Here is a 57671-nt window from a genome sequence, read left to right as displayed (position 1 = left end):
GATTCCATTGTTTGAAAGAATATCATTGTATTTTATGATTTATATTACTCTTTTAATACCAAATGTAATTCAAGGGATCAAAAGCAAGAATATCCGTGTTATTGCTATGATGGCTTGTATTATTTTCCCATTAATTCAATTTATAATTTCGACACCTGGTGGAAGCATGGGGATTGACAACTACAAATTCTTTTGGGAGTAGATTATATGAGTAAAAAGAAAATATTATTGATTCATCACTCAGGATTGCTCGGTGGGGCAGGGATTAGTTTATATAACACATGGAGAACTTTGGAAAAAAAATACAAAGTTGTCTGTTATATACCGAATGATCCACCTGACCTTCTAAACTTTTTAAGAGAGAAGGGTTTAAATCCTCATACCTTCTCATTCAGATTAGGAAAATTAACATATTATAGCGGGGGTAATAATTTGCTAAAACCCAGGTTTTGGTATCACGCACTACATTCTCTTACCCAAATTAAATATTGGGACTTAGTATTAAGAAATGTAAACCCTGATTTTGTTTTAGTAAATTCAAAAGTTTTATGCTGGATGGGAAAGTTATTTAAGAAAAGAAAAATAAAATCTCTATGTTTTGTAAGAGAAACAATACCAGGTAGTCCTAAGAAACTTATGAATAAATTTATGAAAAATATGTTAGATGAATTTACAGCTGTCGCTTTTTTATCCGAATACGATTTATTGCAAACAGGGTTAACTAAAGCTCAAACAGTAGTGTCACCAGATTTTTTAGAAATAAAAGAATATAAGGCAAATAATGATAGAGATGTTGCTTGTGCTAATTTAAATATTAACCCACAGAATTTTAATGTGTTATTTGTAGGAGGAACAGACAAATTAAAGGGAATAGATATAGCCTTAAAAGCTATTAATATATTAAAGAATCAAGAGATTAGTCTTATAGTAGCGGGCAAAGATTTTGGCAATATTCAAGGGGAAGGTATTAAACGAACAGTTAGTAGAATAAAGAACAGAAAAATAATAAAGTTCTCAGAAGAAAACAAACAATATATTTTACAAAAAGGGATTCAAAGCAAAGTTAAGTTCATAGGTATCCAAAAAGATATGTCTGATTCCTTTTCAGCTTGCGATATATTAATCTTTCCAATGACGAAACCCCATCAAGCGCGACCCGCATTTGAAATTGGGGTGCAAAGAAAACCAGTAATAATATCAGATTTTCCTAATATTCGTGAATTTGTTAATCATGAAGTTAATGGGTTAATATTTGAGCCTAATAATCCTGAATCTCTGGCTAAGGCAATTTTAAGACTTAAGGATGATAAAGAAATGCTTCGAAGATTAGGTAATTTAAACTATGAATATACAATGAAATATCACACTGCAGAATATGCAATGGGAAAACTAATTGACAAAATAGATGAAATTATTTCAGGAGGACAATCTAATGTTTAAAAACAAAACACTTCTAATAACTGGTGGTACAGGATCCTTTGGAAATGCAGTAATGAAAAGATTTCTAAATACTGATGTTAAGGAAATAAGAATATTCTCAAGAGATGAAAAAAAACAAGATGATATGAGAAAAGTTTATAGTAACGAAAAATTAAAGTTTTATATTGGTGATGTCCGTGACTTATCAAGTGTTAAGAACGCGATGCATGGTGTTGACTATATTTTCCATGCTGCAGCACTTAAGCAAGTCCCATCTTGTGAATTCTTTCCTCTCGAAGCAGTAAAAACGAATATAATAGGGACCGAAAATGTTGTTACTGGTGCTATTGAAATGGGTGTTAAAAAGGTGATATGTCTCTCCACTGACAAAGCTGCATATCCCATAAATGCAATGGGAATTTCAAAAGCTATGATGGAGAAAGTTTTTGTGGCCAAATCAAAAACTATTGATCCTGAAAGGACTTTAATTTGTGGAACAAGATATGGAAATGTTATGGCGTCGAGAGGTTCGGTTATTCCACTATTTGTAGACCAGATAAAGAATGGGCTACCTTTAACAGTTACAGATCCAAACATGACAAGATTTTTGATGAGTCTTGAGGAAGCTGTAGAACTTGTTGTTTTTGCCTTTGAAAACGCAGAAGCAGGAGATATTATGGTTCAGAAAGCCCCAGCTTCTACCATCGGAGATTTAGCACAGGCAATCAAGGAATTATTCAATGCTAAAAACGAAATTAAAGTTATAGGTACTCGTCATGGAGAAAAGTTATATGAAACACTTCTCACAAGAGAAGAGCATGTAGTTGCTCAAGATTTAGGTGGGTTTTATAGGGTTCCTGCGGATAAAAGAGATCTTAACTATGACAAATACTTTGTAGAAGGTAATGAGCAGCTACAAGAAGTCGAAGATTATAATTCTCATAACACTCTAAGGTTAGGAATTGAGGGTATAAAGGATAAACTACTTAACCTTGATTACATCCAAGAAGAATTAAAGAATTGGAGGGAGAGATAGATGAAAATCCTTGTTCTTGGTGCAACTGGAATGGCAGGGCATGTAATTTCTTTATATCTTAGTGAAGTAGGACATGACGTTACTGCTTTTAGTAGAAGAGGGTTTAAATATTGTAATAATATTATAGGAGATGTTACTAATTTTCCTTTTTTAAAAGATGTAATTTCTGAAGGTAACTATGATGCAGTTATTAATGCTATTGGAATTTTAAATAAAGACGCCGATGATAAAAAAGCATTAGCTGTACTATTAAATAGTTATTTACCGCATTATTTAAGCGAAATTACAAAAGATATGAAAACAAAAGTTATCCATATGAGCACAGATTGTGTTTTTTCTGGTAAAGAAGGTGGATACACAGAAACATCATTTAGAGATGGAAGTACTTTTTATGATAGATCTAAAGCTTTAGGTGAACTAGAAAATAGTAAAGATTTAACTTTCAGAAACTCTATAATTGGTCCGGATCTAAATAATGATGGTATTGGACTTTTTAATTGGTTTATGAAACAAGAAGGACAGATTAATGGCTTTACCAAAGCAATATGGACAGGGGTTACAACTTTAACATTAGCCAAGGCCATGGATAAAGCACTAGAAGAAGGAATAACTGGTCTATATAACCTAGTAAATAATGAAAGTATTAGCAAATATGAACTACTTAAACTTTTCAATAAAAGTATGAAAGGAAATTCATTAACAATTTTACCTAGTGATACTTTTGCAGTTGATAAATCCCTTATTAATAACAGAAACGATTTTAATTTTATAGTTCCAAGCTATGAACAGATGATAATAGAAATGAAAGAGTGGATAGAAAATCATAAAGAACTTTATCCTCACTATGTGAAGCAACAGGAGGACAAGCAGTGCGTAAATTAACAGTAATGACAATAGTAGGCACACGCCCAGAGATAATAAAATTATCCGAGATAATAAAAAAGTGTGATATGTACTTTAACCATGTATTAGTTCATACCGGACAAAATTATGATTATACTCTTAACGAAGTGTTTTTTAATGAATTAGGACTACGAACTCCAGACTATTATTTAGGGGTGGTAGGTGATAACCTAGGACAAACAATGGGTAATGTTCTTGCTAAATCATATGAGATTATGGTTGAGCTAAAACCAGATGCTGTTCTAGTTCTTGGAGATACAAATTCTTGTCTAAGTGTCATATCTGCAAAAAGATTAAAAATCCCTATTTTTCATATGGAAGCAGGTAATAGATGTTTTGACGAAAATTTACCTGAAGAAATTAATAGAAGAATTGTAGATCATACTAGTGATGTTAATCTTTGCTATACAGAGCATGCTAGAAGGTATTTAAACTCAGAAGGTGTACCTAAAGAGAGAACGTATGTTGTAGGCTCACCTATGGCAGAAGTTCTCAGTGCTAATGCAAATAGAATTAATAATAGTAGTGTTTTGAAAACTCTTGGATTGGAAAAAGGAAAGTATATATTACTATCGGCTCATCGTGAAGAGAATATAGATAATGAGCAAAATTTTATGGCACTTATGAATGCTATTAATTCTATGGCAGAAACATATGACATGCCAGTTATTTATAGTACGCATCCAAGAAGTAAAAAGACAATAGAACAGCGCGGTTTTAAGTTCCATAAAAATGTGAGAAGCTTACAACCTTTTTCTTTCTCTGATTACAACAATCTGCAAATTAATGCCTTTTGTGTTGTCTCTGATAGCGGAACTATTGCTGAAGAAGCTTCTTACTATAAATTTCCCGCCGTATCAGTTAGAACGAGCACAGAAAGACCTGAAGTATTTGATAAAGGAAACATGATTATTGGTAGTATTACTACAGAACAAGTGCTTCAAGCTGTTGATATGGCGGTTGCTATGAAATCTAACAGCGATATGGGTATAGATGTATTAAGTTATACAGATTTAAATGTAAGTGTAAAAGTAGTTAAAATAATTCAGAGCTATACAGGTATTGTTAACAAAATGGTCTGGAGAAAGTAACTGAAATTCTACAATACAATATTAATTATTTATTATCTAAATAATTAATAAAGAAGGTAGGTTTATATGAAAAATAATTTTTTATTATCTGTTGTCATTCCTACTAAAAATAGAGAAAAGTATGCAAGTGCAACTGTAGAACAAATTTTGAACATTAATGATGATCGAATACAAGTTGTTATACAGGACAATAGTGAAAAACGTGAATTGTCAAAATTATTAATTAAGCATGATAATAATAAGCGGTTAAAATATAACTACACTGAGGGAACAATATCATTTGTTGACAACTTCAATTTAGCCGTTAGTCAAGCAGATGGAGAATATGTGTGTATAATTGGTGATGATGACGGGATATTACCTCAGATAATTGATGTAGTATTATGGGCTAAAAAGAATAATGTTGATGCAATTAAACCAGGATTGAACGCAGTTTACTTTTGGCCCAATTCAGAGGCGTTAAGAGGTAAGAAAGATGATGGATATTTAAGTATAAATCAGATTACTACAAAAGCAAAAATATGTGATCCGTATTATGAAGTTGTAAAATTATTAAAACAGGGCGGGCAAGATTATTTATCACTTGATATGGTAAAGTTATATCATGGCATTGTAAGAAGAGAGTGCCTTCAGCAAATAAGAGAAACAACTGGAAAATACTTCGGAGGATTATCACCAGATATATATATTTCTGTTGCCCTTTCGTTAACTGTTAATAAATTGGTTGAGATAGACTTCCCACTAACTATTTCAGGTATTTGTAATAAAAGCGGTTCATCAGACTCAGCTACAGGGAGACATACAGGTAAGTTAGAAGATGCCCCGCATTTTAGAGGGCATAAAGAATATAATTGGTCAGAGTTGGTTCCTAAATTTTACAGTGTTGATACAATTTGGGCTGATTCTGCTTTAGCAGCAATAAAGGATTTAAATAAATTAGATTTGATTAAAAATTTTAATTTTGAGTTCTTAACTATAAACTGTCTGTTAAAATATCCCCAATTTAAAGATACTATCTTTTTGTGTTATAAAAGCTACTCCGATAAAAATTATGTGGCTAAAGTAATAAATTCTGCAAAATATACTACCTTTAAAATTAACAGTATCTTTAAAAAAGTTAGTAGAAAAATTGTAAGTAAACAAAGTGACTATTATCATATTAATGGTATCGTAAATATTATAGTAGCTAATGAAACACTTCAAAAGAGGCTAGTAGTAACAGGAATTGATACAAGTACAATGATAAAATCATTAGACTCTGTTATAAATTCTTAAATTTGGGCTAAATATTAAGAAAAGAAAATAAAATAATTACGTTTTGTATCTATAGTATAGTGAATAATTATAAAGATTGGAGTAAGAATTTGAGGAAGTTCGTAAATAGATATTTTTCTACTGAAAATGATAAGGTTGTTATCAAAAATATCTTGGCAGCTTTTATAATTAAGGGTGGAAGTTTAATAATTTCCTTACTTACCTTGCCAGCTTTTATAAGATATTTTGATAACCAAGAAGTACTTGGAGTATGGTTTACGATCCTTTCAGTTTTGACATGGGTTCTTACTTTTGACATGGGTATTGGTAATGGATTGAGAAATAAATTAGTAGGAGCAATAGTACGAAACAATCAATTAGAGATAAGGCAAAATTTATCTTCGGCTTACTTCATTATAGGTGCAATGACTCTATTTGTTATTATTTTAAGTATTATTGCTTTCCCATACATTAGTTGGAATACAATATTTAATATATCTGAAACTCTAATATCTTCAGGAACAATGTTATTTGTAGTCATGTGTGCATTTATTACAATCATGATGCAATTTTTTTTACGCCTAATTTCTTTTGTACTTTATGCATTACAAAAGTCTGCAATAAATAATCTTATTGCTTTAATAACAAGCTTATTACTATTAGTTTTTGTGCTTTTAGCGCCATCATTTGATTTAGAGACAAATTTAAAGATCTTATCTATTGTGTATTTGTTATGTGTCAATTTGCCCCTTATTATTGCAACTATTTATATTTTTACTAAAGAATTAAAAGGATGTTATCCAAGTATTAGTTATATTAATAATAAATCAGCGCGAGAGATAATGGCATTAGGGGGAGTCTTTTTTTGGAATCAAATCATGTATACTGCTATTACTCAAACAAACTTAATATTAATAACCTATTTTGTCGGACCAGGTAGTGTAGTAGAATATCAAATTTACTATCAATTGTTTATGCTATCAGGTACGCTATTTAACTTAGCTCTTACACCGTTGTGGTCGGCAATAACCAAAGCTTTTGAAGAAAAAGATGGATTGTGGATTAATAAATATTTTAAAACTTTAAATCTTTTGGTAATTATTGTTGCCATATTTTTATTTCTATTTATTCCATGTATGCAATTAGTTGTTAATTTATGGTTAGGTCAAAATAGTATAAACGTTGATAATATTAGTGCAGTGGTTTTTGCAAGTTATGGGAGTATTTTTATCTTTCATAATGTGCTATCGACTTTTGCTAGTGGATTAGGGAAAATGAAATTACAAGCATACTTTTATACATTTGGTGTGATATTCAAATTAATCTTTGTATATTTTGTAACCTCTTTATTTACTGATTGGAAAATTATTATTGTTGCCGATATTATTATTTTAGCTCCTTATTGTTTAGTTCAATGGATTGTACTGAAAAGGCAGTTTTCTAAATATACAACTGTTAGTAAAAAAAATGTGAACTTTGGGGATAGCCCCTCACTACTTTAATATGTTGCGTTCATAAATAAGGATATGTTTTATTTATTTGCTTTTGGAAAGGTAGGCACTTTACCAAAGTGGCATTTCTTTTATATATTTGAGTAGCGAAGGAAGGTGCAACGATGTACAAAATAGCAGTAGCAGGAACAGGTTACGTCGGCTTAGTTGCCGGCGTTTGTTTTGCTGAATCAGGCCATCAAGTAACCTGTGTTGATATAGATGAAAAAAAAGTAGAATTAATGAGGTCTGGAGTTTCTCCAATTTATGAAACGGGCTTAGAAGAGTTGATGAAAAAAAATTATTCTTCTGGAAGAATTGAGTATACAACTGACTTCAAATCAGCCTACAAGGATGCAGATGCTATTTTTATTGGCGTAGGTACACCAGAACAACCAGATGGTTCTGCAAATTTATCATACATTGCTACAGTTGCTAGACAAATTGCTGAATCGGTAGAAAAGGATTGTCTAGTTGTAGTTAAATCGACAGTTCCTGTTGGAACGAATGATAAAGTGGAACAGTTTATACAGGACTTTTTAGTCAAAGATGTGAATGTGGAAGTAGCATCAAACCCTGAATTCTTAGCGCAAGGATCTGCGGTTCATGATACTCTTCATGCTGAGAGAATTATTATTGGAACAGAAAGTAAATGGGCTGAGGAATTATTAATGAAAATTTATGAACCGTTTCATTTACCGATTGTTTCAGTAAATAGAAGGTCGGCAGAAATGATCAAATATGCTTCTAACGACTTTCTTGCTTTGAAAATTTCTTATATGAATGATATAGCAAACCTTTGTGAATTGGTAGGAGCGGATATTCAGGATGTTGCTAAAGGTATGAGCTTTGATGAGCGTATAGGAAGTAAGTTTTTAAATGCAGGCATTGGCTTTGGTGGATCATGCTTCCCTAAGGATACAAAAGCGCTAGATTATATTGCTAAACAGAACGGTTATGAGCTCAAAACGGTTAAAGCGGCTATTGATGTAAACACAGAGCAGAAAACAATGCTATATAAGAAAGCTAGTAAAAGACTTATCACCTTTAATGGTCTTAAAGTAGCTGTACTAGGATTAACTTTTAAACCGGGAACAGATGATTTAAGGGAAGCGGCATCTCTTGAAAATGTGCCTTTATTATTAGAACAAGGCGCAGATATCTTTGCTTACGATCCTGTGGGTGCAGAGAACTTTGCTAAAGTTCACCCCGAAGGTAAGAATGGCAATGGTAGCATTACCTATGTTTCCAATATTGAACATGCATTAGAAGGTGCGAATGTCTGCTTTATCTTTACTGAATGGGGAGAAGTGAAAGCAGTAACACCTGAAAGTTATAAGAAGTTAATGAGAACACCATTAGTATATGATGGTAGAAACATTTATGGTATTGATGAGATGCAAAAAGCAGGAGTGGAGTATCACTCAATTGGAAGAAAACCTACAATTAGAGAAGCTGTTAAGGAGTCGAAGAATCTTGAATTACAAAACTCTTGATCCTAGTAAAACATACCTAATCACTGGAGCAGCTGGTTTTATTGGTTACTACTTATCTAGAAAACTACTAGAGCAGGGTTGCCAGGTGATTGGTATTGATAACGTCAATGACTACTATGATGTAAACCTTAAACATACTCGTTTAGGGAATTTGGAACCTTATGAGAAGTTTACCTTTATTAAAGGCGACATATCAGATAAAGATATGGTAATGAAGACCTTCGAAGAGTACAAGCCTAACGTTGTAGTAAACCTAGCTGCTCAAGCAGGAGTAAGGTATTCATTAGAGAATCCGGATGTCTATATTCAAAGTAACATCATTGGATTTTATAATATCCTTGAGGCCTGCAGATATAATCCAGTGGATCATCTTGTATATGCATCATCTAGTTCTGTTTATGGAGCCAATAAAAAGGTTCCTTTTGAGGAAAGCGATTTTGTTGATAATCCAGTTTCACTATATGCATCTACTAAGAAATCAAATGAATTAATGGCACATACGTATAGTCATCTTTATAAGATTCCAGCTACAGGGCTTCGATTCTTTACTGTATACGGACCAATGGGTCGACCGGATATGGCCTATTTTGGATTTGCAGATAAGTATTTTAATGATGAGCCAATTAAGATTTTCAATAATGGTGATTTTGAGAAGGATCTATATCGGGACTTTACTTATATTGATGACATCGTTGAAGGAATAGAACGATTATTAAGTAATCCACCTGAAGGTGAAGTTCAACATAAAGTCTTTAATATTGGAAACAATAGCCCAGAGAAGTTGATGGTATTTATTGAAACGTTAGAAAAGGCTTTAAGTAAAGCGCTAGGCAAAGAAGTACAATTTGAAAAAGTCTTTGAACCAATTAAGCCAGGTGATGTACCAGCTACCTATGCTTCAACAGATGAATTGCAGAAAGCTGTAGGCTTTAAACCGGAAACCTCAATAGAAGAAGGACTGCAGAAGTTTGCAGACTGGTATGTAGATTATTATAAGCTGAAAGGCTAATTACCAAATTTTATCCGCTGAGCCCAATGGCTTGGCGGGCTTATTTGTGTTGTTAACTTTTTCTAGAAATGCAATTCTTCATAATCGGTTCCTCGCAGAATAATAATACTAGCCTCAATGTCTAGATGTATAGGTTTAAATTGAATGAATTGCTCTGCTAATAGACGTCTATCCATATCTATCGAGTATTTTGTAATCGGTTTATTATAAGGGGATGGGCTATTTTTTGTTTTAGAAGGATGAAAAAGAGAGGGACATGTTGCGTGTTATAATAGAGTTTGAATTTCATTTCATTAAATGGGGAGGAATCGTTAGTGGATGATTTAATGGTATTAAAGGAGCTCTTTTCAAGGGCAACTTTAAATACAATGTCTGGAGCAAAGAAAAAAGCATTTCAATACACCTTAACTGCTATATTCATAAATTTAATTAGTGGTCGACAAGCCACACAAGGACAAGTGGGGAATATTCAATTAGCTTATGAAATAAAAGAATCTAGATTAAAGAAAGAGCAATATGTACTTTGGGGAAACAGTATTTGGAAAACTGTACAGGACAGTTTACATAAAAGCAATTTCAAAAAGCCATACGATAATGAGTTGGTAAATCGAATCATAGCTTTTACACGAGAGAGGCTAAGTGATATAGAAAAAGAGGAAGTTAGCCTTTTTCAAACAAAGCAAATCAAAGATATTTTAGACTATAAAAAATTCACCGGACAGCCTGCGTTTAATGATAATCATTGGTTTGAATTAAATATTTATAAAGGTGTGTATCCAACTATACCCGAAATGATTATTTTTAATGACTTAAAAGTTCATTGGAATTTATACCTAGAGCTTTTAGCAGAACAAGATGAGAAAAATAAACAGCTAAGCCATCAAGAACGATTTGAAATGATAACAGATGTAAAATCTAGAGAATTACGAAACAAAATCGGAGGTATGCAAAGGAACTTAGTCTTCTTGGCTGTAACCTTTGTTGAAGCATGTTTATATGATTTCTTCTATAATATAAAACTAGGAAATCATGAGGAAACGGAAGCAGTGAAAGGTGTGTTAAAAGAAAAAAAGATAAATGATAAACAAATTGTTGAGAAAGTCATTTATAAACTATATCCGGAAGAAGTGGAAAAGATAAAGCCACATTATGCCAATTACAAGAAAATTTTAAATTACAGAGATAGGTATGTTCATGCATCGCCCTTTATGGATGAATCGAAACATATATCTCAGCTGCAGCCTTTGTTACAGGTGACGAAAAGTAAAACAATTGAGTTTCTTCAGTATTGTTATGATTTCATTCGTCAAATAGACGATTGTCTGCCAGACAAGTATAAAATGCTATTTTGGATGTTTGATGATGAAGTGAATTTTCATAATGAGGAATCGTTGCCACTTACAAATGATCAGTCCAGGTTAAGTAAGATTAGTTATTATGGTTAAAAACATGGTATTTCAATAGAAGAAAAACGACCATTCAGGCTCATCTCCATTCAAGGAAGTGGGCCATTTTTTTGCGTTTTATGGGGTGAAATTCGATATAAAAATGAATCGAGGAATTTGGAGGGGAAAAGAGTGAAATTAACCGTCTATTATATAGTAGAAAATCGGATATTTAAACTATATTTTGCGTATTTTTATCCATCCAGCCTCACGGCGTTGACCCTTTGTAAGAGCATTTCAAGGTTTAGTCGGAACACTTTAGAAACGTTGTAAGCGATACGTTTGTTAAAGTCTTTACCCAGACCGGTGCATATTTATTATGAGAAAGGGAACATCCATACAGAAGATGCCGACAGCGAGTTGATGATTACAATCTTCGGAAGTATTGCTCAAGAAGAAAGCATCGATATCGGAAACTCGATGGCTCCCACATGTTTGTTCTTACCATTTTAATTAACCTTCCTATGTTAGTGATAGTAAAATTAATTTCCAAAAGACATTAGTTATAATCCCGTATGCAAGTTTTATTTTTGATCATCTCCATGTATAAAACATTGTTTATCCTTTTAGTAACAAGTGAAAAAATGAATATGTTTTAGATCGGAGGAATTAAATCATGTCCGCAAAGGTGAGGAGTATTGGTTAGAATTGAGAGTATCGGGGACGATTTTAGTGCTTCATTATATGTTATAAAGAAACACTAGAACCATCTCATGCATCTACCCTTGCCTCTAAGCAAGAAAACCTATACAGTTTTTTGAAATTGAAGTTTAGTAAGAGCCTGTTGACCTGACTCTAAAACTTCAGCAGATTTCTGAGTAATAGCCCCATCTTCATCGAGAAGAGGTGTATCAATAATCCCTTTAATGAGCTGAGCTGTTAAGAATACTTTATGAATGGCTTCTTTTTCTTCTTTATTGAATTTTTGCCAATCGGTACCTGTTTTTGAAATAATATTTCTCATAGTTTCAATCCCACTAGTAAATACTTTATTAATTTCTTCTAATAAAGAATACAGATGAATGGATCGTATATGAATAACCTCTAAAACTTTTTCAGCACTTGTCAATTGTTCTGCAACTACTTTTGCTTCATTTAAATTTCCGTAAGCAGAATTAAGTTTCTTTTTAGATTGTGCTGACATAATAAGACCGCCAACTGCAAGTGCTGGACCGGCTACAATTCCTCCTAAAACCATGGTACCGCCCGCCATCCCAAATCCTCCTGCAGATAATGCTCCACCACCTAACCAAGCTAATGTAGCATTTGATGCAGCAACTCCATATAAACCAGCAATAGGTGCTCCTGTTGATGCAGTTCCCAAGAGCATTGTACCAGCATATGCTCCATATGCCGCTGCTACTCCTGAACCTAACGAAGCCAATCCACCACTTGCAACTTTAACAGCTTGAAATGATTCAGCTTCAAGTTCATTTAGTAAATCTTTTGTAACGCCCATGTTCTTTAGTTCTTCAATACCAGTTGTATGATCGCTAAATTCAACATCTTTTAAAAGTTGAAAATAGGTTAAGAACTCTTGAGCTGAAGTAGATAGGATCCTAATTTTTTCTTCTCCTAATTTTTCAATTCGATTATTTGTCAATTCACGTCTGGAATTTAGATGGTTTTCTGCTTGGGTGACCATACCTCTGGCTTTTTGATTTAGACCCTTAGCTTCTATGGTGTTTTTAGTTGCTTTTACTCCACTTCCAACACCGGTAATGGCAGTCGCTGCAATAACTCCGGCAGCTATAAAAGGAATTGGCATATCTTCATCTCCCTATTAGTTCATTTTGAGTATTTTTTAAAATTTAAACAATGAGGTATCTTCTGACATAAATGCATCAAACTCATTAAAATGAGTAAAGTGTAATTCTATACCGAACGTTGTAGCTAGCTCAATAATATTCTCTGAGAATTGCACATGTTCCCCTTTAATTAGGGAATCTTGGATGGATGAGAAACAGCGGTTGAACACTTCCTGACGCTCAGTGAAATGTTTTTCAATTAAATTACTTAATTCCAGTCGCTGCTCTTGAATGGACTGAATGGCTTCCTTAGATAGTTGTTCAACAACCATTCGATTTTTTTCTGATAAGCGACCTTCCATCAGGAGGTCTATGGCAGATTGATAGATTGTGGTACTTGTCATGTATCCGACCATTCCTCCCACAACCGTCCCGATACCAGGAGTGATAGCCGTCCCAATAGCAGCTCCCATACTAGCGGCCATCATCCCAGTACCTTTTTCCCCAAGCTCCTCAATGAGTTGTAATTCATCAAAGTCTTCTTCAGTCAAATAGCGTTTAATTGATTTACCCACTTCAAAAGAAGATGTTGCAATCATAGCGGGGAGGTTTGATTTGGATAAGTTCTTAAATACTTCTTTCCCGCTTCTCGCCATTAGAGCCTTAATGGCTGCACCGGAATACCCACTTACGTAACTTAATGCAGCGGCACCAGCCGTATCTTTTATCACGCTAACACTTACTTTTTGATAATCTTTTTCTTCTGTCCTAATAATTTCAACAATATTCTTTGATATAGAAATAGCACCGCCAATAATAGCTCCTGTTTTGGCTTGTTCTACTCCTGCACGATGGGAAACTGAATGCATTTCTTTAGCGGTTTGAAGCTTTGGTCTTAAACGGGCATTCATTGAGTCCTTACTACTCACGCTTTTACGTATACGCCTATCTACAGAATTAATTCTCTCTAATTCCTCTTTTTTAGCTAAAAGTGTTTGAGTGTCTCCCTTTTTTTCAAGGACTTTAATTTGATGCTTTAGATTTATTTGTTGTTCTTTTAAGAATCCTTTTGCATATTCGTATTGCTCAGCAGGGATATGCAAGAGCTCTACGTTTTTATATTTAGAATAATCTTTATTGAATAATTGCTTAACATTACCTTCAGCACTAATTTTCACAAGCTTATCTTGTGTTAGATCTTTGGGTGGCTTCCAATAAGGATCGATTTTTTTCTTAAGCTTAATATATTCATCCAGGTCGTAATGACCACGTAATTTCATTTGAGAAGTACCGGTATAATGACCATGTTGATTAATAATTGGATTGCCATTCAAATCCGTTTTGACATGATCAAACTGTTGGTGATTCGTATCTCCTAAAGAATCAGTTCTACGAATTCTATTAGAATTTTTTTTGATAATATTTTCAGCGTTTGTTCTGCTCTCGTGAAGAACCTCACCAGCAAAACCAGCTTGTTGCTTCTTATTCGCATAGCTTGTGACTCTACTCTTGGCGATATCTTTAAGACCTTTGACGGCTTGTCCATCAGGTCGGACATCACCCTGATAGCCTAGAATATATTCTGTAGCTGCACTGCCGTAGCGGTAGACTACTTCAGTTGCTGCAGCCCCTAATCCAGAATTAGAAACAGAGTTTATTTTATCCTCTTTTTCTTTTTTATTTTTTTTCAAGGAAATTCCCCCCAGTACTTGGTTAGATCAATTTGATCTTTTTCACTGAGACTATATTCAACTTGTAGCTTTTTACAAGCTTTCAAATTCGCAAGGTAATACTCTTCTTTAGTGAATTGTTTGAAAAACACTTTTTCATACATCTCTTCGATTCTGCATATTAGAGGTCTACTTTCATAAATAGAGCACTTTTGGTCAATGAGGTATTTGCAAGTGCCATTCCCAAGATCGTAGGACTTTAGCTCTTCTATATGTCCTATGTTTTGACAACATAATCCGCATGAATTGCAAGGGAAAGGGTTAAGCTCCAACTAGCTCATCTGCTTGTACATAAAGTGAATTAACTTTAATAATCCATCCCTTAAATGATTCATATTCTTCATCACTAATTTCGAATGATACCTTTAATTCTTGAATCAGGCTCTTTTGTTCTTCATGGTATATTCCATCAGCAAAGGCAACAGCAAGCGCTTCTAAAAATACGATTCTCTTTACTCTAGTAGATCTAAACACTGGTACAATTTCACTTATTGATAAATCGTTGAGATCTTGCATTTTAAGATCTAATCCCATTTCATAATCATATGTATCTAGCATTTTTTGTTCTTTTTCATCAATAATCCCATTGGAATTTGCAACTAAATGGGCTAATTCTAAAAAAGCAACTTTTTCTTCTGTATTTAACTCTTGTAAAAACATGTGGAACAACTCCCTAATCATTTTTAAGTATTATATTAGCACTATATCTATATTACTATAAAATGACATTATTTACATAAACTTTAAAAAGGGCGTGTACATAGCAGCAGAACCGTCCCCATACTTCCCTGAAAAAAATTCTTTCTAAATAGAATTGCAATCCCCATTTACGGTTCCTCCTACTAACACCTTTTTAATCAATTAGAGCATCTATAACTCTTAGAAAATCTCAAATTTACATTATTTTACATAACGGTATGATAATCTAAGAAACTAATGAATTAGAAGGGATGGATATTACTTGGACTCAGCCTACCTACATAATTCCGTCTTTAACATTGAACTGAAAAGAAGAGTGCTAGAGCAACAAAAATTAACACGATCTGAAGTTAAGCGCTGGTTTGAAGAAAATTATCGTGTTTTTTCAAAGAAGAGTGCGTTTACCTGTTTATGCTGCAACAAACCAGTAAACATGAATTTAACTATAGAGGAAGGAAGCCCCTTTTATTTTCGCCATAATGATGAAAGTGAATGTTCTTCCCCCGAAAACACGAGGACTTATGATAGGTATGTTTCTAAGCTTGAGGATAAGTCTAAAAAAGATATTCATCTTACCATTTTTCGAGAGATATTAGAAGGTGAACTGAAGCATTACGATGTCGAGATTGAAAGAGGATTTCATTACAAAAAGAAGCTCTCGTTTATTCCGGATTTTATCATTAAGTTTCCTCACTCTGATGAACGATGGGCTATTGATTATTTTACAGCAATCGATCAAGGGTTAATCTCTGGTAGCTATGCCCGTCATTTATCTACACGAATGAAAACTTATAAAGAAGAAGGTTTTAAGCCGTTTTCATTTGTAGATTATAGTTGGCTTTCTTTTTTAGAAGAGACGAATAAAGGCACGCTCCTTACAGCTGAAACCTATGTAACTAGTAAAACTCATGAAGATGATCTGTGGGATAAGTTTCTTGAGAAAAAGGTACATGGTGAATTATTGAACTTTTTTACGAAAGCTAAAGGGTCAACCTTGAAAGAGTTTAATACTAGAAATATCGCGTATGTAGATGTCTTAAATCGTTTATGTACAATCTTTCGATTCCTACCAATATCACAACACGGTCGGTTGTAATTGACCTGTCTCAAGCATCCATAAATCATCTCCTTACCAATTCACTACTCTTTACAACAACCCGGTCATTATCCCCAAACACAATATTCTTATAGATAAAATTTAGAATATTCATCCCTATAAGTTAATCAGCCTAAGAAGTTTTCCCAACGTTCTTTTAGGGAAAAGAGGAGAAACAAAATGAAAATACTGTACCTATGGTTATAATTTATTCTTTTAGTAATATTCCGTTTATTAAATAATCATTTATGGTATTATTCAAAAAGTAGTAAAATAGATTCATTCTCCACTTAGGTTTAAGTGCTCATTACACTACTAACTTTTCATAATTCGTATGATAAGGGCAAAATTATTGAAATAGCGACTTATCAAAATAGAGGAGGATTATTATGAAAATGAATAAGGGGCTACTACCAGAATTAAAATATAAATGGCACTTGATAAGAATCCACTATCATCAGGTATTACTTGAAGGATGTTTGGATTGTCAAATCAAAGAAAAATTAAAGGGAAAAATAACTTATCATAAAATGAAATTAGAAAACCTTTCAATCCCCCATTACGTGAACAAAGTCCTTCCTGTGAAGATTAAATAAATGTGCGAAAAATAGCGAAATAATAATGGAATCACCCTAACCACCTGTTATGTTATGCTCTCCTTTACTTTCAGGTAATATAAAATTATTCCAATATAATAATTTTATGTAATATTTATGTTAATATTGTAATGTTTTTGAAACGTTTTAGCTGTACAAAGCTTTAACGTATTTTATTGTGGAGAGATCTATTTCCACCTCATCAAAGACTAACAAGTAAAGGAGATTGCAATGAAAATCGTATCAAAATGGCATGTATTTTTAATCATGATGGTTTTATTAACCGGATGCTCCGTTAACTCAGACGAACAAACGACTGCATCGAGTCAAGAAGTTGAAAAAGAAAACAAGGAAAAGACTTGTCCACCTTCTTCAGAAGACTCGCCAACGCTGACAGTAAAAACTGAAAATGAAACAAATGATTTAGAAGCCAAAACCGTTTATCCTGTATTTGGCGGACATATGAAGATGCTGACTGATCACTACGAATACACTTCAGGTGAAAGAAACGGGAACGTTCAAAAGAATGGCAAGACCTATTCACCTAAATACATAACGATTGATGACAAAATGAAGAGTGATCATCCTGAAATTAGAATCACTATTGAGGAAAGTGTAGGAGAGGAACATCTTGATATTTATGATGGGCCGGGAGAAATTCGTCTGGCTATTAGAATAAACAATCTTAAGGCACAAGATCTATCGTCATATCCTGAACTATGTAATTTTGACCTGTTTTATAAAGGAGAATTTGAACAGGAGAATGGAACAGCACATTCTTACTCCCTAATAAAGGCGATCAATCATAAACTCTATACAGCTTCAGCTGTAATTCCTTAAGAAGATTATTCTAAAGAAACGGAAGCAGAGGTATTCGCTATGCTTGGCTCTTTTTATATTGAGAAGACAGAAGAAGATCCTAAGCCGATTGACATTGAATATGCTTGTTCACAAACAGAGGAATCCTATACGGCTACATTGCCATCAGCAATGGAATTAGTGGGAGACACCTTTTATCAGCACAAGTATCGCCCTTTACATGCAGGTGTTAGTGAGGATGTAAGTGTTCAATGTATCCCTAAAGAAGATCTTCAATCTGAAAAAGAGCGAATGAAAGAGTACGGGGAGAGTGTTTCAGTTGAAGAGATTGATGGAATCGATGATCTCGTTTTGTATCGGAGGAGAGAAACAGATTTCGATATCTCTCATTATATGATTGTTGAGAAAGCTGATGGTTTACATTTGAGATTCAGTTTCCGACAGAATAAACAAGATGATTACGAGGCTCGTAAAAAAGATATGTATAGGTTTATTGATTCTTTTGAATTGGTGGATTAGTAGAAAAAAACAACCTCAACCCGGTTTGGTTGAGGCTTTTTCTTTATTTCAACTCAAAGATAATCCCATTTCCACTCTCACTAACCTTCACAACGGCAAAATCCACTTTCCCCTCAACATCCATTCCTGTTCCTTCTGGAATAAAGAAATGTTCAATCCCATATGTTACCTGAGCGTTGCTGTCCCAAGAGCTAATTACCTTACCGTTTAGAAGAACATCACCAGTTTTCTCGTCATATGAAGTGTTCCATTGTTTGTTTAACTTATAAATTCCTGCATACTCGTGTATACCTTGATCATTTTCACGTAGCACAATCGTGATAGGCCCTTTTTTTCCTTCAAAAGAGGTGTCAGGGATTTGTGAAATAGAATAATTCAGCTGAACATAGTCTCCTTGAAGAAGAGATCTCGGATCAACAGGTTCAAGCTTCAATGTAACCGTTTTTCCATGTTGTAAAAGGGTTTCGTTTGAGTAAACCTGGTACCCAATCCATCCTACCTGAAGGAATAGAATCAGAAGAATCCCCATTCGTTTTCCTTTCAAAATGGAGACAGACTGTTCAACGATTCCAATTCTTTTGTCAAAATACACTGCAACCATGAGGAAGAGCGTACCTAGCACCAAAAGAAGAATGGATTTATGAACGAGCTTCCAAGCTAAGTCGTAATATAGTTGAACGATGAGCATAAACCAAAACACAAGGGATGAGACCCAATAAAAGGGTTGGTTCTGCTTTTTGAAATAATAAACGCCACCCGTTGCAGCAATAAAGAACAATGCCGTATACATTAGATGAAGTGATAGTGACAGGTTGATTGTCGTTAATGAAAAGAAGATAAGGAACCCAATGAGAAAAGCAGCAAATTGCACCAGATGCTTTCTATATAAAACAAGAAAGCATAGTAGATTGATAACCAGCATAAGGACAAGGATCACATGTAGGCTTAAGTTCATTGTCTCACCCAAAAAGATACCCAAATTCAATTGGAAGAGAATGTAGAATACCGTTCTTACACTGGCTCTTTTTTCAAAATAGAACACAAAGGCCAAAACGAAAAACATCACAAATGAAAATTTATCCACGGTACTCGCAACCATGGCGATGATAACCCCAGTCAAAGTGAGTGAATATTTCACAGGAGATGGCCAGCTGGTTAATGTGCTTGGAATAACGAGTAAAATAGTAGAAAAAATAAACAAGGTGACCATTGAAACTTCCATCATCGCCAGAGACAGAAGTCCGAAAACCGCTGCCACAAGAAAGACTGACGCAATAGATGTGACACTTGCGATTAGGATGGTCTTCACCCATTTATGATAAGAATGAATGCGTAAGTAGTTTACAAGAAATACACTCCCTGCTAATAACAAGAACGCGGCAAGTAAAAGGGTCACAAAAAAGAGATTCGAAAAATGTTGAACCATTATAGTAAACATTTTAATGATTACAAAGCCTGTTCCAAATACAGAAAGGATAATAAACAGGGAGGTTTCTTCCTGAAAGAAGCGGAAGATACCGAATCCGATGATCAATAGATAAAACAGGGAAAAGAAAAAGGAAAAATCGTTACCAAACGTAGTGACAATAAAGAGTATATTGGCCGTAAGCAGACTCAAATAAAGTAAAGGCTTTGAATGAATATATCCCTTTTTAACGATTAAGAATAAAAGCGAATTGAAGATGGCAACTCCAAACGCGATGAACGTATGAAAGAGTACCCAGTCTGTAAAAGGTGATGTAGGAAATAAATAAAAGTAAATCGTTAAGTGGAAAAGGATATGAGTCAATACATAAAACCCACTGTATCTGGTGTGCAAACTCAACAGTAAACTGGGAATAAACCAAATGAGAAACAATAAATAGCTGTCGGCATGAGAATTGTATAGCTGCCCAAGTAAGGCCACTGATAAGCCAAAGGAAATAACCCCGCTAATCAGGAGCCAATTCGAAAGAAAGTGAACTCCTTTTAAAATTCGATCCAGTACGAAGCTTGTTCCATAGAACAGTAAAAAGACACATGCACTTAACGCCACTTTTTCTAACCGAGAAAAAGCCTGCCAGTTCGATGCGAAAAAATACAGAGCACTAGCTAAGATGAACACAACCCCGAATAAATACGTGAGTGAAATCAGTTTTTTCATAATGACACCTCCTGTTTATTAAATAGAATTTTCAAAATGTTTTTTAGTTACTTTTAATAGTAGTATATGAGTGGGGAAATGGAAATAGATATCTGAGTAATACGAGGATATTATATGTTTTTCTTCTATTAAAGGGTTGAAGCTGAAAAAGATGGTTAATTAAACGACATGTTGTAGGATATATGATAGATATAACGAAAAGGATGTCGAGTATTCGACATCCTTCTTCAATCAAACTTAGAACTATTTTTAGCGGATAACAGACTATTTGTAATTTCTGTATTTCTATAAGATAAGAGTCCAAGATTATTATGGGTTTCAATAATTGAGAAATCATTCATAGGTTGATAATCTATGCTTTCTTTCCACTCATAGTCAGAAGGAATGCTACCTTCCCTTACTTCACGAACTAATTCAAAGTTCTCATTACAGTAGCGGTAGAGTGTCCGCTGAATTCGTTTTCTTTCATTCAATCGAATGATGAATTTCATCACAATGCCCTTTAATCCTGAATAGCTCATATTCTTGATAGGACTACTCGTAAACTGATAAAGGGTAAGGGTACGCCCGTCTTGAAAGGTAATATCCGATTTCACAGAAGCTGCCGAATGAACATCCCCCGATAAGATGATACAATCACTTGGGTTCCATGATAATACGCGATGAAGAAATTCACTAAAACCTTTCCCATTATACTTCCATGCTTCTAAATCAAAGTTCGTTTGGACAGGTAGTCCATATGTCCGAAGCGGGAGCATGTAGTTTTGTAAAAAGTTCTCTATTAACCCTATTCCATAAAGAGGTGGGGGGGAGACAAGGATTAACGGTTCGCCTTCTTTCCATCCGCATTCTACCAGCTTGGTTGAAACACGGTTCCATTCCGCCTCTTTAATTAGATTCGGACTGTATACTTCCTCATCTATTCTCATACCAATTTTTATTGGCTTTGGCTCATTTGGATAATCGCGCTGGGTTCTTGTATCAAGAAAAACGGCTGTTGGATAAGTAGGAGTCGTATAATGCCAGGAATCATAGCTCCAAAGCAGGTTTACTAGTTGAGAATGGGAAGAAGAACCTTGTTCAAAGGAGTCAAAATAGGTTTGCATGGTGGTGCCAAAATGGTCAACGGTATCGGGGGCATTTCCCCATCCTTGAAAAAGCCAATAGGAGGTTAAACCGTTGCTAACAACATGTCTTCCAAGAGGAGCATTCCACACATTCGTCTTCCAGTCCTGTGTCAGGTTCCAATCGTCGGTAATATCGTGGTCATCAAACATCATATAGGTAGGAGTGTTGGCTAATACTCTTCTGACAGAACTCAATGATTCCTCAAGTTTTTCCAACTCTTTTAATTGCTTTTGATAACGTGCTTGGAGCTGTTTATATTCAGCCTTATGCTGCTTCGAATTCTTTTCTTTAAAGGCAAAATAAATTTCATTTTTAGCCACTGCTTCTTCAAAGGTTTGGAACATCTCTTCCTTATGGGCGATTTCCCACAGGGCAGGACTCCACGCCAACATATACATGGTTGCATATTCACCTAAGGCGAATAAATGGTTCGCGGCTTTTCTAGAAGTGAATTGACAAAATTGGTCCGACATATATTGTCTACCATTGATCTGTCGAATCCCTTCTTGAAAAGGACTATTTTTTAATCGGGGTTCAATGCTGCTTAGGTCTTCTTGCTGACCGATTAACTCATTACCAAATTTTGTGAGGACCTTGAAAATAGGGTCTGACACGTCATCGGCATAGATTTGATCTCCTGTTAAATAAAGAGCAGAAGGTCTATCTGTATGGTCAAAAGTCGAAGCAATGGTTTTATCCGCCTCAGCTAATACATCTGTCCCTTCTCCGTGAAGCTTTCGGCACGAGCCATGTAGAATATTCGTTTGATTTCCTTCATTCATATAAAACGTAGGGTAAGATAAGTCTCCATAAACGATGGAATTGGGATTGCTAGAAGAGAGTAAATCAAAACTGCCAAGATCAAGATTTTTATGCTTACCTAGAAACAGCACGTTGTATCCAAGCAAATGATTCGTCGGGAACGTACCTGCTTGTGGTGACAATTTAACCAAACTTATATATAAACATTTGCCGACTCGCATCGTTTTTGTCTTTATCTCACAATCTATCTTTTCATATTCGTAAACATCCGAATCACTATGATTCACCTTAAATAACTCACCACTAACCCGAAATGGCTTGCTTAATGCAATCCATATTATAGCTTGTGTAGGCTCAACCCTGCGAACAATCGGCCCACATAAAATCGTTGGAAGCTTCAAAATCCATCACCCCTCACCAAACTCCTACTATTCTATTCATTCAGTGGGGGAGTTGTTCCATTTGAGGGACGGACCTCTTATTTGAAAAATTGCTTCTAAACGATTTCAAGAATTCCGGACCTTTTCAGCTTCTCTTTAGCCCCTGCCCGCCACTTCTTCACAGCAGATACCGACACATTTTCCACCTCAGCAATTTCACAAATGGTCAGCATCTGCAAGCAGGTGTACAGGACCCATTTGGTCTGATTTTCAGTTAATTCCTTGCAGTAAGAGAGTACTAGCTCATTAGGAAGTATGGAAGCTGGCTTCTCCTCTTCAATAAGCTCCCAAAAATCTTCCTTCATATAGATATTTCTTTCTTCATGTTGGTTTGATTTAGTCATTTCTGTTAACATCCTCCCTTTAATATATGAGTATGCATATGGAGGGAAGGCTCCTTTGGTTGGGTCATATTTTTTGTTTGCTTCCCAAAGAGCGATTAACCCGATTTGATAGAATTCCTGCTGGTTCTTATAAATGTGAAGAGATTGAATCACCTTATAGATCTGTTTTCGTATTGCTTATGAACTAGATCGAATGGTTCCAACTGTATTTTCCTTCTGATCGGCGCGCCTTTCTTTGTATTCCCAGGTATGTTTACCTTACAAAGAAAGATGTTATGGAACAAAAGAGAGAAAAGTGAGTTTCTCTGTAGATTATATGAGATTCTGATTGTTTCTCTATTAGAAACTGTCCGTTTCAATAGAAGAAACAGGTAGATTCATAACATTTTTGGAATTTAAACAAACGTTTGATTAACTCTCAGAAAGGTAGATAGACACAGGTGTGAATAACTTAAACAAACGTTTAATTAAAAATGAATAGAATTAATCTGTTCTTATTTGAGAACAGATATATTGAAATTAATATAATATTCAGAATATAATAGCATTAAGCGTTCTTAAAAAAGAACAATGTGTCTATCAAAATAGATTTCTCTTCCATCTCAATCGAACAGGAGAAAAAAATGAGAATTATCCTATTTTACATTGCTATTCTAAATCTGGTAGATGTCATTCTAACCATGTACGGCTTACATTTTGCATTCATATCTGAAGCAAATCCTCTGATGAATTCCCTTTACCATGTGAGCCCCTTCTTATTTATGCTGGTGAAAACAGGGCTTTCTGTGTTGCTCTTCATTCTACTTTTCTATCTTAAAACTCCGAAAAAAAGCTCTCGAATTCTTCTTAGTGTCTCCTTAGTAGCAGCGATTTCTTATACCTTTATTTGTATCCTTCATGGTTATTGGATATTAGAAATGATTTAAATTTAAATGAGAATTGTTTGAATTGAGGTGTTTAATTAATGAAAGAAGAAGGGAATTTCATAGTGGGTATGTACTGGGGGACATTGTTAAGTATCCCTTTATGGCTTTCATTTTTTGGGTGGGTGAAAATAGTCAAATCGATTTTATAGAATATATAGAGATTCAAATGGTATAAGGAATTTGTCCAAATCTGCTGTCGATAAATATTGTTCGATAAAGCGTACAATTTTCAGTCTATTTAGTATATTATAGAATTAACGAAAAAATTTAATAGGAAGGAGGAAAAGAATGCCTGTCTATTATATGAAAGAGATTTGGACACCGCTGAAACTTGTTGGAATTAAATTTTTTAAATGCGAGGAAAACAGGTTATACATAAAATTTCTTCAAAAGCCACGTAGACGTATATTTAACTAAAGGAATTAAAACAAGGCGTACGATAAAGGCAAACCCATTGAAAAATGGTGACGCAAAACTTAGGGGCTAAGGTCTAACTGACTATGCTTGCCAGTTACCGAATACGCGCTAATTTCATAATAAAGCCGCAAACCTTAAAATGAGGTTTTTTTTATTGCCTAAAAACTCCCTAATCAATCACACATTATGTATGATTCCTATCAAAACAATCCTTCTACATCCATAAAATTAGGAATAAAGAAGCCGATAAACATAAAGAAAGCTTCACTTACCTATAATTAATCCCAGCTTGGAGTGGCTAAAATGGTACATATTCAAAAAGAACAATTCATTCAAGGAATTACGAATAGTATAGAGAGTTTAGTGAGGTATTATGAAAATGAAATCGCTGAATTAAAGAATGAAAATCAACGATTGCAAACATCTCTAAGGAAAGAAAAAGATCGTAAAAAATATTATTTGAAAGCGGAAAGTATAAAAGAAACAATGCAGCTCTTGCTGCAAACAGGTGACGATCATTTTCTTGAAGGATTCAGAAAAATAGCTACCATGGAAGCTTCTTCAATGGATTCATATATAAGATTAGTTAGATATTTATTAAAGCTGAATCTCGTAGAATATGCTTCTTACTATTCCGAAAACTTGAACCATACCATCGTGTCAAACCCTGAAAATACATATAAAGAAGTAAAGAAATTGTGCAATATGTTAGTAAATGATTCGATGGATTATATTCATGAAATGGAAGATGCCTTTAAAACGATATTGACTATTCTTGGAACCTTAACTGACTCTTCCATACGTAAAAACCTTCAAAATTATTTAAAGGATAACTATCTTCAACTTAATGAGAAATTCATTGATTTGAATGTTCCTTTCTTGATGTTTGAGCTCTTGTCAATCTATCATAACCTTCACTTAAATCGAAATAGCGATCACCTATTATCAAGAGTGGAAGATGAGTGGGAATACATTGAAAACAATTTGAACTTTAAAGATTTAGTGTTGCTATTGATCTATTCAAAAGATAAGTCAGAATCGTTATTTGATGTCGTGCTTTATAAAATGGCTAAAGACTATCCTAATGAGTGGGCATTGGTCAAAAATCAACGTATTGAGTGTGAAGTGGAGCTAACTTCAGCTTCTTCCAATACATATAAAGATAAACAGGATCGTTTTGCCAATCTGAGTGTAGAAAGTAAATTAAAATCATATGGGTACCAAATCACAAACAGAACGAATACACAAAGATGGAGTTCCTTATACCAGGCTCTCAAAAAAGAGATGTCCAAAGAAGAAATACAACAATTTATTGAATATAGACTGTGGCTGGCACAAAGTACTCATGCTAAAGGAAAACGAGACTATTCCAATGCTATTAGCTGCTATGAGATCGATTTGGAAAAGCTGAACAACTATAAAGAATAACAGCGGAATTAAAAAGTAAGAAATATTTTCCTGACAAATGAATCACTTTGATGTGATAAGGTGAAACGTATCAATCAAGATAATTAATTCATTTTTGTTAGGAGAAACACATGCTGGATTATGAGTATCATATTGGAGATGGAAAAGAAGTCATTGTTTTGCTTCATGGAATCGGAGGCAATTCATCCATTTTTTATAAACAAATAGATGAATACAAAAAAGAGTATCATGTATTAGCCATTCATCTACCTGGGCATGGAGCGTCACCAAATTTAGATGCTTATGGCAAGAAGTTCAGCTTCGATATCGTAGTGAATGAAATAGAGAAGACCATGGACAAGTTAAATATTCAACAAGCCCATTTTGTTGGAATCTCTCTAGGGTCCATTATTCTTCATCACCTACTTCAGAGAAAGCCAGAACGAGTCAAAAGCGCTGTCCTGGGTGGTGCTGTTACTCGATTTAACTCACTCTCCAGTATTCTACTCAGTATGGGTGGACTCTTCAAGGGAGTAACACCCCATATGTGGATTTATCGTTTGTTTGCAAACATTATGATGCCAAAGGCAAACCATAAGAAATCAAGGGAACTATTTATCCAGGAAGCACAGAAAATGAAGAGAACCAATTTTCTACTATGGTTCGATTTAATTAGAACAGTAGAAGCAACCTATGAATCTGTACAAGAAAACAGCAAGGCTGTACCAAAGCTGTATATTTCAGGTCGGGAAGATCATCTTTTTTTAGAGGAATTAAAAAAGGATATAAAAGGAGATATCAGTGCTGAATTGATCATCCTCGATCAATGTGGCCATGTATGTAATATCGAAAAAGCTGATCAATTTAATATTGCTTCTCTAGCATTTATAAAGGAAAAAGAGGAGAATCAATCCTTACCATTTGTAGGATAATTCTATTCCAGCCCCTCTTAAGGGGCTGGAATTTATTTTTACGATTTTTAATCATTCTCAATACTTCTTTATTAAATTCTTCATCCGTTATGTCACCTATTAAGTTCATCTTAACTAGTCTCTCCATATCAGGTGAAACGGTTAGCCCTTCAAGTTCGACATTGGCTTTTGCACTTCTCATGGCTTTTTCTATTGATATCAGCTTTAAATTCTTTTCCTCCATCCTAAACACCTCCATTAAATACATAATCCTAGTGTACCTGAGATACAAAAAATACCGATCACTCTCCTATTATCAGTTTAAATCAAACGTTTGTTTAACCTCTCTACTCCTGAAAAATTAGGAGTTTTAATGGCTATACAAACGTTTGTTTAAATTTAGAGTTCTGTATTCCATTTAGGAAGGGCTGCAACAGAAATAATTTCTGAAAAAATTTACAAATATAAATGGAAATTATTTGAAATTGGTATATAATAGTTATAAAGTCTTATATTTCCAATAATTCAGACAATATTCGACTTTACTAAATTGAGTAAGGGAAGGTGTTTTTATTGAGGATGGAACAGCTCATTTCTCCAAGGACTATGGCTATTTTTCCAGCAAACCATGAAGTGTATCAAACAACGATTTTAGATCAATCAGGAAAGGAGTTCTTTAGTACTAAATCGAGAATAAAGATTTTGGAAGAGGCTTGTTTTATCAATCGATCATCGTATGATGGACGAATAAAAGCGGTTCGACACGAATTGAATTATCACAGAAAAACACCACTAATGATTAGTCCACATGATTACATCTATGCGATTCCTACCATGTCCCCAACACATTATGATTGCATCTGGCTATTTCACCTACATATTGATTCCGTCTCAAGTAAACAAGGAAAAACGTACGTACAGTTTAAGAATGGGTCCACATTAGAAGTAAATTGTTCTGAAAAAGTGTTAAACCGTCAGCGGGAGCGAGCCGCAGCAACCATGAATCATTTTGCTCCACTGCCACTCATTTCTGTGAAAATCGATTCCAACCGTATGGGGGGAGGCAATGAAGGAGGAATGTCCCTTCCTCCAATGGATCCTGGATTCATAGAAAAAGATCTAGATAATAATGATAACTTTTATTATTAATGTATCGTTAAAAAAGGAGAAGCTTTTTATCTGTTAAATCAGGTTAAGGCTTCTTCTTTTGTTTTTTTAAAAGATTGTTGTTTTTGTATTAGTTTTGCCAAGGAATCTATTAATTAGCTTGTGCTAGACTCAAACCATACTAGATAAACAGAGCCATTTTTTGTTGAAAAAAAGGTTGTTAGAAGGTATTTATATTATAGTTCATTAGTCCTGCAAAAAGAAATGGTTGATTAGGCATATGGAACTTTAATAGAAGGTATGGAATATATAAGGTAGGTAGCAATAAATGAAATCATTAGTATTAAATCCTTTATTATCCATATTTTCAGGTGAACGATATGTTGCCAATGCTCTAAGACTCAATGGCTATAAAATATCGGAGAGAATGAAAAACTAATCTCTCTTCCTAGTAACTTTTGTCGAAAAATGTTGAAATATGTCTGTTTTTATCCGATATAATAAATATTGATAACGGAATATAGTAAAAGACATTTCTAGCTCATTTAAAGGATGATTTCAGTGGACAACATCGTGATTACAGGATATGGGATTAAAGCCCCCGGTGCCCTTAGTAAAGAAAGTTTTAAAAGAATTCTAGAAGAAGGGATTTGTACACAATCCGTTCTTGAAGGAAGAGGTCCCAATGAGTCTAGCGTTATTGCCGGGTTAATTGAAGACGATTTTCTTCATATTAAAGAAAGGAATTACAAACGATATCCACGATCGACCAGATTAGCATTAGCGGCGGCAAATGATGCTGTTGAAATGGCGAATTTATCATGTGATCCTTATAAGGTAGCTGTCATCATGGGAACATCAGCAGGCGCTATACTCGAAATAGAACAATATTCAACGGTTGCATTAAACTTAAAAAAGTATCCTGTACAAGGGGTCTCACTCGTCGATACTCATACCCTTTCTGCAACGGTTGCAGAGCATATAGGGCTAAGGGGGCCAGCATTCACGATTACCACAGGATGTACGGCAAGCTTAGACACCATCCTTTTGGCCAAGCTTCTTTTAGAGTCTGGGCAAGTGGAAGCATGTATAGTTGGCGGGACGGATTCACCTTTAGGGCAGTGGAGTATTAATGGCTTCTCCAAAACAAGGTCCATTACTTCAAACGTATCCATAGAACAAACGGGAGTGCCATTTTCCAATGAACATCATGGTTTTGTTCTTTCAGAAGGAGCAGGTGTATTGGTTCTGGAGAGGGAGGAGAATGCTCTTAAAAGAGGGAAATCCGTGTATGGGAGAATCCAAAACGTCCTTTCAAAAAACGAAGGAAGACCCATTTTGAAATCAGATGAAACGGGACAAGAAATGCTCTCTCTATATAAAGATACGTTGGGAGAAGCACTACCTTGCTATGTAAATAGTCAAGCACTTGGTCTTCATACAAATGATCGAATTGAAGGATTTATACATAAAGAATTATTTCAGCATTCTATTCCAATAACATCTATAAAGGGTATGATGGGTCATTCATTCGCTGCTATGGGAGCTATTCAAATCATTTCTTCACTCATTTCAATGGAATATGGTTTTATTCCTCCTACGATTAAAACATCTGGTAGAGGGTTTGAGGAGTTACCTATCGTTTATAAAACAATCTATCAACCAGTGCAGGCTGTGAGTGTTACAAACCATGGTAATAGTGGGAATAATGCTTGTATCTTGCTAACTAAATAAGGGGGGGGATTTTTATCTTTTTTCTTTTTTCACTTTTAGTTGCTCTTATCCCTCTAAGTATTGGAATCTCTCTTCTTTTCATGTTTAAGAAAAATAAACTATCTAAAGTGTTATTTCTTTTTTTAACATTAGCTTCCCTGTGGCAAATTGATGTCTCCTTCCTTTTTGCCTATACGATTTTATCTGAGCAAACGATTGAATTCTTTTTTAGGCTATTTCGTTTAGGTTCCATTATGGTTACACCTACACTGTTTTATGTTGCATATATTATCGTACAAGAAGAATTTCTCGATTTCAGGAAAAGTAAATGGCGCTTTATCATGAACAGAAAAAGTATCATCTTCTTTTACACATGGAGCTTCGTCGTCTATTTAGTGGGATGGAGTAATAATGGAATACATGACTTAAAGTTGATTAACACAGATCAATTTTTTTCCTTTTACTTTCCGGTATACGGGAGTTTATCGTGGGTTTTTCATACGAATGTTCTTTTGTTTGGTTTGAGCATTATCGTTAGTTTTATTATTTCTATAAAAATACATAATCGTGTACTACGTTCTTTTTTATTCCATTTTATTCTGTCGACGGCAGTCGGATATGGAATTGGGATATTGAATATGTTCCCAGAAGCAAGACTGCTGCCAAGTGCGATTTCGGTGTTGGTCTTTGCGATCTCAATATTAATTCTGTCTAATCGTATGCATCTTAGCATTGTGAGGGATATGAATAATCAATTAGACCAGCAACGAACATTCCTGCGTACAGTCATCGATCTCAACCCCAATTTCATCTATGCCAAAGATAGTGAGGGAAGGTATTCCCTTGTAAACCGTTCTTATGCTGATCTATATGGCATGAAAAAAGACGAAATGATAGGAAAAACGGATTTAGAGGTTCAAACAGATAAACAGATGGCAAAGAATACCTTAATGAATGATCAAAAAATTCTTTCTGGCTTAAAGGGGATTTCAATTCCAGAGGAAGAATTCGTGGATAATGAGGGCAAGGTAAGGTGGCTTCAAACCTCAAAAATCCCAATCACCACAGAAGAATCTACGTTATTATTAGGGGTTTCGACAGATATTACAGAACGAAAGCAGCATGAGGTTGAGTTAATTCATCAAGCGAATCATGATGTTTTAACTGGGTTACCCAACAGAAGACTCTTCAACGAGGATTTAACAAAAGTATTAAAAAACACTTCCACACGAGATGGCAGCGCTGCAATCATGCTGATTGATTTAGATCGATTTAAATACATCAACGATACATTGGGACATGATTTTGGAGATTTATTGTTAATAGCAGTTTCTAGACGTCTGGAAACATTTCTATCTACCAATCTGTTACCAGATTCAAAAGTTTACCGGTTAGGTGGTGACGAATTCACCTTACTCTTCCCGGATTGTCATAAAGAAGAGGCAGTCAAAATCGCTGATTTGCTCATCGAACAATTTCATGGCGAATTCATTATAAGAGATCAAGAGTTTTATATTACACCAAGCATAGGGATTAGTGTGTATCCTGAAGATGGGTATGATGCTAAAACATTGATGAAAAATGCTGATACAGCCATGTACTATGTGAAGGAAAGAGAGAAGAATAGCTTTCAGTTATTCACACAAGAAATGAACCACCATTTCTATCGAAAAATGATTATTGAGAAAGAACTAAGAAGTGCCCTTGATAATCAAGAGTTTCATCTTCATTATCAACCGTTAATGAAGATAAATACTGGAGACATTTTGGGAATGGAAGCACTCCTTCGTTGGAAAAATAAGACCCTTGGAGATGTTTCACCTGCTGAGTTTATTCCAATTGCAGAGGAGACAGGGCTTATTCTCCCTATTGGAGAATGGGTATTGAAAACCGCTTGTGAACAAAATTACCTTTGGCAAATGTCAGGGTATCCTTCTTTGAAAATCGGAGTGAATATTTCCATCAGACAGCTATTAGATAAATCATTTGTAAGAAAAGTGGCCACCATTGTACAGGAGTCCAAATTAGATCCAGCTTATATTGATTTAGAAGTCACAGAAAGTATTGCCATGTGTGATCCTGAATTAATGGTTTCGAAACTACGGGCATTGAAGGATGTCGGAGTAAGTATATCCATGGATGACTTTGGTACAGGGTATTCGTCCTTAAGTTATTTAAAAAGATACCCATTAGATACGTTAAAAATCGACCGTTCCTTCATTCGAGGCATTACCACTCATGAAGACAATAAAGCGATAGTGAAGAGCATTATCTCAATGGCCAAGCATCTACACTTGAAGGTCACAGCTGAAGGTGTAGAAAACCAAGACGAATTTCAGTTTCTTAAAAGGAGTCATTGCGATGTTGTTCAGGGTTATGCAATTGGACACCCTGTCAGTGCTGAGAATTTTGAAAGTAATGTATTAAAGGGTAAAGCAAAGAAGAACAAAGAAGTATAATAGAACCCTCAATCATGAAAATGGTTGAGGGTTTTTTGATAAAGTTTATTTTCATAGTAAAATACCTCATCGTTTTTTGGTATGATGATATAAAAGAATAGTTTGAAAATTACGGGACGAGGGGAATGCTCTAATATGACTGATGCTTCAAAAATGCTCACAACGTTTTTAGAGGAAAATTCAGCAGAGTTTTTACAAAACTGGAGAAATAAAATTGTTATTTCAGATGCCGATTTATATAAAGAAGAAGTATTAAATAATGGCATACAAATGTTTTACTTAGTAAAAAGGACTATCCAATCACCTTTAAGTGAAGAAGAAATTATGGAATTAGCACGTAAGCTTGCCCAAGAAAGAGTGGAAGCGAATGTCAATATAAGTGAGTTTATTTATAACGTGAACATAGGGAGAAGTGAAATTGTCAAATGGGTAAGTAATTCTGGAATCGAGTCTGAAGAGTTAAATCCTTTAATTGAAAAGATCAATTCATTATTTGACCGTTTCTCCTATTTAGCCGTAAGGGAATATACAGAAATCAAAGAAAAATTATTGCAGGACAAAGTGCTTTACATCGATCAGACCCATAAGGAACGATTAACCATTCTTGGACAAATGAGCTCAAGCTTTGTACATGAATTTCGTAATCCTTTAACCTCCGTCATCGGCTTTACGAAATTACTACATAATGATCACCCCAATCTACCATATTTAGATATTATGCAGCACGAATTAGAGCAGTTAAACTACAGAATATCGCAGTTTCTCCATGTTTCACGAAAAGAAATCATTGAGAGCAAAAGAGAAGAGTTCCAGTTGTCTACTCAATTGAAGGAATTAATCGAATTCCTGTATCCAAGCCTCGTTGATGGGGATGTTTCTATCCATTTTGATTGTAAATGTGATGATAATATCATCATGAAGGGGAATAAGGATGAACTGCGTCAAGTATTCTTAAACTTAATTATGAATTCCATTGACGCTCTTCAAGAAATAAAGGGCCCAAGGGAGATTACGATAAACTGTTGGGAAAATAATGAGAAAGTTCAAATTGATATTACCAATAATGGTCCGAAAATTGAAGAGAAGACCATTGAGGTTATCTTCGAACCATTTTTCACTACAAAGGATCTCGGTACAGGGATTGGACTTTATATATGTAAAAAGCTTATTGAGAAGCATGGTGGAAATATTCAGTGTGAGTCGAATGATGAAGAAACAACATTTTCGATTGGTATTCCAGTAGAGTCGGGCGTAATGAATTATTAATAACAAATCCTCAACCTGTATCAACGGTTGAGGGTTTGTTATTTATGATCATTTGTTTTCGGACTGTTTTTTTCTAAAGAGATGCAATTCTGTCCTTAAAATAGTGGAAGATTCTATCCATTTAGATACCCTTAAAGAATGTAATTTTACATGGTGGACCTTATTCCTTTGATGTCAAAAAATAGAATTTTTTAAGGGGTAATGTAAGAAATTCATAAAGAATAAATGCTATACTTTAAATATAGGAAAATATGATTAGTTCGACTAGGGATCATGAGAGGAAAGAATAAAATGATAAAAAATGAAAAAGGAATAACCCTCATTGAAGTTCTTTTATCCATGGCGATTTTGTCTATTGTCCTGCTCACTATTTTCAATTTCTTCCCACAGATAGGGATGTTGAATCAATACAATGGGAATAAAGCGGTAGGTGTGAATATAGCTAAGAAATACCTTGTCCAATGGAAAGATTCTAATGAAGTGATTGAGTTTTTACTTGATCCAGATTTAAGCCCGCCTCCTGACGGATATGACCATGAGGATTCTAACTATTTTTATTATAAAAAAACGACAAATGACTTTGATGTACATATAAAAATAAAAAAGAGCTCAGAATTGAATTCAACTCCTGCCAAGGCTCATCTCATTCAAATAGAGGTTATCGAGGACGGTAAAACCATAAGCGAAACTTACGGCTACGTAACAATTGATGATTAAGGAGGATGGTTGTTTGATACGCAATGAACGAGGTTTAACATTGATTGAATTACTAGTAACCTTAACCATTCTTTCAGTAGTCTCTGTGGTTATTTGGAATGTATTTTTTCAAGGAATTAACTACTCAAAGAAAGCATCCTCTCAAAACATCATTCAACAAGAATCGAATATCCTCACGATGAAGCTGACCAAAATTCACCAAACCTCCAAAAGTTATGAACTTAAAAGCACAAACTGTAAGATAACGGTTGATTATACTTCCCAGGATGGTTTTTTGAATAACGAAGAGTTTGTTCATGGGGATTTATGCATGTCTACGGATTTTACAGGTGTGGTAGACCCCAATAAGGACGACCTTCCGTTAACGATTACGATAAGGGACAAAGAAGATACAAGTAATGAGTTTGTCGTAGAGACCGTGTTTTATAGATTGAAGGGAGACAGTAACGAATGACCAGTATGAAAAATGAGAAAGGTTACGCGTTGGTAACAGTGTTACTAATGATTGTAGTATTCATGGTTATTTCTCTCTCCTTCATGGGACAATCCTTTAATAGTGTCAAACAGAATAAAGTAGTCGAAACGAATTATCAATCCGTTGCTTTAGCCGAAATGGGGGTTTCATATTATAGGCTGGCAATTAGAAATGCCTATTTGACAAATCAATCAGCCGTTATGACCCAAGTGGATTACATGGTTAAAACCAACTCTAACAATGGTGTGAAAAGGTCCAATGATTATTACCTGCAACAAACAATTTCTCTTATGAAACAGGCCATTCAATCCTCTTTAGATAGTGAAAAATCAATAGTTGAAATGGACCAATCTGAAACTGCTTTTAAGATCGATGATGTCATCATCTCATCAGAAATAGACTCATCTGAAATCACCATTGATTTTACGAGCAAGGGAATGAAGGATGAAGAAGAGTCGAATCTTAAAGCACAAATGGTTATTCCTATTAATAGCATTGATATTTCAAATGATGCAGGAGGGGGGACATCCACATCGAATGAACTCCCTGACTTTGATGATATTCCAAAACCAGAAGGTGTATCTAGTGAGTGTAGGAGCGCATCTGTGATTTATAGTAGTTGTGAACAAGTGCTGGTGGAAGGCTCTGCTGACTTTGATGGTAATGGAAACGGATTAGGTGGAAAGCTTATCTATACCACCGGTTCGTTAGTTCTCAGTGGCAATTACAACAAGATGGATAATATGAAAATTCATTCTGACGGGTCCTTTTCTATCATGAAGAACATGAATTCCGCTAAGAATGTCATCATAGAATCAAAAGACGCCACGAGCTTTGGAGGTCAGCTGAGAATGGATTCATCAAAATTGTACAGTGCTGGCATTATGAGTGTCGATGACCATTTGACTTTAAGTAATAACTCATTCACATATGTTGGTGGGAGTGCCTCTATCACCAAGCATTTGACCATAAGCACAAATTCAAAAATGTGTGTAGCCGGTGACCTGGAGGCAAGTCAGTTGAAAATCTACGGGAATCTGTTTGTAAAAGGGTCTGTAAAAGGAAAATTGATGTCAGGGCAGCCAGTCTATGTCAATGACTCTGATTTTGTGAAAAATTGTGGTAGTGCCAGTTCTTCTGATGTCCTTACTATTGAGTGGGGGGATACTAAGGATCGAGTAGATTACCAATACTAATCATTCTCTACTATTTAAGCCAACCTTATTACTTTACAGGTTGGCTTTATCATTTTTTTAATATCTTTAAACTATACATTCTAAGAATGACCCTCTTTCCCCCTAAGCTTCAATAATTTTCTACATAACCCGTTTCAACTATGACTAGAAGGGTATTCTCATAATAAATGGTAATAATGAATTAAGAGGCACGCAGACAATACGAGGGGGTAAAGGTATGATTAGCCAAACAAGAGCGATTGTTCAACAATCGTTAGATGCTTTACTTGAAGATCAGTCTTTTTTACCGGAGGTTACGGGTGAGACCAGAAAAAAAGCGTTTACTTCAATGACTTCTATCCTGTCAACGCCAAATCACATACATAAATCATTTCTCCGAATTTTATTGGAAAATGGCAAGGTAGAAAGAATTCCAGCGTTCCGAGTCCAACATAATAATGCTTTGGGACCGTACAAGGGTGGGATTCGTTTTCATGAGATGGTAAATGAGGAGGAGGTTGTGAACCTCGCTTCTCTCATGACATTGAAGAATGCTCTTCATGATGTTCCATTTGGTGGTGGAAAAGGCGGAATTATCATTAACCCAAGGGATTATTCGGAAAAAGAGCTCAACCTGATTTCCAGAAAATATGTTCAATATTTTAGTGATGTATTAGGTCCTGATAAGGATATTCCTGCTCCAGACATGGGCTCAGGAGAACGTGAAATGGACTGGATGATGGCAGAGTACAAAAGCATTCAGCCGGGCTTGCCGTATCGCGGAAGCTTTACAGGGAAAAGCGTTGTCAACGGTGGTTCATTAGGCCGAAGAGAAGCCACAGGAAAAGGCGTTTTCTTTACCTTCCGTTATTTAGTTCATGATTTTGTGAGGGACCAAAAGGGCTTTCTTCAGAAAACAGACAATGTCTTTGCCAAAACGGCATTAGGATTTGAAAACCGCCCCTTAACAATTGCTGTACAAGGGTTTGGGAATGTTGGCTCGGTAGCTGCCCTTGAGGCTCATCAGTCTACCCATTTACAGAATAAGGTTGTGGCTGTGAGTGATCGAAATGTGACTTTATATAATGCTGATGGACTTGATATTCCGGCGTTAGTGGAGTTCACGATGAAAAATAAAGGAGATCTTCCTACGACGGACGAACAGCTGAATGACATTGAGGTAACAGCAGAAATTCAAGATCGAGAAGAGGTACTTTACCTCGATGTAGATGTCTTGATGTTAGCAGCACTCGAAGATCAGGTTCACAAGGATAATGTGGAAAAGGTCAAAGCGAAAATCATCGTAGAAGGAGCAAACGCACCAGTCACAACTGAAGCCGACAAGCATCTCAGTGACAACGGCGTGATTATCATCCCTGATATCCTTGCCAACGCAGGCGGAGTAATCGTTTCTTATTTCGAATGGCTTCAAGGACGAGAAACCCAGTACTACACAGAAGAACAAGTATTTAACCACCTATACGAAAAAATGAAATCAACTATGGACACCGTCCTACCATTATTCTTTGGCGACCCATTCCCACTTCGCCAAAACTGCTACATCCATTCCGTAATGAAACTCTCAACGGTACTATATCGACAAGGGAAATTGTATTAATAATAGAGGGACGGACCTCCGCTTTTGGCGGAAGGTCCGTCCCTCTTCTTTTTTTAACATGGGTGTCCTTTTCTGCTTTCACCTCCTATATAGAAGGTGAAAGGAGGTGAGGCACATGGCAACAGCGGATTTGAAGGCTACGAAGCTGCGATTTGCTTACAATGATGGCTTGGATGAGAAAGGGAATCCGAAATTTCAGTACAAGTCGTACAGCTATATTAATGGAGGAGCGACTCCCGATGATATGCTCAGCGCATCTCAATCATTAACTGGCCTTTCTTCAAAAGGATTATTCAGAGTAGAAAAGGTTCAAAACTTTGATATTAATGCTTAATGGTGAAGGGAGAATTTTATAGAAAGGAGGTAGAGGACAATGGCAAAGGTATTGGAACTGCAATTTAAAACAGACTCTGGAAAATCAGGGAAAGTAACGGTCAATGATCCGGTAGAGCCGATTGATACGGTGCAAGTGAAGGCAGCAATGGACAATCTGATCGCAACCAACGTATTCGGAAGCTCGAATGGTGCGTTTGTTAGCATCGAAGGAGCTCGTGTGGTGGAACGAAATGTAACGGATTATGATGTGCTTTAGGATGAAAAAGTACTCTCTTGGGATGAGGTTCCCAGGGGAGCACTTTTTTTGGAGAATTTGAGTAGAAAACGTCCAAAACCCTCTGTATTTTGGATAAAGATAGTAAATTCCCTACAAAAAACTATATAAATGGCCAAAAAATCCCTTTTAACAGAATTTTTGAAAAGGTCTCAGGCTTTTATTATCGAGAATGACGATTTTATTTTTAACTTTTAAGGATTTATTATCAACTATCAAACTTTTATTATCAACTTCCAAAAAAGGGACGATTATATTATCAACAATAGTATCTTATCATCAACTATCACCGATTATTATTAACAAAAATTCCACAACTCGCAACGCCACAACAAAGACAGCGCTTACACTATAATCCAACAAAAATTCCTTGTTGACTTCCAAAATAAAACCCAGTATTATCCTCTATAAGATAAAAAATTCTAAAAATTTAATAATCTCATTTATCAAGAGTGACCGAGGGATCAGGCCCTATGACGTCCGGCAACCTCCACAGTGTGGAACGGTGCCAATTCCTGCAGAATGATTTCATTCTGAAAGATAATCGATAACCATACGCGATGCTTCTTTCAGTTGAAAGAAGCATTTTTTTATTGTCAAAAAGGGGTGTGAGGAAGAATGATTGAGATTCGCAATCTAGTAAAAGAATACAAGTCCAAAAAGCAAACGGTCATTGGTGTGGATAATGTTTCGGTCACCATACAGAAAGGAGAAATCTTCGGAATTGTAGGATACAGCGGCGCAGGAAAAAGCTCCTTGATTCGATGTTTGAATCTCTTAGAGAAACCAACTTCAGGAGAAATACGCATCGATGGAGTGGACCTGACAAATCTTTCGTCAAAAGAACTGCGTCTGGCTCGTCAGAAAACAAGTATGATATTCCAACACTTTCACTTAATCAAATCGAAAACGGTTTATGACAATTTAGCCTTTGCCCTAAAAGCGGCGAAGATCTCAAAATCCAAAATAAAACCAAGGGTTACGGAACTGTTAGATATGGTAGGTTTGTCGGATAAAGCAAACGCCTATCCTGCACAGCTTAGTGGTGGCCAGAAGCAAAGGGTGGGAATCGCTCGCGCACTTGCCAACAACCCATCGGTCCTTCTATGTGATGAAGCCACATCTGCTCTTGACCCGAACACAACCAAGTCAATTTTAAAGTTACTCAAAAAAATCAACCAAGAACTAGGCTTAACCATTGTTCTCATCACTCATGAAATGGAAGTAGTCAAAGAAATCTGTGACCGGATGGCCGTTATGCAGGACGGCCGAATTGTTGAAGAAGGCAGCGTGTATAATCTCTTTGCACAACCAAAACAACCTTTAACAAAGCAGTTTATCGAAAGCATCCTGCAATTTGAGTTGCCATCCCATTTGCTACATACGAGAAAAGGAAAGCTCATCAAAATTCAATTTAAAGGGTCGATTGCAGAAGAAAGTGTCGTCTCGGAAGTGTTTCAAAAGTACAAAGTGCAAGGCAATATTCTTCATGGGAAGATTGAATACATTCAAGAAATTCCTCTGGGGATATTCATTATGGAGCTTATTGGAGACTCCTCAGAAATCGAAGCGGCAATCAGCTATATTACAGCAAGAACCCAAAGTCTGGAGGTGCTCCATCATGCTGCCTGATTCATTGACCGCTATTTTGCCAGAGTTGAATAAAGCGTTTTTTGAAACAGTTTATATGGTGGGCATATCTTTAGTCGTTGCCATTATCGCAGGCTTGCCATTGGGTATTCTGTTATTTGTTACAGACAAAGGGCTATTTCTACAAAATAACTTGATCAAAAAAGCCGTCGGTTTTGTCGTCAATATGGTTCGTTCGATTCCATTCATTATTTTATTAGTCGCACTTCTTCCATTAACAAAGCTTTTAACAGGAACGACGATTGGTCCAACCGCTGCATCGGTATCACTATCTGTTGCAGGTGTTCCTTTTTTTGCGAGAATGGTTGAAACCGCGTTAAGGGAAGTCGACAAAGGTGTGATTGAAGCTACTGTTTCAGTTGGGGCTAGTCCCTGGATGATCATCAAGGATGTACTGCTCCCTGAAGCGCGACCGGCTGTGATTCAAGCCATTACCATTACAACGATCAGTTTAGTTGCCTATTCCGCCATGGCAGGCATTGTTGGTGGAGGCGGCGTTGGTGATTTAGCCATTCGCTTTGGTTACTATCGCTATGATAATACGGTGATGATTACCACCGTGGTCATCTTAATTTGCTTAGTTCAGCTCATTCAATATACAGGAGATATTTTTGCCAGATTAGTAGATAAACGATAACAAACAGGAGGAATCTCAAATGAAAAAGTGGAGTTTATTAGTAGTATTAGCGTTAACGGTTAGCTTTTTAGCAGCGTGCGGTGGGAAAGAAGCAGGTTCAGAAAGTAAAAAAGAAGTGACCATTGGAGCAACCTCGGGACCATATAGTGACATGGTCACAAAAGCTATCAAACCAGGATTAGAAAAAAAGGGTTATACAGTTGAAGTAAAGGAATTTAGTGACTATATCCAACCAAACAATGCATTAGCTCAAGGAGACTTGGATGCTAATCTATTTCAGCATAAGGTTTACATGGAAACCTTCGCAAAGCAGCACAATTTAGAGTTGTCAGAAGTCATTGTAGTACCGACTGCGCCAATGGGTATTTATTCGCAAAAATTTAATTCTATCGAAGACATAAAAGAAGGAAGTGCCATCGCTATTCCCAATGATCCAACCAATGCGGCGCGTGCCTTTCAAATCTTAGAGGACGCAAAATTGATCACCTTAAAACCGGACACAGATCCATTGACAATTTCAGAAAAAGACATTGATCAAAACGTGAAAAACCTGCAATTCAAACCAATTGAAGCAGCGCAGCTTCCAAGATCTGTGGACAGTGTGGATTTATCAGCTGTTCCTGGAAACTACGCACTGGCAGCTAATATGAATTTATTAGATGCAATTCAATTAGAGAACATGCCTGATCAATATAGAAACCGAGTGGTAGTGAACACGAAGGATGTAGATTCACAGCTGGCAAAGGATATTAAAGAGGTAGTGGAAGCTGCGGAATTTGAGGAAGTAATAGATGAAGAGTTTAAAGGGTTTGGGAAGCCTGAGTGGATGAAATAGAGAAGCTCTAATATTGGAGTTTTTTGTAAATTAAAATCATTAATAAATGTAGAAGATTAAAGAGAATCCAGCTAAAAAAGACAGGAGGGGAAGGATTCATAGGAAATCACTATAAACTTAAAAGAGATATAAAATGAAAAAAGCTATAATGAAAACCAGTTTCGTTGGGTTTCATTTCTAGCTTTTTTTTTTAGGAAAAGAAAAATAATATAATTTCAAAGTGGTATCAATTATAAACGTCTATTATTCAAAATGGATTGTAATACTGCTCTTTCAGCCTTTTCATTGTAGTTTGTGATTCTGGCATTTAGAAAGAAGGCATCTATCCAGCTCCAAATAACGGAAGAAAATAAGAGAAATAACGAAAAATTGAAAATGAAGTTATAGGTTTCATTAAATAAAGATGCTACCACGATTAATAGCGGTATAAATGTAGTAAGAAACATAGCGCTCGCATATCTATAGTCTTCAGTGAAGAACCGATGGGCACCAAAGAAAGATAAACCAGCCCATAAACCCCATGCAGCGTCTTTACTTTTTCTTCTATTTATCATTTCAGACTCTAAATAGACTAGCTCGTCTAAAGTTAGGTCTCTTTTATTTAACTCACTATTCATATAGTTAAAGGTCCTTACTCTAAGCCAGCAGCAACTTCTGAATTTTTCTTAGCGTTTTTATATAGTTTAATTTCAGATAATACATCACTTTCGATTTTTTCGTTAGTTGATTTTACCATCCCATTTACTAAGAATAAATCGATAAAAGTCCAGATTCCTAAACCACCTAAAGTTAAAAGCATAGCAACAGCAGAGCCTGTTTTTCCAAGATAGAATCTATGACCACCAAAACCACCCGTGAAGAACCATAAAAGCCATGTAGTTCCAGACGATTTTTGTTTCTTAGACATTTCAGAGCTTAATAGTTGGAGCTCTTCAGAAGTTAAACCTTGCTTACTCATAATTGACATACGTAATTCCTCCTAAAATTAACTTACAAAAGAAATTATACACCAATTTTGTCATAAAATGTTTATTTTATTTCAATTTTATTTCATTTCATTTTGGGTAATTATACCCATCTCAAAAAGAATGATACATTAGTGTACCTTACATTAAAAAGAGAGTAAGGAGTAGAAGTCAGAGCTTTTCACTTTAATTGTATAAAAACAAAAAATCTCAAATATTTCATATTTTATTTCGTTTATTTCAAAAATATGAACCTTAAGTAACGTTTTTGCAAATCTTCTAAATAGTTCTTAATATTTATAGAAAAAATGATATATTTAGCATAGAGCTTAGTTTTACATATTTCTACAAACTAGGTTGAATGTGAAAAAAATGGAGGTGTTTTGAAATAGGTAGGTTTTCGCGCTAAAAATTGTGCTATTCTCTACGTATTTTTGGCACTAATAGGTTACATACAAAGAAATTACTAACGGTATAAAAATGAAAGTAAGCGCTTTCAATAATACCATAGATTATTGGTGCCTTAGGCAAAGAGGTCTAGGAATGGGTTTAAAGTGAAATAGGTAAAATAATAGAATATTGGCCTGTTTCAGAGCTTTGAATTTGAGGAGGAACTAGGTTGAAAATAATGAAAAAGCAGTTGTTTATCGTTACAACTATATTAGCCATGCTTGTAAGTTATATTGTTCCATTGGGATCCTTGGCTTCAGCATCAACATATTTAACCGTTCAAGAGGCTATTGACAATAACAGTGGTACTGGGACGGTAGCTGGATATATTGTTGGCCATACAACTGGTACTAACAGTTATGATTTTGAGGCTCCGTATAGTAATGATTATAATTTCGCCATTGCAGATTCCCCAAGTGAAAAGGATGCTTCAAAAATCCTACCTGTTCAATTACCATCTACTTTCCGAGCGAAGTTTGGTTTGCAAACAAATCCAGGGAATATTGGTAAAAAGGTTATTATTACAGGAGACCTGACTGCTTATTATAGTGTTCCAGGATTAAAAAATGCTTCCGCAATGACTTTTGAAGGTGAAGGTCCAGAAGAACCAAAACCATTTGAAGGCATTGAAGGATTAGAAATAAGTGATATTCAAGGTGAAGGACATACATCACCTTATGTTTCAGAAAATGTAAAAGCAGTAGAAGGCATCGTAACACATGTTGTTGATGGAAGTAATTTCTATATGCAGGATGAAACACCTGATGAAAATGATAAGACGTCAGAAGGTATCCTGGTTTACAAACCATCTCACAATGTAAATGTAGGAGATGCAGTAACGGTTGATGGACAAGTAAAAGAATGGGTCCTAGATGGTTACTCTGAAAAACTACAAACGGATTTAGCGATGACAGAAATCAATGCCAAAGATGGTAATGTGATTATTACTTCAAATGCTAATGATCTTCCTGAAGCATTGGTAGTTGGAGAAGATGTCATTCCTCCAACAGAAGTAATCGATAACGACCAATTAGGTACGTTTGATCCTCAAGAAGATGGAATTGATTTTTATGAAAGCATAGAAGGTATGCTTGTTGCTCTTAACAATCCAACTGTTACTGGACCTCAAAAGTATGGAGAAGTTCCAGTTATCACAGGTGAAGTTGAAGGGAAAGCATATACAAAAGAGGGAGCTCCTCTTTTAACGAAGGAAAATCAAAACCCTGAAAGAATGTTCCTATTATTAGATAATCGTGACTATGTTGCTAAAACAGGTGATGTATTTAATGGAACTGTTACAGGAGTTGTTAGTTATAGCTACAGTAACTTTAAAATTTTAGTAAAAGAAGCAAGCCTTCCAGAACTTACAGAGCGTGAATTTACTTCGGAAGTAACAACCATTGAAAAAGCAGATGATAAGTTAACGGTTGCTGGCTACAACATCGAAAACTTTGCTGCTTCTGATACAGCAAAGCGAGACAAACTAGCAAAATCAATGGTAGAGAACTTACACTCTCCTGACATCATTGGATTAGTCGAAGTGTTAGATGAAAGTGGAACAACAGATGATGGTACCGTAGTAGCTGATGCAAACTATAAAGCACTAAGTGATGCCATTGCTGGATTTGGTGGACCGACATATGCTTGGACCGAAATAGCACCTGAGGATAAAACCGATGGTGGTATTCCAGGTGGGAATATCCGTGTTGGTTATCTTTACAATCCTGAACGGGTAACACTAGCAGAAGGAACGAAGGGTGACGCAACAACGGCAGTTGCATATGAAAATGGTGCACTAACGTTTAACCCAGGAAGAATCGATCCTACCAATGCTGCTTTTAATGATAGTCGTAAACCTTTAGCGGCTCAGTTCAACTTTAATGGGGAAGACGTCATTGTTATTAACAATCACTTTAACTCCAAAGGTGGAGATGAGCCTTTATTCGGGAAAAATCAACCACCTACACTAGGTAGTGAAATGCAGCGACTTGAAATTGCAAACATTGTGAATAACTTTGTAGCAGATATTCTCTCCAAAAACGAAGAAGCAAATGTGGTTGTAATGGGAGACTTAAACGATTTTGAATATTCAGCGCCATTACAAGCATTAGAAGGTTCTGAATTAACAAACTTAGTTGAAACTCTCCCAGCTGAAGAAAGATATACTTATACGTATCAAGGGAATGCTCAAGTCCTTGATCACATGCTTGTATCTAACCAACTAGCTGCGGGTGCAGAATACGATATTGTAAACTTTAACTCTCCTTATATGGAAGAGCACGGTCGTGCAAGTGACCATGATGCTTATATTGGACAGTTTGACTTAACAGCTTCAAGTAATGATGATTTCAACCTATCCATTATGCATACAAATGATACACATGCTCATGTGGAAGGGTATCCGCGTTTATTCACAGCGGTTAACGATGTGCGTGCACAGAAAGAAAACACATTGTTATTAGACGCAGGTGATGTATTCTCTGGAACACTTTACTTCCGTCAGTATTTAGGTCTTGCAGATCTTTGGTTCATGAATGAACTTGGCTTCGATGCTATGACATTAGGGAATCATGAGTTCGACAAAGACTCTAAGACACTAGCGAATTTCATTAAAGAAATGAATTTCCCGATGGTCTCTTCAAATGTAACCGTTACGGGTGATGCAGATTTAGAACCATTATTTAAAAATGAAATCGGTACTCCTGGCGAAGGTGGAAGTGTTTATCCAGCCATGATTAAAGAAGTGGACGGAGAAAAAGTAGGAATCTTTGGATTAACAACTCCGGATACTGCATTTATTTCTAATCCAGGAGAGAATGTAGTATTTGAAGATGCGGTTGAAAAATCAAATGCGACAATAGAGATGCTTGAAAATGAAGGTGTTAATAAAGTCATCGCTCTATCTCATTTAGGATATTCATATGACTTAGATCTAGCTGAGGTAGTAGATGGACTTGATATCATCGTTGGGGGTCATTCTCATACTGTTCTTGATGAGCCGGTAGTGATTGAGAAAGAAGAGCCGACTCTCATTGTACAAGCTGGTGAATACTTAAATCTACTTGGCTTACTAGATGTAACCTTCAATGCAGAGGGTGTCGTAACAAACCATAGTGGTGAAGTACTCAACCTTAAATCTTACGAAGCAGATGCAGATGCACTTGCAAAAGTAAACGAATTTAAAGCTCCACTTGAAGAATTAAAGAGCGAAATTGTAGGCTCAACTGATGTGGTCCTTAATGGTGAGCGTGGAGACGTTCGTAGAAAAGAAACAAACCTAGGAAATCTCATTGCAGATGGAATGGTTGCGAAAGCAAATGAATCAGTGAAAACTCATATTGCGGTCCAAAATGGCGGTGGAATCCGTGCTTCTATTGATGCAGGAGACATTAATCTAGGTGAAGTATTAACAACTATGCCATTTGGAAACACGCTTGTCACTCTTGATTTAACAGGTCAAGAGATCTTAGACGCACTGGAACACAGTGTTGCAAGAGTAGAAGGAACGGACGCACCAGGTGAATTCCTTCAAGTATCAGGTATTCACTTCAAGTACGATGTAAATAAGCCAGCTGGAGAACGAGTATGGTTTGTAGAAGTGAAGACAGACAATGGATTTGAAGCGATCGATCCGGATCTGATGTACACAGTCGCTACCAACGCCTTTACAGCAAATGGTGGAGACGGATATGGCATGTTCAAAGCAGCGAAAGAAGAAGGTCGTATCACAGAATTATTTGAAGTGGACTATGAAGTCTTTACTTCATATCTTGAAAAGAACAGTCCAGTGTCACCTAAAGTAGAAGGTAGAATCGTCCAAGAGGTAGAATCTACTGATTTTGAACTATCTATCATGCACACAAATGATACTCATGCACATGTTGAAGGCTATCCACGTTTATTTACAGCAGTCAACGAAGTGCGTGCAGAGAAAGAAAACACATTGCTAGTAGACGCAGGTGATGTATTCTCTGGAACACTTTACTTCCGTCAGTATTTAGGTCTTGCAGATCTTTGGTTTATGAATGAGCTTGGCTATGACGCCATGACATTAGGAAACCATGAGTTTGACAAAGACTCAAAAACACTTGCGAATTTTATTAAAGAAATGAACTTCCCAATGGTATCATCAAACGTTACCGTGACAGGGGATACAGATTTAGAACCAATATTTAAAAATGAAATCGGTACTCCTGGCGAAGGTGGAAATGTCTACCCGGCCATGATTAAAGAAGTAGATGGAGAAAAAGTAGGGATTTTCGGATTAACAACTCCAGATACAAAATTCATTTCAAGTCCAGGGGAGAATGTAGTATTTGAAAATGCAGTTGAAAAATCAAATGCGACAATCCAAATGCTTCAAAGTGAAGGCATCAATAAAATTATCGTTCTCTCGCATTTAGGTTATTCAAATGACCTGGATCTAGCAGAAGCAGTAGATGGAATTGATGTTATCGTTGGTGGTCACTCTCATACTGTTCTTGATGAACCGGTAGTGATTGAGAAAGAGGAGCCGACTCTCATTGTACAAGCTGGTGAGTACTTAAATCTACTTGGTTTACTAGATGTAACCTTCAATGCAGAGGGTGTCGTAACAAACCATAGTGGTGAAGTACTTGATCTTAAGAACTATGAACAAGATGCTGATGCTCTTGCAAAGGTAAACGAATATAAAGCACCACTGGAAGAATTGAAAAGAGAAGTGGTTGGAAAAACAGACGTTGTCCTTAATGGAGAGCGTGGAGATGTACGAAGAAAAGAAACAAACCTTGGAAACCTAATCACAGACGGAATGGTTGCAAAAGCAAACGAATCTGTGAAGACACATATTGCTCTTCAAAATGGTGGTGGAATCCGTGCTTCTATTGATGCAGGGGATATCACACTTGGAGAAGTATTAACAACCATGCCTTTTGGAAACAACCTTGTTACCCTTAACCTAACAGGTCAAGAGATATTAGACGCCCTGGAGCACAGCGTATCTAGAGTAGAAGGAACAGACGCACCGGGTGAATTCCTTCAGGTATCAGGAATTAACTTTAAGTACGATGTAAACAAGCCGGCCGGGGAACGAGTATGGTTTGTAGAAGTGAAGACGGATAATGGATTCGAAGCCATTGATCCAGAAATGATGTATACAGTCGCTACTAATGCTTTTACTGCAAATGGTGGAGACGGATATACAATGTTTAAGAATGCGAAAGAAGAAGGTCGTATCACTGAATTATTCGTGGTTGACTTTGAAGTATTCACTTCATATCTTGAGAAGAATAGTCCTGTGTCACCTGAGGTAGAAGGGCGAATTGTTCAAGAGGAAGAACAACCGATGCTAACTGGTTGGGTATATGTAGATGGAAACTGGTATTTCTACAATGAAGACGGTGAAATGCAAACAGGTCGTATTGAATGGAATGGGAAAAAATACACACTAAATGACAATGGTACGTTGAAATTTGGTGGTGCTAATTCGAACGCTAAATGGTTGAGACCAACTCAAGAAGGCGACATGAAAAAAGGTTGGATGAAATCCAACGGGAAATGGTTCTTTTTAAGTAGTGAGGGACCAGAGACTCCAGGGCAAAAAGGTAAGAAAAACTAGGTGTTTTACCAATAGTACAATAGCTGTACAGAGATATAGAATATAAGGCTTATAGTAAGTGAAAGCTAGATAACAATTGCACTTCTCTTAAAAGTGTGGCTGACTAAAAAATAAGATGTTAGTGGTTGATCCCGGTTTGTACCGGGGTCATTTTTTATCCTTAAGGATAAATATTGAACAAAGTAAATACCAACTTATTGTATATATTACTAAAAAAGTATCTCTGTATTCTCTAAGTTATTATCATATTCATCGATGTGAGTTATTTTTGGGCTTGTTACAGGTGATGGTCACTTCTTAGAATTGTTTATCAGAAAAAAGTCGATTAAATCATTGAAATTAAAAAGTTCGTAGGTTAATCCCACGAACTTTTTTTGATTAATTTTAATAAAATCGCTTAAACCCATCAAATTTTGAACTCCAATAAGGATCACTTAAATTAGTAATTTGTACTCCTCCGTCTCCCGCATGAATAAATTGATTATTACCCATATAGATCCCTATGTGTGAGATGCCTTTTTTATAGGTATTCTCAAAGAAAACTAAATCTCCAGGTTGAGGAATGTTAACATAATAGGAACGATTATAGTATCCACCACTTGAAAACCTTTGCAAGGAAGTGTCATTCTGTTTATATACATAATAAACGAATCCACTGCAATCAAAGCCATCTGGTGTAGAACCACCCCAAACATACGAAGTGCCAATAAGTGAAGTAGCTTGTACTATTACATCCAAGTCACTAGGTACAGAACTAGGTGACGAAGTAGAAGGCAAAGGTGTACCGCCTATCTTCATCTCCTGTCCAACAAAAATGTTATCATTCTTGAGGCTATTCCATTCTTTAAGGTTTTGAACCGTTACATTAAATCTAATTGAGATGGCTGATAAGGAATCCCCTGGTTTCACTGTATATTTATTTCCTAATGATGTAGTTTCTTCATATTTAGACGTGTCTGGTGGTGGTGCAGGTAATGGAGAAGTTTTTGAATAAAGCAGCTCCTGCCCAATGTAAATGTTGTCATTTAATAAATCATTCAAATCTTTAAGTGTCTCAACGGACACGTTAAATTTCATGCTGATATGAGATAAAGTGTCCCCAGATTGAACTAAATACGTTTCACCTTTTAATGAAGAAGAATTAGTTGGAGCGGTTACTTTAGCGGGAATTATTGAATTAGATACACTCAATTTTTGCCCAGGATAAATTAGGTGGTCAGTAAGTTTATTTATCTTCATTAAATCTGCTAGAGTGATAGAGTGTTCTTTAGCAATCTTCCCCAGATTATCCCCTGATTTAACTGTGTAGCTAGTTGTTGAGGTTCCAGTAGTTATTGTCGATTGTTGAGAATAATTATTTGATTTAGATACATATAGCAATTGATTTTGGTAAATAGAATCTGAATAAAGATTATTCCACTTTTTTAACTCGCTGATGGTAGTGTTGTGTTTTTTTGAAATAGACCATAAAGAATCTCCAGATTCAACCTTGTATGTATCTGCAGAAGCACTGGCAATAAAAGAAGTAGAAAGTATAGCTGTTGTCGTCATTGTCATAATAGCTTTTTTCACGAGTATCTTTCCTCCATTTTGGTATAAAATAGCAATTATTTTGACCGATATTATCTAATTATGGTATGAAATAGTTTAATAGTTAAAATATATCATATATATCGGATTAAATACCCGGAAATTTAAAGTGACATTATACCTATTTAAAACCCAATATATACTGTGTATATCCTTAGTTTTAATATTTAGTGATGAAAATAAAAAGAGTTCACGAGGATATCCCCAGTGAACTCTTTTATTATTGTTATTGGATAGTTTCAGACTCTTTTTCTAGTATAGCAAATCTTTCCGCCACTTCTTCCTCCGTCAAACCATGCTCTTTAATATAGCGGTTTTCCGGACTCTTACGACACTCGTCTGAGCAGCTTCTCAGATATTTATGCTCGTTTTCTTCAGAGCAAAGAATTTTCTTGTTACATGGTGGGTGTGCGCAGTTAACATAGCGCTCACAAGGCTCACCAGAGAAATAATCTTTCCCAACGATCACATGCTCTGTTTGGTTAACCGGCACACCGATACGCTCATCAAATACGTAAAGCTGCCCGTCCCAAAGCTGACCTTTTACTTCCGGGTCTTGACCATAGGTAACGATTCCACCATGGAGCTGTGCTACATCCTCAAAGCCTTCCTTTACTAACCAGCCTGAGAATTTTTCACAACGAATTCCACCCGTACAATACGTAATGATTTTCTTGCCTTCTAATTTATCTTTATTATCACGGACCCAATTCGGAAGGTCGCGGAAGTTTCGGATATCCGGCTTCACAGCGCCTCTAAAATGTCCTAATTCATATTCATAATCGTTACGAGCATCAAGAAGAATCGTATCTTCATCTTGGATTTGTTCAAAGAAATCCTTTGGCTCGAGATATTTACCAGTTAGTTCATTTGGATTTACGTCATCTTCAAGACGTAACGTTACAAGCTCTGGACGATGCTTTACTTTTAATTTTTTGAAAGCATGTTCATCTGCTTCATCAATTTTGAACACAGTGTCCGCGAAATGAGGATCCTGTCTCATTGCTTCCATATAAGCATCTGTTTGTTCAATCGTTCCGGAGCATGTTCCGTTAATTCCTTCAGATGAAATTAAAATTCTTCCTTTAAGGCCAAGCTCAGCACACAGTTCTTTATGCTTTGCCGTAACCTCCTCAGGATTCTCAATGGCTACATAGTTGTAATACAGTAGTACTCGATAATTTTTCATATTTATTTCCACCTATCGATATATATTTGCAAGATATAATCTTAGGACATTCCTTATTACTCTTACGATGTACTATTATAACAAAATTTATAAGAAATGCATTAGTAATGTATGGAGATTGTGAGGAAATGGAGGATGGAATTGGTATTTGGAGGTGTTTCATGCCAATTTGGAGATTTATATGCCTTGATTTGGATTTACGTGCCAAAAATTTGTTTTACATGCCATTTTTCCAATATACATGCCAAAATCATTCCGATACATGCCATTCTGTAAATTCCGACAAAAATATCACATTCGCAAATCTGGGATTTTAATACATAAAATTTGTAAAAATTGATTATATTTGAAAGAATTAGAAACAACGACTAAACATTTTAGGAGATGTACATATGCTAAAAAAAATCATCCTGTTCGCACTGTTCATGAGTTTCCTTATCGCACTTGCTGGATGTCAAGAGAGTCCAAAGCCAACCGATCGGCTACAAGAATATGTTGAGCTATGGAATAAAGAAAAATTTGACGATATGTATAACAATTATCTAGCATCGTCAACGAAAGAAACCTTCAAAAAAGAAGACATTGTTACCCGCTATAAAGATCTTTACGACGATTTAGAAGTGAAAGATATTAAAGTAGAGTTCACAAAACCAAAAGAAGAACCGGAATGGGATAAAAAGAAAACAGCTGATTTTCCCATTACGGTCTCCATGAACACCTTAGCTGGTGAAGTCTCATATGAAGAAACGATCACTCTTACAAAAGAGAAACGTGATGAAGAAGAAGACTGGTACATAGAATGGAAGCCGGCTTTTATTCTACCTGAGCTAGAGCAAGGGGATAAGGTTGGGATAGACACTATAGAGGCAGTCCGTGGAGAAATTTTTGATCGTCATGATAATCCACTAGCAATCAATGGTGAAGCCTTTGAGATAGGTATTAAACCTGGAGAGTTTAATGAAAAAGATATGGAGAAAGTATCAGAATTGCTAGATGTGTCTCCAGAATTCATACAAGCAAAATTAGAACAAAGCTGGGTGAAACCGGATTTGTTTGTTCCTATTAAAAGAATTCCTATTAATGATAGACCACTAGCGTTAGAAATTACGGATTCCAAGGGCGTGTTATCTGCTCGTGTGGAAGCAAGACAATATCCATACGGTGAAGCAGCTGCTCACTTAACAGGCTTTATTGGGAAAATCCAGGCAGAACAGCTAGAGAAATTAAAAGGAAAAGGATACACTGCTCAATCACTTATTGGAATGCGTGGAGCAGAGGGGTTATTTGAAGAAAAAGTAAAAGGGCAGGATGGTCAGCGTATCTATATAAAGAAAGAAACAGAGGAAACCGTGACCGTTGCTGAAAAAGAAGTGAAAAATGGAGAAAACATCACTTTAACCATTGATGCTGAATTACAAAAGAAGCTTTACGACCAAATGAAAGACGAGGTAGGGACTGCGTCAGCTATGAATCCTCAAACGGGAGAAGCACTGGCTCTTGTAAGTACACCAGCATTCGATCCAAATCAATATGTCCTTGGAATCTCTTCATCACAATTGAAAAAAATTCAAGACAATCCTGATAAACCATTGCTTACAAGATTCAGTACAACCTACTCTCCGGGTTCTACGATGAAACCCATTACGGCATCCGTTGGATTAAAGTCAGGGAAGCTGAATCCAAATAAAGTGTTTGAAATTAAAGGCAAGGAATGGAATGACGAAGCCTTTGGGAATTATAAAGTTGTTCGAGTATTTGATAATGATAGCACCGTTGACTTAGAGAGTGCCTTAAAATATTCAGACAACATTTATTTTGCCAAAGTTGGCTTGGAAATGGGAGCAGATACCTTTACAAAAGGTCTTAAAGAGTTCGGTTTTGAAGAAAAAGTTCCCTTCACTTATCCTACTAAACAATCGCAGATATCGAATGATGGTACCATTTCTAAAAAAGTTCAGCTTGCAGATTCAGCCTTCGGGCAAGGTGAAATCTTGATGAGCATCGTTCACTTAGCCAGTGCCTACGGCGGAATCATCAATGATGGAAATATGATGAAGCCGAGACTGCTTTTGGACGAAAAGCAGGAGGTATGGAAAGAGAAGCTCCTTACAAAAGAGCAATCCGAAATGCTCAAAACAGATTTACGAAAAGTAGTCACCGAAGGAATTGCTTCAAAAGCTAGTGTAGAAGGGAAAGAGATTGCAGGTAAAACAGGGACAGCAGAAATTAAGTCTGAACAAGGAACAACCGGAGTGGAAAACGGATTATTTGTTTCCTACGATCAAAAAGATCCAACCATGGTACTGGCCATGCTTTTAGAAGATGTAGAGAAAGCAGGAGGCAGTACCCATACGGTTCAAGTAGCAAAGAAGTTTTATGAGAGCTGGTAAACTAAAAGGAGACTTTCTAATAATTAGAAAGTCTCCTTCCTTTGTCAGCATGTTCCAAATAAACCAGCTTTCAACTTGTGATATGATAGATAGAATGAAAGCACAACAGGAGTGATCAAGTTGAATCTATTTTTAACAGGTTCCACAGGGTTTCTTGGCGGAAAATTAATCAAGAACCTTTTGCAAAATAAAGCAAACGAAGTCTATATTTTAGTAAGAAATGTAGAGAAGGCTGAGAGTTTAAGAGATTCTTTCCTTTTGGAAGAACAAAAGAGAATTCATATTTTCCAAGGAGATATCACTCGTCCTAAAGCTGGCTTAAGTGAAGATGATATCGAATGGTTAACAGGCAAAATCGATGCCGTTTACCATTTAGCGGCTCTGGTGAAATTTGATCTCGACCTACGAGATGAGCTTTTCGCTGCCAATTATGATGGAACGAAGCATACTCTAGAGTTAGCAACTCGTTTAGCAGTCAAAACCTTCTATTATGTAAGTACAGCGTATACCGTTGGAAAGCTAACACATGGGGTAGAGGAGCTTTATCCGACAGATGGAGAATTTCACAATCCTTATGAAGAAAGCAAAGTGAAGTCCGAGCACCTTGTTTTTTCATACAGAGATAAAATGAATGTTTCTATTTTCCGCCCAGCCATTATCGTAGGGGATTCTAAAACTGGGGAAGCCGATTCACAGTTCACCCTATATGGATTTATGAGAGCCCTTGGTGTCTTCAAGCGTAAAACAGATCGCCGTAAGGGAGAAGAGAGGACTTATCGATTAGTTGCTGCAAAGAACGGTACATCGAACCTCGTTCCTGTTGACTATGTAGCTGATATTTTAAGCCTGGCTCCTGAAAAGGCTGAGGCGAGTAAAATCTATCATATAACGAACCCTAATCCACCGGAAAACATTGAGCTTCTTCAAATGCTGAAGGAAGCATTAGCGTTTAAGAACTTGTCTGTGGTCGAAAACACAGGGGAGTATGTGTTGGATGAGGAAGAGGTACGTTTGAATAGCTTGATTGAGGTGTTTAGGGTGTATCTTGCGGGTGCCCTTACTTTTGAGGACAGGAATACACAGAATTTGATTAAAGGTACCAGCGTTTCTCATTTAGAGATGTCTGATGAAACGATCGATATGATTATTAGAGCAGGGTGTCAGGTTGAAGGAAAGGTGGTTTAAACCTTAAAGGGAATTTCCCTTTAAGGTTTTTTACGTTACTCATTATAAAAAATCTCTCTTCACATACGGTTTTTCTTTTAAATATGGTAATATAAGAAATTGTAAAGAGAGAAATTTATTCATTAAAATACATAGTGTAAGGAGAATGATGATGAGCAAAACACTTATTTTCGGACACAAAAATCCAGATACAGATACGATTACGTCAGCTCTTGTATACGCTGATTTGAAAACAAAGGTTGGCATGGATGTAGAGCCGGTTCGCCTTGGGGAAGTAAACAGTGAAACGCAATATGCATTAGATTACTTCAAAGTCGAAGCGCCTCGCTTAGTTGAAACAGTTTCCAATGAAACAGACACAGTCATTCTTGTTGATCACAATGAACGTCAGCAAAGTGCGGAAGACATTGAAAAGGTACGCGTTTTAGAAGTGATTGACCATCACCGTATCGCAAACTTTGAAACAGCGGATCCCGTATACTATCGTGCCGAGCCAGTCGGATGTACAGCAACGATTTTAAACAAGCTGTACAAAGAAAAGGGAGTAGAAGTAAAGAAGGAAATGGCTGGGCTTATGCTTTCGGCGATTATCTCTGATTCTCTATTATTCAAATCTCCAACTTGCACAGACGAAGACGTAGCAGCTGCAAAGGAATTAGCTGAAATTGCTGGTGTAGATGCTGAAAAATACGGACTAGAAATGCTGAAAGCAGGAGCAAATATGAGCACGAAGTCAGTAGCCGAGCTTGTAACCCTTGATGCGAAAGAATTCTCCATGGGGAATGCTAAGGTAGAAGTTGCTCAAGTCAATGTCGTAGATGTGAATGACGTATTCGGACGTCAATCAGAGGTAGAAGCGGCTATGGAAACTCTGATCAAAGAAAAAGGATTAGACCTTTTCCTATTAGTTGTAACAGACATCCTGGAAAACGACTCGACTGCACTGGCACTAGGAAGTAAAACAGCAGAAGTCGAAAAAGCCTTCAACGTCAAACTAGACAACAACACAGCCCTATTAAAAGGCGTTGTTTCCCGTAAAAAACAAATCGTTCCTTTCTTAACAGAAGCGATGAAATAACCAAATAGATAGTTAAAGGAAGCAGTCCCAGGGCTGCTTCTTTTTATTGGATAAAAGAGGGACGAACTTTGAAAAAATACAATAATCGAATGGTATGGTAAATGTATAAAAATCCCATGTGTGATGATGTGTTTCAGTACCATTGCTAGCTTAAGTCTCTGAGGTCGGAATGATTACTAGAAGAAAACATAGAACAATAGCCCTTGGTGGGAGCGGTTCGTTTAAGGGGTGCAGCGATTTCCCTAAGTACGGATTTATTATGTAGAAAGGAGGACAACATATGAATTTTAAAAAAATTCACCATATCGCCATCATTTGCTCTGACTACGATAAATCAAAGGAGTTTTATGTACATAAACTTGGTTTAGAAGTGATAAGAGAGATGTACCGGGAAGAGAGAGCCTCATACAAACTAGATTTAGCCTTGAATGGAGAGTACATTATAGAACTATTTTCTTTTCCGAATTCTCCAAAGCGACCAAGCTATCCAGAAGCTCAAGGTCTGCGCCATTTAGCATTTGAGGTAGAAGATGTTGACCAGTCAGTTAAGCAGTTAAATGATGTAGGAATTGAAACGGAAGAGGTACGTGTGGATACATATACAAATAAAAGGTTTGTTTTCTTTGAGGATCCAGATGGGCTGCCGTTAGAGATTTATGAGGTTAGATAAATAGATAGGATTTGGTGCCAGGTACAAAAAGGTGTATTTGTGCCTGGTACCAAAAAATTATGTGAAAATCAAAGGTCCGTCCTTCAAAAAAAAGAGCACTTCTCACAAGGAGAAGTGCTATCTAAAAGGTATTGTAATTTGTCGTAGGTTCATTAAAACATAAAATGAAAATTAGTGAATTCTCGTTCTCACAGGATAATAGAGGATTATTTGGGTTTTTTGAAGGGAAATTAAGGTCTATCTTCAAAAATATTAAAATATTAATATTTTCAGGTGTTCTAGCCTAAAATTATTATTTAACACTAATAAGAGAGGTCCGTCCCTCAAAAAAAGAGCACTCCCCACAAGGAGAAGTGCTGTCAAAAAGGTATTGTAATTTGTCGTTAGATTTATTTAAACATATATTTAAAATGTGTGTATTCTTGTTCTCAGTCAGTTTAGGGGTAAATAGAGAGAATTTTCTCAGAAAATGTAGATATTTCTGTTAAAATATAAATATATTAATATTTTAGAGGTGAGCTTGTGGACTATTCGGTAATCGGGAAAAAGATCAAAGAGTTGAGAAAGGTTGTTGGTATAACTCAGGGTGATTTGGCTGACGGGATTTGTACTCAAGCTCTAATTAGTAGGATTGAAAAAGGAGATATTTATCCTAGTGCTACTGCCCTTTATCAAATTTCTCAAAAATTAGGAGTAGACGTTAACTATTTTTTTGAAATCGGAACAACACCGCGCTTAGATTATGTTAAAGAGGTGGAGTGGCAATTAAGAAACTTTAGAGTGAAACTTAAATATGAAGATATGATGGAGATTGTAAGAGCAGAAGAGAAGAACCCTCTTTTTTTTAAAGACAAAACTAATCTTCAGCTTCTCTATTGGCACAAAGGAATTTATAAGTTTGAAGTTGAAAAAAACATTGAGGCTGGATTTGCTCTATTAGAGGAAGCCTTTTCTCTTACAACGAATAAAAAAAAGGCACTTTCAGAGCGAGAAATTGAAATTTTGATTACATTAGGAGCATTTGAGTTTGGTAAAAAGAATTATCAGAAGTCTTTAGAATTATTTGACGAAGTAAGCCAGGCGATAAATGCTACTACCAAACTGAATGATAAATCGATTAAAACAAGATTGCTTTATAACATAGCTAGAGTACTAACAAGGTTAGGTAAGTATGATGAATCTATTGATTATTGTAAACAAGCCATTAATTGGTGTATTGACGAAGAGCATTTATTTGGACTGGGTGAGTTATATTATCATACAGGGTATAACTATGAGTTAGAAGAGAAATATAAAAAAGCTCTGCCATATATTAATAAATCGATTTTAATTTTCGAAATGTATGAAGATAATCGTTATTATTCCTACCTTAGAAATAAACGCGACGAGATTATTTTAAAAATAGAAAACGAAGGTGTGTAGATACTAGAACAATTGGTGGGAGAATTTATTATTAAATCTTTAC

Annotated in this window: 48 protein-coding genes and 2 riboswitches (1 of these 50 cut by a window edge); of the genes, 36 read left to right on the top strand and 12 right to left on the bottom strand. The window is 35.9% G+C overall.

Going from position 1 to position 57671, the window contains the following annotated elements:
• The 10 genes from IQI_RS13360 to IQI_RS13315 form a co-directional block, all read left to right on the top strand.
• Positions 1 to 202: the 3' end of an EpsG family protein gene (locus IQI_RS13360; protein ID WP_064093142.1), read on the top strand. Its footprint begins 869 nt before the window's first position; 202 of the gene's 1071 nt are visible here — the last part of the coding sequence; its start codon lies beyond the left edge, outside the window; the stop codon is at positions 200 to 202.
• Between the two features lie 5 nt (positions 203 to 207).
• Entirely contained in the window at positions 208 to 1440 is a 1233-nt protein-coding gene (locus IQI_RS13355; RefSeq protein ID WP_064093141.1) for a glycosyltransferase family 4 protein, read from the top strand.
• Positions 1433 to 2455 (top strand): polysaccharide biosynthesis protein, encoded by a 1023-nt coding sequence (locus tag IQI_RS13350; RefSeq protein ID WP_064093140.1) that lies wholly within the window; start codon positions 1433 to 1435, stop codon positions 2453 to 2455. The genes IQI_RS13355 and IQI_RS13350 overlap by 8 nt, the downstream gene beginning before the upstream one ends.
• A complete protein-coding gene (locus IQI_RS13345; protein WP_064093139.1) occupies positions 2456 to 3337 on the top strand; it encodes an SDR family oxidoreductase in 882 nt (293 codons plus the stop codon).
• On the top strand, positions 3325 to 4449 hold the full coding sequence (wecB, locus tag IQI_RS13340; RefSeq protein ID WP_064093138.1) for a non-hydrolyzing UDP-N-acetylglucosamine 2-epimerase: 1125 nt from the start codon (positions 3325 to 3327) through the stop codon (positions 4447 to 4449). The genes IQI_RS13345 and wecB overlap by 13 nt, the downstream gene beginning before the upstream one ends.
• A 66-nt stretch (positions 4450 to 4515) precedes the next feature.
• Positions 4516 to 5724, top strand: coding sequence for a glycosyltransferase family A protein (locus IQI_RS13335; protein ID WP_064093137.1), 1209 nt, complete (start codon positions 4516 to 4518; stop codon positions 5722 to 5724).
• A gap of 89 nt (positions 5725 to 5813) precedes the next feature.
• Positions 5814 to 7205 carry a lipopolysaccharide biosynthesis protein gene (locus IQI_RS13330; protein ID WP_064093136.1) on the top strand — a complete coding sequence of 464 codons (1392 nt, stop codon included), beginning with the start codon at positions 5814 to 5816 and terminating at the stop codon, positions 7203 to 7205.
• Positions 7206 to 7318: 113 nt separating this feature from the next.
• The gene (locus IQI_RS13325) at positions 7319 to 8689 is read left to right on the top strand and encodes a UDP-glucose dehydrogenase family protein (protein WP_064093135.1); all 1371 of its coding nucleotides are present in this window, start codon (positions 7319 to 7321) and stop codon (positions 8687 to 8689) included.
• Positions 8670 to 9698, top strand: coding sequence for an SDR family NAD(P)-dependent oxidoreductase (locus IQI_RS13320; protein WP_064093134.1), 1029 nt, complete (start codon positions 8670 to 8672; stop codon positions 9696 to 9698). Before IQI_RS13325 ends, IQI_RS13320 begins: the two co-directional genes overlap by 20 nt.
• Before the next feature lie 314 nt (positions 9699 to 10012).
• A complete protein-coding gene (locus IQI_RS13315; protein WP_064093133.1) occupies positions 10013 to 11143 on the top strand; it encodes a hypothetical protein in 1131 nt (376 codons plus the stop codon).
• A 745-nt stretch (positions 11144 to 11888) separates the two neighbouring features.
• Here IQI_RS13315 and IQI_RS13310 read toward each other — a convergent pair.
• The 4 genes from IQI_RS13310 to IQI_RS13295 are packed head-to-tail and all read right to left on the bottom strand — an operon-like array spanning position 11889 to position 15281.
• Positions 11889 to 12911 (bottom strand): hypothetical protein, encoded by a 1023-nt coding sequence (locus IQI_RS13310; RefSeq protein WP_064093132.1) that lies wholly within the window; start codon positions 12909 to 12911, stop codon positions 11889 to 11891.
• A gap of 36 nt (positions 12912 to 12947) precedes the next feature.
• Positions 12948 to 14582, bottom strand: coding sequence for a hypothetical protein (locus tag IQI_RS13305; RefSeq protein WP_064093131.1), 1635 nt, complete (start codon positions 14580 to 14582; stop codon positions 12948 to 12950).
• On the bottom strand, positions 14579 to 14893 hold the full coding sequence (locus IQI_RS21335; RefSeq protein WP_064093130.1) for a YkgJ family cysteine cluster protein: 315 nt from the start codon (positions 14891 to 14893) through the stop codon (positions 14579 to 14581). Before IQI_RS21335 ends, IQI_RS13305 begins: the two co-directional genes overlap by 4 nt.
• The gene (locus IQI_RS13295) at positions 14883 to 15281 is read right to left on the bottom strand and encodes a hypothetical protein (RefSeq protein ID WP_064093129.1); all 399 of its coding nucleotides are present in this window, start codon (positions 15279 to 15281) and stop codon (positions 14883 to 14885) included. The genes IQI_RS21335 and IQI_RS13295 overlap by 11 nt, the downstream gene beginning before the upstream one ends.
• 301 nt (positions 15282 to 15582) lie before the next feature.
• Here IQI_RS13295 and IQI_RS13290 point away from each other — a divergent pair, with 301 nt between their 5' ends.
• The 4 genes from IQI_RS13290 to IQI_RS13275 all read left to right on the top strand — a co-directional run bounded on the left by IQI_RS13290 (position 15583) and on the right by IQI_RS13275 (position 18350).
• Positions 15583 to 16416 (top strand): hypothetical protein, encoded by an 834-nt coding sequence (locus tag IQI_RS13290; RefSeq protein WP_064093128.1) that lies wholly within the window; start codon positions 15583 to 15585, stop codon positions 16414 to 16416.
• 389 nt (positions 16417 to 16805) lie between these two features.
• Positions 16806 to 17012, top strand: coding sequence for a hypothetical protein (locus IQI_RS13285; protein WP_064093127.1), 207 nt, complete (start codon positions 16806 to 16808; stop codon positions 17010 to 17012).
• Between the two features lie 231 nt (positions 17013 to 17243).
• Positions 17244 to 17852 carry a hypothetical protein gene (locus IQI_RS13280; RefSeq protein WP_064093126.1) on the top strand — a complete coding sequence of 203 codons (609 nt, stop codon included), beginning with the start codon at positions 17244 to 17246 and terminating at the stop codon, positions 17850 to 17852.
• A gap of 39 nt (positions 17853 to 17891) precedes the next feature.
• The gene (locus IQI_RS13275) at positions 17892 to 18350 is read left to right on the top strand and encodes a hypothetical protein (protein ID WP_064093125.1); all 459 of its coding nucleotides are present in this window, start codon (positions 17892 to 17894) and stop codon (positions 18348 to 18350) included.
• A 43-nt stretch (positions 18351 to 18393) separates the two neighbouring features.
• Here IQI_RS13275 and IQI_RS13270 read toward each other — a convergent pair whose 3' ends face one another.
• The 3 genes from IQI_RS13270 to IQI_RS13260 all read right to left on the bottom strand — a co-directional run bounded on the left by IQI_RS13270 (position 18394) and on the right by IQI_RS13260 (position 23320).
• Positions 18394 to 20493: a GDYXXLXY domain-containing protein gene (locus IQI_RS13270; RefSeq protein WP_064093124.1), complete on the bottom strand. Its 2100-nt coding sequence runs from the start codon at positions 20491 to 20493 to the stop codon at positions 18394 to 18396.
• Positions 20494 to 20720: 227 nt separating this feature from the next.
• Positions 20721 to 22784 (bottom strand): metallophosphoesterase family protein, encoded by a 2064-nt coding sequence (locus IQI_RS13265; RefSeq protein WP_064093123.1) that lies wholly within the window; start codon positions 22782 to 22784, stop codon positions 20721 to 20723.
• A 95-nt stretch (positions 22785 to 22879) separates the two neighbouring features.
• Positions 22880 to 23320 carry a sigma-70 family RNA polymerase sigma factor gene (locus tag IQI_RS13260; protein WP_328585741.1) on the bottom strand — a complete coding sequence of 147 codons (441 nt, stop codon included), beginning with the start codon at positions 23318 to 23320 and terminating at the stop codon, positions 22880 to 22882.
• Between the two features lie 470 nt (positions 23321 to 23790).
• On the opposite strand from IQI_RS13260, the gene IQI_RS13255 reads away from it, so the two are divergent.
• The 3 genes from IQI_RS13255 (at position 23791) to IQI_RS13245 (ending at position 26849) form a co-directional block, all read left to right on the top strand.
• A complete protein-coding gene (locus IQI_RS13255; RefSeq protein WP_064093121.1) occupies positions 23791 to 24093 on the top strand; it encodes a DUF5658 family protein in 303 nt (100 codons plus the stop codon).
• A 434-nt stretch (positions 24094 to 24527) separates the two neighbouring features.
• A riboswitch (cyclic di-GMP riboswitch) is annotated at positions 24528 to 24612 on the top strand.
• Positions 24613 to 24813: 201 nt separating this feature from the next.
• Positions 24814 to 25938, top strand: coding sequence for a hypothetical protein (locus tag IQI_RS13250; protein ID WP_064093120.1), 1125 nt, complete (start codon positions 24814 to 24816; stop codon positions 25936 to 25938).
• Positions 25939 to 26048: 110 nt separating this feature from the next.
• A complete protein-coding gene (locus IQI_RS13245) occupies positions 26049 to 26849 on the top strand; it encodes an alpha/beta fold hydrolase (RefSeq protein ID WP_064093119.1) in 801 nt (266 codons plus the stop codon).
• On the opposite strand, the gene IQI_RS13240 is transcribed toward IQI_RS13245, so the two are convergent.
• Entirely contained in the window at positions 26803 to 27072 is a 270-nt protein-coding gene (locus IQI_RS13240; protein ID WP_064093118.1) for an antitoxin VbhA family protein, read from the bottom strand. The two genes, IQI_RS13245 and IQI_RS13240, sit on opposite strands and share 47 nt — an antisense overlap.
• A gap of 335 nt (positions 27073 to 27407) precedes the next feature.
• On the opposite strand from IQI_RS13240, the gene IQI_RS13235 reads away from it, so the two are divergent.
• The 13 genes from IQI_RS13235 (at position 27408) to IQI_RS13175 (ending at position 41090) form a co-directional block, all read left to right on the top strand.
• Positions 27408 to 27977: a competence protein ComK gene (locus IQI_RS13235; RefSeq protein ID WP_064093117.1), complete on the top strand. Its 570-nt coding sequence runs from the start codon at positions 27408 to 27410 to the stop codon at positions 27975 to 27977.
• Between the two features lie 519 nt (positions 27978 to 28496).
• The gene (locus tag IQI_RS13230; protein WP_197489750.1) at positions 28497 to 29669 is read left to right on the top strand and encodes a beta-ketoacyl synthase N-terminal-like domain-containing protein; all 1173 of its coding nucleotides are present in this window, start codon (positions 28497 to 28499) and stop codon (positions 29667 to 29669) included.
• Positions 29670 to 29749: 80 nt separating this feature from the next.
• Positions 29750 to 32107 carry a putative bifunctional diguanylate cyclase/phosphodiesterase gene (locus IQI_RS13225; RefSeq protein WP_064093115.1) on the top strand — a complete coding sequence of 786 codons (2358 nt, stop codon included), beginning with the start codon at positions 29750 to 29752 and terminating at the stop codon, positions 32105 to 32107.
• A 135-nt stretch (positions 32108 to 32242) separates the two neighbouring features.
• Positions 32243 to 33373 (top strand): sensor histidine kinase, encoded by a 1131-nt coding sequence (locus tag IQI_RS13220; RefSeq protein ID WP_064093114.1) that lies wholly within the window; start codon positions 32243 to 32245, stop codon positions 33371 to 33373.
• 291 nt (positions 33374 to 33664) lie between these two features.
• Positions 33665 to 34090, top strand: a complete 426-nt coding sequence (locus IQI_RS13215) for a type IV pilus modification PilV family protein (protein ID WP_064093113.1) — start codon at positions 33665 to 33667, stop codon at positions 34088 to 34090.
• 13 nt (positions 34091 to 34103) lie between these two features.
• Positions 34104 to 34544, top strand: a complete 441-nt coding sequence (locus tag IQI_RS13210) for a type II secretion system protein (protein ID WP_064093112.1) — start codon at positions 34104 to 34106, stop codon at positions 34542 to 34544.
• Positions 34541 to 35761 (top strand): hypothetical protein, encoded by a 1221-nt coding sequence (locus IQI_RS13205; protein ID WP_064093111.1) that lies wholly within the window; start codon positions 34541 to 34543, stop codon positions 35759 to 35761. Before IQI_RS13210 ends, IQI_RS13205 begins: the two co-directional genes overlap by 4 nt.
• Before the next feature lie 217 nt (positions 35762 to 35978).
• Complete coding sequence (locus IQI_RS13200; RefSeq protein ID WP_064093110.1) at positions 35979 to 37358, top strand: Glu/Leu/Phe/Val family dehydrogenase; 1380 nt, start codon at positions 35979 to 35981, stop codon at positions 37356 to 37358.
• Positions 37359 to 37473: 115 nt separating this feature from the next.
• Positions 37474 to 37692, top strand: a complete 219-nt coding sequence (locus IQI_RS13195) for a DUF1659 domain-containing protein (RefSeq protein WP_064093109.1) — start codon at positions 37474 to 37476, stop codon at positions 37690 to 37692.
• A gap of 39 nt (positions 37693 to 37731) precedes the next feature.
• The gene (locus tag IQI_RS13190; protein ID WP_064093108.1) at positions 37732 to 37950 is read left to right on the top strand and encodes a DUF2922 domain-containing protein; all 219 of its coding nucleotides are present in this window, start codon (positions 37732 to 37734) and stop codon (positions 37948 to 37950) included.
• A 458-nt stretch (positions 37951 to 38408) separates the two neighbouring features.
• Positions 38409 to 38515: riboswitch (SAM riboswitch) on the top strand.
• Between the two features lie 71 nt (positions 38516 to 38586).
• Positions 38587 to 39600, top strand: coding sequence for a methionine ABC transporter ATP-binding protein (locus IQI_RS13185; RefSeq protein WP_064093107.1), 1014 nt, complete (start codon positions 38587 to 38589; stop codon positions 39598 to 39600).
• Positions 39590 to 40255: a methionine ABC transporter permease gene (locus IQI_RS13180; protein ID WP_064093106.1), complete on the top strand. Its 666-nt coding sequence runs from the start codon at positions 39590 to 39592 to the stop codon at positions 40253 to 40255. Before IQI_RS13185 ends, IQI_RS13180 begins: the two co-directional genes overlap by 11 nt.
• A 19-nt stretch (positions 40256 to 40274) precedes the next feature.
• Positions 40275 to 41090, top strand: a complete 816-nt coding sequence (locus IQI_RS13175) for a MetQ/NlpA family ABC transporter substrate-binding protein (RefSeq protein ID WP_064093105.1) — start codon at positions 40275 to 40277, stop codon at positions 41088 to 41090.
• Between the two features lie 230 nt (positions 41091 to 41320).
• On the opposite strand, the gene IQI_RS13170 is transcribed toward IQI_RS13175, so the two are convergent.
• A complete protein-coding gene (locus tag IQI_RS13170) occupies positions 41321 to 41707 on the bottom strand; it encodes a TM2 domain-containing protein (protein ID WP_064093104.1) in 387 nt (128 codons plus the stop codon).
• Positions 41708 to 41721: 14 nt separating this feature from the next.
• On the bottom strand, positions 41722 to 42057 hold the full coding sequence (locus tag IQI_RS13165; protein ID WP_064093103.1) for a TM2 domain-containing protein: 336 nt from the start codon (positions 42055 to 42057) through the stop codon (positions 41722 to 41724).
• Positions 42058 to 42683: 626 nt separating this feature from the next.
• On the opposite strand from IQI_RS13165, the gene IQI_RS13160 reads away from it, so the two are divergent.
• On the top strand, positions 42684 to 48104 hold the full coding sequence (locus IQI_RS13160; RefSeq protein WP_231893425.1) for a 5'-nucleotidase C-terminal domain-containing protein: 5421 nt from the start codon (positions 42684 to 42686) through the stop codon (positions 48102 to 48104).
• A gap of 384 nt (positions 48105 to 48488) precedes the next feature.
• Here IQI_RS13160 and IQI_RS13155 read toward each other — a convergent pair whose 3' ends face one another.
• A complete protein-coding gene (locus IQI_RS13155; RefSeq protein ID WP_082892705.1) occupies positions 48489 to 49676 on the bottom strand; it encodes a C40 family peptidase in 1188 nt (395 codons plus the stop codon).
• 244 nt (positions 49677 to 49920) lie between these two features.
• Complete coding sequence (gene trhO / locus IQI_RS13150) at positions 49921 to 50883, bottom strand: oxygen-dependent tRNA uridine(34) hydroxylase TrhO (protein ID WP_064093101.1); 963 nt, start codon at positions 50881 to 50883, stop codon at positions 49921 to 49923.
• Between the two features lie 392 nt (positions 50884 to 51275).
• Between trhO and IQI_RS13145 the strand changes: the two genes are divergently transcribed.
• From IQI_RS13145 to IQI_RS13125, 5 genes are all read left to right on the top strand, one after another.
• Positions 51276 to 53273, top strand: coding sequence for a penicillin-binding transpeptidase domain-containing protein (locus tag IQI_RS13145; RefSeq protein WP_064093100.1), 1998 nt, complete (start codon positions 51276 to 51278; stop codon positions 53271 to 53273).
• Between the two features lie 111 nt (positions 53274 to 53384).
• A complete protein-coding gene (locus tag IQI_RS13140; RefSeq protein WP_408007500.1) occupies positions 53385 to 54458 on the top strand; it encodes an SDR family oxidoreductase in 1074 nt (357 codons plus the stop codon).
• Between the two features lie 151 nt (positions 54459 to 54609).
• Positions 54610 to 55536: a manganese-dependent inorganic pyrophosphatase gene (locus IQI_RS13135; RefSeq protein WP_064093098.1), complete on the top strand. Its 927-nt coding sequence runs from the start codon at positions 54610 to 54612 to the stop codon at positions 55534 to 55536.
• Positions 55537 to 55816: 280 nt separating this feature from the next.
• Positions 55817 to 56206, top strand: a complete 390-nt coding sequence (gloA2, locus tag IQI_RS13130) for an SMU1112c/YaeR family gloxylase I-like metalloprotein (RefSeq protein ID WP_064093097.1) — start codon at positions 55817 to 55819, stop codon at positions 56204 to 56206.
• 522 nt (positions 56207 to 56728) lie between these two features.
• Positions 56729 to 57628 (top strand): helix-turn-helix domain-containing protein, encoded by a 900-nt coding sequence (locus IQI_RS13125; RefSeq protein WP_064093096.1) that lies wholly within the window; start codon positions 56729 to 56731, stop codon positions 57626 to 57628.
• Positions 57629 to 57671 lie beyond the last annotated feature (43 nt).

It is taken from the genome of Rossellomorea aquimaris TF-12, from assembly GCF_001648555.1.
GTDB classification, from domain to species: domain Bacteria; phylum Bacillota; class Bacilli; order Bacillales; family Bacillaceae_B; genus Rossellomorea; species Rossellomorea aquimaris.
This window is presented reverse-complemented; position numbering and strand designations above follow the sequence as displayed.

What these genes read in the sequence shown, in the direction of transcription:
- IQI_RS13355 (WP_064093141.1), top strand. Translation starts at nt 208, where the DNA reads ATGAGTAAAAAGAAAATATTATTGATTCATCACTCAGGATTGCTCGGT.
- IQI_RS13350 (WP_064093140.1), top strand. Translation starts at nt 1,433, where the DNA reads ATGTTTAAAAACAAAACACTTCTAATAACTGGTGGTACAGGATCCTTT.
- IQI_RS13345 (WP_064093139.1), top strand. Translation starts at nt 2,456, where the DNA reads ATGAAAATCCTTGTTCTTGGTGCAACTGGAATGGCAGGGCATGTAATT.
- IQI_RS13335 (WP_064093137.1), top strand. Translation starts at nt 4,516, where the DNA reads ATGAAAAATAATTTTTTATTATCTGTTGTCATTCCTACTAAAAATAGA.
- IQI_RS13325 (WP_064093135.1), top strand. Translation starts at nt 7,319, where the DNA reads ATGTACAAAATAGCAGTAGCAGGAACAGGTTACGTCGGCTTAGTTGCC.
- IQI_RS13310 (WP_064093132.1), bottom strand. Translation starts at nt 12,911, where the DNA reads ATGCCAATTCCTTTTATAGCTGCCGGAGTTATTGCAGCGACTGCCATT.
- IQI_RS13295 (WP_064093129.1), bottom strand. Translation starts at nt 15,281, where the DNA reads ATGTTTTTACAAGAGTTAAATACAGAAGAAAAAGTTGCTTTTTTAGAA.
- IQI_RS13285 (WP_064093127.1), top strand. Translation starts at nt 16,806, where the DNA reads ATGAAAATGAATAAGGGGCTACTACCAGAATTAAAATATAAATGGCAC.
- IQI_RS13280 (WP_064093126.1), top strand. Translation starts at nt 17,244, where the DNA reads ATGAAAATCGTATCAAAATGGCATGTATTTTTAATCATGATGGTTTTA.
- IQI_RS13275 (WP_064093125.1), top strand. Translation starts at nt 17,892, where the DNA reads ATGCTTGGCTCTTTTTATATTGAGAAGACAGAAGAAGATCCTAAGCCG.
- IQI_RS13270 (WP_064093124.1), bottom strand. Translation starts at nt 20,493, where the DNA reads ATGAAAAAACTGATTTCACTCACGTATTTATTCGGGGTTGTGTTCATC.
- IQI_RS13255 (WP_064093121.1), top strand. Translation starts at nt 23,791, where the DNA reads ATGAGAATTATCCTATTTTACATTGCTATTCTAAATCTGGTAGATGTC.
- IQI_RS13250 (WP_064093120.1), top strand. Translation starts at nt 24,814, where the DNA reads ATGGTACATATTCAAAAAGAACAATTCATTCAAGGAATTACGAATAGT.
- IQI_RS13245 (WP_064093119.1), top strand. Translation starts at nt 26,049, where the DNA reads ATGCTGGATTATGAGTATCATATTGGAGATGGAAAAGAAGTCATTGTT.
- IQI_RS13240 (WP_064093118.1), bottom strand. Translation starts at nt 27,072, where the DNA reads ATGGAGGAAAAGAATTTAAAGCTGATATCAATAGAAAAAGCCATGAGA.
- IQI_RS13235 (WP_064093117.1), top strand. Translation starts at nt 27,408, where the DNA reads ATGGAACAGCTCATTTCTCCAAGGACTATGGCTATTTTTCCAGCAAAC.
- IQI_RS13225 (WP_064093115.1), top strand. Translation starts at nt 29,750, where the DNA reads ATGTTTAAGAAAAATAAACTATCTAAAGTGTTATTTCTTTTTTTAACA.
- IQI_RS13220 (WP_064093114.1), top strand. Translation starts at nt 32,243, where the DNA reads ATGACTGATGCTTCAAAAATGCTCACAACGTTTTTAGAGGAAAATTCA.
- IQI_RS13215 (WP_064093113.1), top strand. Translation starts at nt 33,665, where the DNA reads ATGATAAAAAATGAAAAAGGAATAACCCTCATTGAAGTTCTTTTATCC.
- IQI_RS13205 (WP_064093111.1), top strand. Translation starts at nt 34,541, where the DNA reads ATGACCAGTATGAAAAATGAGAAAGGTTACGCGTTGGTAACAGTGTTA.
- IQI_RS13200 (WP_064093110.1), top strand. Translation starts at nt 35,979, where the DNA reads ATGATTAGCCAAACAAGAGCGATTGTTCAACAATCGTTAGATGCTTTA.
- IQI_RS13195 (WP_064093109.1), top strand. Translation starts at nt 37,474, where the DNA reads ATGGCAACAGCGGATTTGAAGGCTACGAAGCTGCGATTTGCTTACAAT.
- IQI_RS13190 (WP_064093108.1), top strand. Translation starts at nt 37,732, where the DNA reads ATGGCAAAGGTATTGGAACTGCAATTTAAAACAGACTCTGGAAAATCA.
- IQI_RS13185 (WP_064093107.1), top strand. Translation starts at nt 38,587, where the DNA reads ATGATTGAGATTCGCAATCTAGTAAAAGAATACAAGTCCAAAAAGCAA.
- IQI_RS13180 (WP_064093106.1), top strand. Translation starts at nt 39,590, where the DNA reads ATGCTGCCTGATTCATTGACCGCTATTTTGCCAGAGTTGAATAAAGCG.
- IQI_RS13175 (WP_064093105.1), top strand. Translation starts at nt 40,275, where the DNA reads ATGAAAAAGTGGAGTTTATTAGTAGTATTAGCGTTAACGGTTAGCTTT.
- IQI_RS13170 (WP_064093104.1), bottom strand. Translation starts at nt 41,707, where the DNA reads ATGAATAGTGAGTTAAATAAAAGAGACCTAACTTTAGACGAGCTAGTC.
- IQI_RS13165 (WP_064093103.1), bottom strand. Translation starts at nt 42,057, where the DNA reads ATGTCAATTATGAGTAAGCAAGGTTTAACTTCTGAAGAGCTCCAACTA.
- IQI_RS13160 (WP_231893425.1), top strand. Translation starts at nt 42,684, where the DNA reads ATGAAAAAGCAGTTGTTTATCGTTACAACTATATTAGCCATGCTTGTA.
- trhO (WP_064093101.1), bottom strand. Translation starts at nt 50,883, where the DNA reads ATGAAAAATTATCGAGTACTACTGTATTACAACTATGTAGCCATTGAG.
- IQI_RS13145 (WP_064093100.1), top strand. Translation starts at nt 51,276, where the DNA reads ATGCTAAAAAAAATCATCCTGTTCGCACTGTTCATGAGTTTCCTTATC.
- IQI_RS13135 (WP_064093098.1), top strand. Translation starts at nt 54,610, where the DNA reads ATGAGCAAAACACTTATTTTCGGACACAAAAATCCAGATACAGATACG.
- gloA2 (WP_064093097.1), top strand. Translation starts at nt 55,817, where the DNA reads ATGAATTTTAAAAAAATTCACCATATCGCCATCATTTGCTCTGACTAC.